Raw genomic sequence first — 55,375 nt, 5'->3', positions numbered from 1 at the left:
GCGCGTTGCCTATGGCCACCAACGCGCCCTCCAGATGCGGTCGCCACAGTTCCAGCGCTGCGGCAGAGCGGGTGTTTTGCATCTCAGCGGCCAACGGGCGTACCCGCTCGTCATGCAGCGTGCAGATCACCGGGTTGTCGGCGGGCAGGCGAAAGCGGGTCACGCCTTCGCTGACCATGCGCGCGTCACACAATATAGGCGCGCCGTTTTCCAAGGCTGTGCGGGCGGCCGGCACAAAAGCGGGCGAGAAATGCACGAACTCCTCCAGCCCGACCATTCCGGCGGCATGGATCATACGGACAGCAACCTGCTCTTCATCCGCGTCAAACCGCGCCAGATCGGCCTCGGACCGGATGGTGGCAAAGCTCTGTTTATAGATCGCCGCGCCGTCGGTTTCGTATTCATAGGGCATCAAGTGAAGTCCATGGTCATCAGAGTTTTTTCGGTCAGGCCGCGTTGCAGGGGCTCATCCCCTGCGCGGCCCTGTTTGACAAGATCAAAACGCCCGTTCTGTCCCACCAAAGTGATATCGGCGGGGGCTTTGCGGGCGCAGCCCTTGGCGCAGCCCGATACATGCAGGCTGCCGGAAACGCGCGTTGCCAGAGCGCGGGCGATCTTGCGTGTTGCCACTTGCGCTTGCGGGCAGAGCGGTGCACCGGGGCAGGCGTCGGTGCTCAGGATCGGATCAGTGCCATCTGTGACAAAGCCCGGAGCGGGTATCGCCGCCCCGCCTTCCAACAGAAACAACCGCCACGGGGTGACCCGCAGGGCAGAGGCATTGCTCGCCTCCATCAATTCCCTCAACGCACGGGCGGGCAATTGACCAAAGGCGGCTCCATGGAGCGGTCCCAGAGCGCTTTCGCCCGGTTGTAGTGGCCTCCCAATGGGCGCGGGGTGCACGCCTTGCCAGATATCTGGCAGGTCATGGCGTGCAACGACCTGCGCCATGCGGCGCACTTCATCGCTACTGTGTTCTGAGAACCACCGCGCCAGCGCGATAAGATCATCAATGGCATTGCTCTCATCAACCGGCTTCCCGGTTTCGGCACCGTCCGCGCGGAGGATCAAACCGTCAGTGCCGGTTTCTAGTCGGATATCTGCCGAATCCGATGCCAGCAAGCGCTGCGGGCCTGCGTCGATAGCAAAACCGAACTTGGCGGGCAGGGCAGGCAACTCGCCCAACCGGTCAATCAACTCTTGCGCCAGCCGCGCCGTGCGGTCATGCGCTTTACAAAGCGGTGTCACCAGCATGTTGCGGCGCATCTCGATGCCGGGTTCTGCGTCCAGCAAGCCAAGCTCAGCCAATTCAACCAATAGCGACCGGTGATCCTTCTCCTGAACTCCGCGCAGTTGAAGGTTTGCGCGGTTGGTCAGGTCAATGGTGCCATTGCCAAACCGCTCGGCCAACGCACACAGCCCCAAAACTTGCTGCGCCTCCAGCCGTGCCAACCGAGGTCGCACTCGGACGACCAAACCATCGCCAGACATCATCGGGCGATGCGCGCCGGGGCACCAGCCCTGGACAATCGGCGCGCTCACCCCAAACCCTCCAGATCGGCCCGGATCGCATTGCGGCGGGTGTTCCAAAGACCGGCGTCCAGAAGGGCGCGAAACCGATCCTGCATGGCCTGATGCGCCCGTGGGTTTGCGTCTTGCAGAAAGGCATCCACCTCGGTATTGCCCAACGTGGCATCGTGGTAGAGATCGAAGAGATGCGGCGCTACCGTTCCAGACAGATGCGCGAACGAGGCCATGTGATCCAAGGTCGCCGCAATCTCGGCCGCGCCACGGAACCCGTGCCGCTGCATTCCGGCGATCCATCCGGGATTTGCGGCGCGTGCGTGGACAACGCGGCAGATCTCTTCAGGCAAGGTCCGCGCGCGCGGGGTCTCGGGCCTGGTGTTGTCCAGATGGTAAAGCTGCGCCGTTCCACCGGTCAGCGTTTTGGCAGCTGCAAATCCGGCCTCGTGCGTTGCATAGTCGTTGGCCAGCAAGAGATCGGTCTCGGTCAGGTCTTGCAGGTGCACAAAGCTGTCGGCCTGCGCCACGCGCTGTGCGATCCCGTCTTTGTCTTGCGCGATATGATCGCCTTCCAGCGCGAATGAACTGGCCTCCAGCCATGCTTCCCCGGCCTGAACGCGGGCCTCGTCCGTGTAGGTTTCAGACAGTTGGGTCATGTTGACACCATAGCTGCCAGGGGCCGGGCCATAGACCCGGGCCGAGGGCGCATGACCGGCATAGGGGTTCCAATCCGGTGCTTCATCGCGTGCAGCCAGCGCTTTGATGGCTTGCCCGAACAGGGCCGACAGCGTCGGGAACACGTCGCGAAACAGGCCCGAGACGCGCAAGGTCACGTCCAGACGCGGGCGGTTAAGGTCGGTAATTGGCAGAACTTCAATTCCCGAAACCCGTTCCGAGCCCGCATCCCAGACAGGTTTGACCCCAAGCAGGTGCAGCGCCATGGCGAATTCTTCGCCCGCCGTGCGCATCGTAGCCGAGCCCCACAGATCGACGATCAGCCCTTTGGGATAATCCCCTTCCTCTTGCAGATGCCGCCGGACCAGTTCTTCAGCCAGTTTGACGCCCTGAGCATAGGCCGCGCGTGTGGGCACCGAGCGCGGATCGGTGGTGTAAAGGTTGCGCCCGGTGGGCAAAACATCGGTACGTCCGCGATAGGGCGAGCCCGAGGGACCAGCCTCGATCCGTCGCCCGGCCAGCGCGTCGATCAACGCGTTGCGTTCAGCATGGGCAGATGGGGCAGGGTCGAAATCTCCGGTGATCTCTGGGATACGACCATAGATATGCAGCCCGTCCCCGAACTGGCTTTCCTTGATGTCGCAGACAAAGCGGTCGATGCGGGTGATCGCCTCGGCGGTGCTGGTGGCCTGATCCAGGCCCAGATCCTGTTCCACCCCGATGGCTTGCGCCTCATCCCGGATGTCCTCTTGCAGCCGGTCACGGCGCTTGGGATCGAGCCCGTCCGCATTCGAGAACTCATCCAGCAGCGATTCCAGCCGCACCATGCGATCCGGCGTGCCGCTGTCTTTCAGCGCGGGTGGGATATGGCCCAGGGTCACGGCCCCGATCCGGCGTTTGGCTTGCGCGGCCTCGCCCGGGTCGTTGACGATGAACGGGTAGATCACCGGCAGGTCGCCGACAAGCGCTTCGGGCCAGCATTCAGTGCACAGGGCAACAGACTTGCCGGGCAGCCATTCCAGCGTGCCGTGGGCCCCGATATGGATCAGCGCATCCGCGCCCAAGCCTTTGCGCAGCCACAGATAAAAGGCGACATAGCCATGTCGCGGTGTGCGCGAGAGGTCGTGATATTCGTCATCGCGCAGCGCGGGCGTGCCCCGTTCGGGTTGCAGCGCGACAAGCGCCTTGCCCCGGCGCAGCGCAGTGAACTGGAACGCGCCATTGGCAAAGGCCGGATCGTCCTCGGGCGCGCCCCAAACGGTTTGCAGTTCTGCGCGCAGTTGTTCCGGCAAAGCGGCGAGAGCGGTCGCATAATCTGCAAGAGGCCAGGATATGCGTGCGTCGAGCAAGCATTCTGCAATGGGGGCAGCCGGGGCTGTATCGTATCCTGCCGTTTGCAGGTCGCTCAGCATCGCTTCGGCCGAGGCGAGCGCGTCCAGACCGACAGCATGGGCCATCTGCCAGTCTTTACCCGGATACGTCGAAAGCACCAATGCCGGGACCTGATCGGAAATTGGCTTGTCTTGCAGGTTCAGCCAACCGCACAGACGGTCAATTACAGCCTCGATCCGCTCAAGATCAGGTCGGTGCGCAAAGCGTGAGTATTCCAACTGCGGGTCACGCTTGCCGGGTTCTTTGAACGACACGAGCCCTGCATTGATCCGGCCATCGACCTCGGGCAACACAACATGCATCGCCAGATCTGCCGGTGACAACCCGCGTTCCGCCTCGGCCCAGGCTTTGCGGCGCGACGTGGCGAGGGCCACTTGAAACACCGGCACATTGGCCGCGTCCAGAGGCGACGTGCCCGATGTACCTTTGCCCGAGAATGAGGTGGCGTTGATGATCGCCGACGGGCCTAGGGCCACAACTGTCTCGCGCAGCCAATCCGCCGCGTTTGGTGCCTTGAGCGACGGGGCGAAAAGCCCGACTGCCTCAATCCCGCGTGCGCGCAGGGCGCGGATCAACGCCGCAATTGGGGCAGTGTCGGCAGAGGTCAGGTAAGCACGATAAAACGTAACCAGCACGCGCCGCGCATCACCGGTAAATGCCGTGTCCGCCGAGATCACGCCCCGATCCGGGCACCAGACACCGCAGTCGGGGATGGTTTTGGCCCCCATCACCGGACCCGCATAAAGCCCAGCGGCAAGTGCCATCTGCGCCAGCGCTGCCTGCGCCGCAACTTCGCCACCTGTGTCACACAGATGCGCCAAGCGCCGCAGGGTCGAGACGGGCAGGGTGGAATAGTCATCCAGCCGCGTATCCTCGCGCCCATCCGCCGGTAAGACCGCCAGTGCAATGCCTTTCGCCTGTGCCAGCGCCAGTACTTGCTGTAGCCCGTAAGACCAATAGGGAACCCCGCCGATCAGGCGGATCAGGATGCCCTTGGCACCTTCCAGCGTCTGTTCCACATAGGTGTCGACCGATAGCGGATGTTTCAGAGCCGTCAGATTGGCCAGCCTCAGGGTTGGCATATCCCCGTCGGGCCCGCCGCCGCGATGCCAGCCAGCCGCGAAAGCGCCCAGGTCACTGTCCGAAAAGGACAGCACCACCAGATCCGCCGGGCTCTGGCCCAGATCGGTCGGGGTCTCTGTCTCTTCGAGCCCGTGGCTTTCGCGAAAGACGACATGCATGGCTTATTCGGCAGCCTCGCTTACGGGCGCAAGGATAGCGCGTATCTCTGCTTCTTTGATGTCGTCATGCTCGGCGATCACCACAAGGCGCGACCGTCGGTCTTCGCCCGGTTGCCACGGACGGTCATATTGATGACGCACGCGCGCACCCACGGCTTGCACCAGAAGACGCATCGGCTTGCCCTGCACAGCGGCATAGCCTTTGACGCGCAGAATGTTCAGCTCGGTGGCTAGACGTTCGATTTTCGCCACCAGATCAAGCGGGTCGCTTTGTTCTGGCAACTCGATGATGATGCTGTCGAAATCGTCATGCTCATGATCGTGGTGGCCGTCATGATGCGATGGGCGCGCGTCCATGTCATCTTCGGCCGCGGCCTCAAGCCCCAGAACAACGCGCACATTCACAACGCCTTCGGCAACTTCGACCACCGGCAGCGGGCGCGGAGCCTCGGCGGCGATCACCGCTTTGGCCTTGGCCACGCCTTCGGGACCGGCCAGATCGGGCTTGGTCAGCAGGATGATATCGGCACAGGAAATCTGATCTTCAAAGACCTCGGACAGGGGTGTTTCATGATCAATCGAGTCATCCGCCAGCCGCTGCGCATCGACGGCCGCCACATCTGTTGCAAAGCGACCCGCAGCGACCGCCTCGGCGTCGGCCAGGGCAATGACACCGTCCACAGTGATTTTCGAGCGGATATCGGGCCAGTCAAACGCCTTGAGCAGCGGTTTCGGCAGCGCCAGACCCGAGGTTTCGATCAGGATGTGATCGGGGCGCGGCTCTAGCGCCATCAACGCTTCGATCGTGGGGATGAAATCATCGGCCACGGTGCAACAGATGCAGCCATTGGCCAGTTCCATGATGTTCTCGGCAGGGCAATCAGGGATCGCGCAGGATTTCAGGATATCGCCATCAACACCGACATCGCCGAACTCATTGACGACGACGGCCAGGCGCTTGCCCTGAGGATTCAGCATCAGATGCTTGACCAATGTGGTTTTGCCAGACCCCAGAAAGCCGGTGATCACAGTGACGGGAAGCTTTTCAAGCGTGCTCATTTCAGGGCTCCAATCGGGGGAATACGTGCCGCACAGTTCTTGCGGAAATGCTCAGGACGCTCACGCCATTTGACCAAACCGTCTTCGGTCTCCAGGTATTTCGTGGCGCCGTCGACGATGGTCTCGACATGGTCGGTCTCGTTCAGGTGTTCATAGACGAATGTCCAGCGATTGGGCCCGCCGCGCAAAACGATGGAACAGCCTTCGTCGCAGTTCGACAGGCATTCAACGGCTTTCAGCGTGATCCCTTCGGGCAGATCAGCTTGCGCCAGCGCCTTGTGCAGCAATGCGCCGGGCCGTTCCGCGTCGTCCTCTATGGGCAGGCCGCGCCGACAGGTGGTGCAGACCAACAACTCGACCGGTACTGCCTCGGTCATATCTCTCATCCCCCCAGATCCTTTTCGTGGGGGACGGGGTTTCATGCGGGTCACGTCAGACCCCACTCCGGAACACCCCGTCCGGTTTCAGTCTTTTGTGCTGGCAGGTCTCCCGGCTTGCGGATGTCAGAGGCTTGCCTCTGTCGGATGTCCCACCTTCCCGGCCTAGGCCAGTGGCTTTGGGCACCCTCTCCGGTCACGGTCGCGGGGGCGGCTGCGTTTGACGGACGATCCGCTGACGCATTCCCTTTTCATCTGCTGTCGCAGACACCAACATATGGCTCATGAGGCACAGTTGACCCCGTTGTCAAGCGCGTTGCGCTAACAACAAGGCCAAGGGCTGAAAAGCGACTTGTGCGGGTCGCTGAGCGGCATGACGGGCTTTGCGCGCTGTGTTCGCCTGACCAAAACTGCAAACAGGGGAGCAGAGCTGAATGAAAGTAGGTTTTATCGGGCTGGGAAATGTGGGCGGCAAGCTGTCAGGATCGCTGCTGCGCAATGGCATTGATCTGACCGTGCATGATCTGAACGAAGTTCTGGTGGCCGAGTTTGTTGCCAAAGGTGCAAAAGCCGCGGAAAGCCCGGCGCAACTCATGCGCGATTGCGACGCGGTGATCACCTGCCTGCCATCGCCTGCGGCCTCGGACGCTGTGATGCAAGAGATGCTGCCCGAAGTGGGGCCCGGCAAAATCTGGATGGAAATGTCGACCACCGACGAAGCCGAAGCCAAACGCCTGGGCGCACTGGTGATCGAACGGGGCGGCGCGGCTGTCGATTGCCCGGTTTCGGGCGGCTGTCACCGCGCGGCAACCGGCAATATCTCGATTTTTGCTGGCTGTGACCGTGAGACATTCGAGCGGATCCTGCCGTTTCTGACCACAATGGGACGCCGGGTGCTGCACACGGGCGATCTGGGCTCGGCCTCGGTGCTGAAAGTGCTGACCAATTATCTGGCAACCGCCAACCTCATCACATGTGCCGAGGCATTGGTAACAGCCAAGGCTGCTGGAATGGATCTGGGCACGACCTATGAGGCCATCAAAATCTCATCGGGCACGTCCTTTGTGCACGAAACCGAAAGCCAGGTGATCCTAAATGGTTCGCGCGATATCTCCTTCACCATGGACCTGGTGAAAAAGGACATCGGCCTGTTTCAGGACGTGGCGGATCGCGCAGGCGTGCCGCTTGAGATCAACCCTGTCATGATCAAAATCTTCGACGATGGCATCGCGCGATTTGGCGAACGCGAACTCTCACCCAATATCATCAAACGCCTCGAGGAAGCCACCGGACTGGATATCCGCGCGGCAGGTTTTCCAGCAGAGATGGAAGACGATGAGCCAGAAGAGCCCGGTTACGAAGTGATTCCGCAAAACCGAACGTTTAGCCAGTAAGCACTTGGGCACCAAACCCAACCGATCTGCGTGAAGCTGCGTTGGCGTATTTGAAAGGCTAGAACCGACCACGCTTGTAAGGATCAGCAAGGTCGCCAAGGTCACAAAGGAATGCTGCCTGAAACAAAGGCTGCATAAACGTGGAGTGCACCCGTTCGAAACCTGATCACGCCAACAGAACAGGGGCTAAAATACCATATTAGCCAAATTGTTATCCTGAGCCGTTTCTTAAAGGCTGATTAGCTTGCATACAGGCAATGAAAGCACTTTTGAGGTTCGCGTGATTTCCAAGCGTAACGACTATTTCAGTTTGGCGCTCTGCGCATTCGGGCTTGTTGGGCTGTGCGTTGGTGTTCTTTTGCCATTCACACAGGCGTCGATTCCACCGTTGATCGACTACCCCAACCATTTGGCCCGAATACATGTACTAAAGTCGCTTGCCGATTCTTCAGAGTTCGAAGGCATATACGAGGCCGCTTGGGGACCCATCCCGAACTTGGCCATGGATGCGATCACTGTCTTTGGACTTCCATTTCTGAACAGCGAAACTGCTGGGTTTGTGTTTCTGCTTCTTGCGGTAGCGGTCTTTATCGGAGGGTCTTTGACGTTAAACGCGACCCTTTTCGGACGCCTGCACATTGGGCTTGCTCTTCCGTTTTTGACGGCCCTGAACATCGTCTTTGCGTGGGGGTTTCTGAACTTCTACTTTTCCGTAGGGCTCATGCTGTTTTCCGTCAGCGTGCTGATCCAGGCACAAAGACGCGAAGCTCCGTTGTTGTATCTTGCACTCTCGGTTTTGCTGGTCGCGCTCTATTTTTCACATATTTTCGGATACCTGTTTTGCCTCGCAATTTCATTTGCGTATCTGGTTAACCTAAACGCGTCACGCTTGCGTTCGCCTCTGGCGATCAAGAGTTTTGTGCGTTTTGCGTTCTGCGTGATTCCGTCGCTCGCGATCTTTGCCTTCAATCACTTTCTCTCGGACGCGGGTCTTGAGCCGATGCCTATGGGATCATGGTGGGGTGATCTGCACAACAAGGCGATGGCGTTCCTTGGGATCGGTCTGTTTCAAGGGGACGCGCCCGATTGGGCAGTCTGCATATTCGTGCTTGTGCTGTATCTGTGGCTCGGGCTGACAGGGCGCGTCAGGATCGCGCCAAGTATGCGTTTGGCCCTGGGTGGGCTTTTTGTGGGGACAATCGGATTGCCTGCAGTTCTTTTTGGTGTGTTCCTTGATGCGCGGGTCGGTTTGATATTCATGGCACTGCTTGTTGCCTCAAGCTGCTTTGAGGTGAAAAATACACGGATCAACACCGCCTTGGTCGCCCTGGCCGTGTGCCTTTCACTTTTCAAAGGAAGCTCAATCGCAGCCAACTGGAACGCGTTTTCGGAAAACGTAGACGAGCTGAAATCGGCAGTCGCGCAAATCACACCAAGGTCGAAGGTTATTGGTGCCTTTGACTTGCCAGGAAGCCGCCCCGAGCTGACCTATTCGACCCAATGGCGTATGGCCACCGGAGCGCGCAACATGCACCAGCCATCCGGTTTCCTTTCGTTTCGCAACATTGACAGTCTCGCGGTGATATTTGGCAATGCATTTGTACCGACGCTGTTCACCTATCCTTCGACGCAACCAATAAGAACCGAACAGGATTTACTGCACCTGGACCCGATACGCCCCTCACGGGCTTTGACAACAGCGCTCCTGTTCGGTGTCCTGGATGAAGAGCACAGGCAAAATATTTTGGGGGTCGCTGAGGGCCGGAACGAGAGGATCTACTATGCAGAATGGCCGCAAGACTTTGACTATCTCATTGTCTTCGGAGCGCCTAAAACCGAACAGGCAGAGAACCTGCAGGTTATTGAAAACGGATCGTTCTTCAAAATTTACCGCATCAAAGCGCCTTCATAAGCGAATTGACCTCTCACAGAACGTGCCAACACCGCACGCAAGCCATCAGCCCACAGCCCGGGTCATGACGCACCGCAGCGTTTTGGCCTTTGGGCGAAGGGCAGAATGAGAACGAACCGGTCAAATCAACAGCTTTGGAAATCAAAGCAAGGCGGAAGCTGTGGATGAAACGGCAGTATGTGGAGGCGAGTACCGGAATCGAACCGGTGTACACGGATTTGCAATCCGCTGCGTCACCACTCCGCCAACTCGCCTTTGTAAATGAAATCAATCACTTGCTGTGGTGTGGTGGGCGTTCTAGCAGCTTTCCGTGGGAACGTCCAGAGCTTTGAGGGCAAAACCATTCGGTTGCAGTGAAATCGGGGTTCATGGCTCTGGATTTTGCTTGACCAACGCTTTGGTGGTCGTGGCCCGTTGCCGCAGCGCTGTGGATATGGCAAAAGCGCGAAAACAAGGGAAACAGAAAGACCGATCCCATGACAGATTTCGCAGCCCGACGCCTGACAATGGTCGACACCCAGATTCGTCCGTCCGATGTCACGAAATTCCCCATCATCGATGCCATGCTGAGCGTCGAGCGTGAGAAATTCGTGCCCGATGCGCTGCGTGAGGCAGCTTATGTCGGAGACCTGACCGATCTGGGGCAGGGGCGATGCCTGCTGGAACCGCGAACACTGGCAAAGATGCTGGATGCATTGAATATTTCCAATGACGAAGCGGTGTTGGATGTTGGCTCGTGCTATGGGTATTCTACGGCGGTGGCCGCACGCATGGCGCAGCTTGTTGTTGGCGTCGAAGCAGATGAAGCCATGGCTTCTGAGGCGCAGACCGTGTTGATGGAAACGGGTGAAGATAACGCGATTGTCCATATCGGACCTTTGGAACAAGGTGCGGCAGAGCATGGACCGTATGACGTGATCCTTGTTCAAGGCGGGGTCGAGCGAGTGCCCGAGGCGCTGTTGGATCAGCTAAAGGACCAAGGCCGGATTGCTTGCGTTTTCATGGAAGGCGACCTTGGTACTGTGCGCGTTGGTCACAAGATCGACGGGCAAGTCGATTGGCGATTTGCGTTTAACGCCAGCGCGCCGGTTTTGCCCGGGTTCACACAAGAGTGTGCATTTTCGCTATAGTCCAGATTCAAAGTTATTGACTGCCTTGATTAGTTCAATTCAAAGGCGCAAATTGCGGTCGAGGCAGTGTTTTTTTGAATTCGAGAGGAATCGGAGATGGGTGGGACCCTAACAAGGAAGCTGGCGCACGCGCTGGCTTTGACCGCGGGTATCGCAGTTTCTAGCCTTCCGGTGCGTATGGCTTGGGCGGATAACCTGACCGATGCATTTATCGGTGCTTACAACACCAGTGGTCTATTAGAACAAAACAGAGCGCTTTTGCGGGTTGAAGATGAAGACGTCGCAATTGCTCTATCTGCATTGCGTCCGATTGTGAACTGGACGGTCGAAATCTCGCAGGATTTCAATCGCGCAAGGACCAACAATTTCGTAACCTCCAGTCAACCAACGGATTTTTTCACCGGGCTGACTTTTAGCCAATTGCTTTACGACGGTGGCGCAACCTTGTTTGGCAAGCAATCGGCCCAGGAAACTGTGTTGGCGACGCGGCAAACATTGTTGGATGTCGAGCAGCAAATTCTATTCCGGGCGGCGACTGCGTATCTGAGCGTGTTGCTGCAGGAAGAGACAGTCGGCATCCGTCAGAACAACGTCGATCTGTCCAGCGAAGAGCTTCGTGCGTCTCAGGACCGGTTTGAGGTTGGCGAAGTGACACGAACGGACGTTGCGCTGTCTGAGGCGCAATTGGCCAGTTCGCGAGCCGATCTTGCCGATGCGCGCGGTGATCTGGAAACAGCACAGGCAGAGTATGTTAATGCCGTCGGCAAACAACCGGGCAAGACAAGCGGGCAGCCAAGGCTTCCAAACCTGCCCAGCAGTCTGTCTGAGGCTCAGGGCTTGGCACGTCGCAACCACCCTGCGATCCAGTCGGCGCAGCACCAGGTGCGTGCGTTTGATCTGTTGGTTGAACAACAGCGTGCAAACCTCGGACCTAATGTCAGCCTGAATGCCAGCGCGGGTGTGACCGAAAGCTTCGACGACGACGATTATAGCAACGCAGGTTCGGTCTCGCTGAACCTGACCCAACCGATCTATCAGGGTGGCGGGCTGGCTGCGGCTGTTCGTCGGGCCATGGCCACGCGCGATGCGTCTCGGGCGAACTTGCTGAACGTGGAAAAAGATATCACTCAGGGCGTCACAGACGCATATGTGCGCTTCGAGACCGCCACAGCCAGCCTGCGCGCGTCGACCGAACGGGTGCGTGCGTCTCAGGTGGCATTCGATGGGATTCGCGAAGAAGCGACGCTGGGTGCGCGTACAACGCTTGACGTTTTGGCCGCTCAGCAAGACCTCCTTGACGCTCAATTGGCGGAAATCGCCTCTCGTACCGAGCGGTCTTTGGCGGCCTATCAATTGCTGCAGGCGCAGGGGCTTTTGACCGCAGAACGTCTTGGTTTGGCAGTGCAGATTTACGATCCGACCCTGTACTACAATCTGGTTAAAAAAGCGCCATCAGCGGTGAGCAAACAGAGCCGAGACCTCGATCGTGTGCTGAAAGCCTTGCGGCGCGACTAGTGCCGCAATACTACCTGTTGTGGGGCGAGGGCGGATTGGCTACACTCGCTCGCACAGGTAGAGCGGTAGAGAAGAATGTCGGATAGTGTCGTCAAAGCAGGCGGTGAGGATGTGCTTTCTTCGATCAAACGATTGGTGAGCGAAGAAGTGCGGGACGAGCCAGAGTTTCTTTTTATCCCAACGGCGCAGCCAGCCAAGCCAGGGCGGCTGGTTCTGACCGAAGCGCTGCGCGTCGGAGAAGATGCCGGTGCGGACGTCGAGCGCGACTCGCCTCTTCAGTTGGTGCGACAGTTGGACGAAAGCCGGGAAATCGCCGCTCGCAAACCCGGTTCTGAAGATACTGGTCCGATTCGATTGCGCGCGCGAGATGCGGTTGGCCCTGCACCGCTTGAGCGCAGGAATTGTGCGGTTGACGGGTCTGCCGACCCGGTTCAGAGCGAAACCGCAAATGGTTCTGGTCGCGACTTGGCTGGCAGCCTGAGTGCCAAGATTGAAGCGCTGGAAGCTGCAATTGCGCGTACCGAAGATCAATGGGAACCTGACGGGGAAAGCAACGACGCCTATTCCGGGACACGCACGCGCGCGGTGGACTGGCCTGCCGAAGCGGATGAGACAGTCGACGACGATGGTGCTGCGATTTTCATCCGCGCCCGAAAAAACACCACTGATGTAGCCGCGCCGAGCGACAGGAAAGCACTTCTGCCCGAAGGTCTGGACGAAACGGCATTGCAAGAGCTGATCGCTCAGATCGTGCGTGAAGAATTGCAGGGCGAGTTGGGTGAACGCGTGTCGCGCAATCTGCGCAAAATGGTCCGGCGCGAGATTGCGCGTGCCTTGATCGCCGAAAAGGTTGATTGACGATCACCCTTTGCTGGGGTGTTGCGCCAGCGCCAGAAGTTGATCCAGATCCATGTGCTGTTCCAGATGGTCGGCCAAGGCATCGAGCGTATCCTCGACGCCGTCTTCGTAAGCGATATCCGAGGTGACACCCAGCCGCGCCAGATAGCTGGCGCGAAATGGATCCGATGAAAAGATCCCGTGCAGATAACTGCCGCGCACGCGGCCATTGGCGCTGCTGGCGCCTTCGGGGCGGCCATCAATGTCCAGCCAGGCGCGCGCGCAATCCGGGCCAACTGTGCGCCCCATATGGATCTCGTACCCGCTGACGGGCTCATGGCCGGGCAGGGCTGTCGCCTGTGTCAGCTTTACCTGCTTGCTGCCCGTCATGACTGTTTCCACGTCGAGAAGACCAAGCCCCTCAACTTTGCCAGGGCGGCCATCCACGCCGTCTGGATCATCGATCGAGCGGCCCAACATCTGATAGCCACCGCAAAGGCCCAAAACGTGGCCACCGCGCCGTACATGGGCCAACAGATCGATATCCCAGCCTTGCGCACGGAAATAGGTCAGATCGCCGATCGTCGACTTGCTGCCGGGCAACAGCACCAGATCGGCATCTCCGGGCAGGGCGCGACCGGCGGGTACAATCTCGACCGTGACACCGGGTTCAGCCGAGAGCGGATCGAGGTCATCGAAATTCGCCATCCGCTCTAGCTGAGGCACAACGACCTTGCAGGCGCCACCCTTGGTGGATCGGATATCCATCATGTCTTCGGCGGGCAGCTTCCATGCATCGTGGAACCAGGGTACGACGCCAATGCATGGCCAGCCGGTGCGCGCGGCGATATCGTCGCGGCCATCGTCGAACAAAGACACATCACCCTTGAAGCGATTGACAGCAAAGCCCCGGATCATCGCCAGATCAGCTGGGTCGAGCACCGCCTGAGTGCCAACGATCTGCGCAATTACTCCACCGCGATGAATGTCACCCACCAGAACAACCGGAACGTTGGCCGCGCAGGCAAAGCCCATATTGGCGATGTCTCCTTGACGCAGATTGGTCTCTGCCGGGCTGCCAGCGCCTTCGACCAGAACCAGATCGGTATCCGCGCAAAGCCGGTGAAAGCTTTCGAGCGCCGCGCCCAGTAGCTTGGATTTGTCTTTGCGGTAGTCCCCAGCCTTCATCGTGCCAGCCCGTTGTCCCTGCACGATGATCTGCGCACCTGTATCGGTCTCGGGCTTTAGCAAAATAGGGTTCATGTCCGTGTGGCTCGCCCGTCGCGCGGCACGGGCCTGTAGCGCCTGTGCGCGCCCAATCTCGCCACCGCTGTCGGCCACGGCAGCGTTGTTCGACATGTTCTGTGGCTTGAACGGTGCGACCCGCAGGCCACGCCGGGTAAAGGCGCGGGCCAGACCGGCCACAAGAACCGATTTACCGACATTGCTGCCGGTGCCCTGAATCATGATGGACCGCGCCATGGCTTGTCTCCTATGCTGGCGGTCAGATGACCTGATTTGCAGGCAAAGGAAAAGCACAAGTTGAACACGCCTGCGCATCTTTTGATTGGGGCCGCTGTCTTTGCCCGCCCAGCGAAAGGGCGCGTGCTGGCCGCTGTACTGATCGGATCGTTGCTGCCTGATCTTTCGCTTTATCTAATGGCGGGGATTTCGCTGCATGTTCTGGCGATCCCGCCGCAGGTTGTGTTCCGAGAGCTCTATTTCTCAACCGCCTGGCAAACTGTGTTTGCCATCGACAATTCGTTTCTGCTGTGGGGGCTGGCCCTGCTGATCGGAATCTGGCGCGGTTGGCGTCTGGTGGTGCTGGGGGCAGGCGCTGGGCTATTGCACTTGCTCACTGACTTTGTGCTGCATGCCGGCGACGGTCGCCCGCAGTTCTGGCCATTCAGCGGTTGGGTGTTTCACAGCCCTGTCAGTTATTGGGACAACAGTCATCACGCGTTCTGGGTGGCGCCGGTTTTGGCGCTCGCCTGCATGGCGGCTTATGGGGCGTTGTGGCTGCGCGGCCTGACACCTGGCGCCAAACTGTTTTTTGGCGCGCTTCTATTGGCCGAGTTGTGGGTTGCACGGCAATGGCTTTTGTTTTTCTGAGCCCAAAGAAAAACGCACCCCGATGACAGGGGCGCGTTTTTTCGTCCGTTTGAGACGGTGATCAGGCGGCTTCGGCCTGCTGCGCGGCGTTCCGACGCTCGCTTTCTTCACGCGACAGCGCAACGGATGTGCGCACACCACGGCCAACGAACTCCATCAGTCCGCTGACAACCCGCTCATTGGGGTCGATACCTGCGCAAGACAGCACTTCGCGCCCATCGCGCGAGCGTGCCCAGCGGGCGATTTGTTCCGGGCCATTGCCATATTTTTTGTCATCCGCAATGGCGTCGTCCAGTGCGGCCAACACAACAGCCGCGAAAAGTTTGCGTGCACGATTGCCTTGCTCGTTGTTAAAGGCAGTGCCGTCAACGAAATCTCTCATCTCGTCTTCCTTGTTTTTCTTGCTCTTGCAATTTTCGGCGTGACGGTTCTTATGACCGATTAGTTGCGATTCGGATACACCTAATTTGCATAACTACGTTGCGTCATTTGCATGGCTTGCTGCACCTGCAGCACTAGGTTTCGTTGTCTTGCCAGGTGTAGCCACGCCAGATATAGGGACGACAACTGACGCATCAACCGTTTGTGAAGGATTTATGTCATGCCCAAGATAAATGGGAACGAAATTCGCCCCGGCAATGTGCTTGAGCATAATGACGGGCTGTGGGCTGCTGTAAAAGTTGATCACGTAAAGCCCGGAAAAGGTGGCGCTTTTGCACAGGTCGAACTGCGCAACCTGCGCAATGGATCGAAGCTGAACGAACGGTTCCGGTCTGCGGACAAGGTTGAGCGTGTGCGTCTGGAGCAGAAAGATCAGCAGTTCCTCTACGAATCCGACGGCATGTTGGTGTTCATGGACTCCGAAACCTATGAGCAGATCGAACTGCCCGCCGATCTGTTGGGGGAACGCCGCCCGTTTTTGCAGGATGGCATGACCATTGTGGTGGAGTTCTATGAAAGCGAAGCATTGAACGCGACGCTGCCTCAGAAAGTAACCTGCAAGATTGTCGAGACCGAGCCGGTGGTGAAAGGGCAGACCGCTGCGAACTCGTTCAAACCAGCTGTGCTGGACAATGGCGTTAAGGTTATGGTGCCACCCTTTATCGGTCAGGATGAGATGATCGTGGTGAATACCGAGACCATGGAATACTCGGAACGCGCCTGATCCGGATATCTTACCGACAAGACCGCATGGCTTTGGCCGGGGCGGTCTTTTCTACGAATGGTGCCCGATCCGGCGATAGCGTTCCGGGTTCGGGCCAAACAGTTCCAGCATCAGCTCGTATTTGATGCGGTTTGCGCTGACTTGCCTGTAAAACGCGATCAGAAACGCCGTCGGTCCCTGAATACGCGTAAGCCCGCTGGTGGCGGCAACCACCGTTCCGACATCGGTCTTTCCGTCCATCACCAGATACCCGCCCAGCATCAGAATCCCTACGGTTCCCGCTCCGTTGATGACGCTTAGCAGGAATTTGGCGGAAAGCTTCCACAGAAACATCTTGCGTCGTGTTTCGAAGATTTCGTCGAATTGAGCGTCAATCTCTGTCGCAATCTGGTCAATTTGCTCTGTCGTCAGTTTGTCTGTCGCCCCACGCAAAATACGGACACGCTCTGCCACGAAGACATTCACTTTCCGTTGCGATATCAATACGATGACGATCTGCGGCACGATCATCGAAAACGCGATCAGGCCCAGGCCGGGTTGGGTCGACGAGATATATCCTATGACACTGATCAGGGTGCCGATCTGAACCACGGGATCAGAAAACGCACCACCGGCAAATTTACCCAGCTCCTCCGCCTCGGCTGAAATGGCGGTGGTCATGGTCCCCTTGCGAAAGGACTCACCAGATTCGGTGAGATCCGTCGCCCGCACAAGCAAACGCTGTCGGATCATGCGGATCAAATCCTCACCCAGCGTTCCGGCGCGGTAGCCCAACAGCCATTTCAGGGCAAGGCTGAGCAGGATTACGGCCATCATGCCGCTTCCCAGAAGCAACAGACGGTCACCGCTGACATCATCAGATGTCAGATGGTTCACAATATCGCGCTGGAATTCCAAGGGAACGGCGGCGAGGGCTGCGATTGCGATCGACAGCACGATCAGGATGATCTGCCGTCCTGCGCTGGCCCGCCAGATCGCGCGATAGAGTTTGAACATGTCTGCGCTCGCGTTACTGAACTTTGCCCAGTCTGACAGCACATAGGGTCATATTCAAATCTTATCCGGGGCTTAGTTGGCCGCGTTCACTCAACCAGGCGCAGCGTTGCGTCTGCGGCCTGCATCTCTCCACCGGCGCGGTCGAAACGCAGATAGGCAATCGCTTTGCCGCCAGATTGGGTAAACAGCGTGCCAACAGGTTTGCCGTCGGTCGTGATCTGAGTGCCCGCTGGGGCAGCCCCTGAGATTTCTACGACGCGCAGCCCTTTGCGCAGCTCGGTCTTGTGCTTCATGCGGGCCGTGACTTCCTGCCCGACATAGCAGCCCTTTTTGAAGTCGACGCCGTTGAAGTCTTCGAAGCCGGATTCAAGGATATAGCTGTCTGGCGTCAATTCGATGTTGGTTTCGGGGATGCCATGGCGTACCCGGATCGCATCCCAGTCGGTGCCGTCATGGGCTTCGGCGGCCTCGGTATAGGCCCGCCAGCCCATGTCTTTATGCCTTGGATCGGGCAGGGCACCTGCTGGTGCAGGACCGGTGCCGCGTTGCAGGTTCAAGCCCGAGGGTTCGATCGTTACATCCGCGCGCAGCTTGTACATGGCCAGCCGCTTTTGCAGCCCGTCTGCCAATGTCTCAGCCACGTCCAGCAGAACCGCGTCTCCGTCCCGTTTCAGAAAGAAATCGGCCAGATACTTGCCCTGAGGCGTCAACAGCGCGGCATAGACCAGCCCATCCGCCAGGCCCTCAATGTCATTGGTGATCAGACCTTGCAGGAAACTGTCAGTGTCCGCGCCGGACAGACGAAAGATGCGGCGATTGGGCATGGTTGATCCTCGTCATTTGCCTTGGCCCCGTGATATAGGAGTTCGCGCCGCCAAGACCAGAGGTAACAGACGTGCCCGCACCGATCAGTGTTGTCATTCCCACCCTGAACGCCGCAGACAGCCTGCCGCGGGTGTTCATGGCCCTTTACGAAGGGGTGCAGGAAGGTCTGATCCGGCAGGTGATCGTCAGTGACGGCGGGTCCAGCGATCTGACACTGGACATTGCCGACGATGCAGGGGCGCTGATCTTGCAAGGTGCTCCGTCGCGCGGGGGGCAGTTGCGCCGGGGATGCGCCGCAGCAACCTCGGAGTGGTTGTTGGTGCTGCATGCGGATACCGAGTTGCAGCAGGGCTGGACCGCGTTTGTGTCGCAACACTTGTCCACGGGCCAACCGGCCTGTTTTCGGTTGCGTTTTCGCGCGCAGGGCATGGCGCCGCGTATTGTTGCCGGATGGGCGAACCTGCGAAGCCGGGTATTGGGCCTGCCTTACGGCGATCAGGCGCTACTGGTTCGAAAGACGGATTACGACGGGGCAGGCGGGTATCCCGATCAGCCTTTGATGGAGGATGTGGCCCTGGTGCGGGCCTTGCCAGCTGTCACGTCGCTGCGCTGTGACGCGGTCACGAGTGCGGAACGCTATACCCGTCAGGGCTGGCTGCGTCGCGGCGCTCGGAATCTGTGGACTCTGGCGCTGTATTTTCTGGGGGCTGATCCTCAGAAACTGGCACGGGCATATCGTCGTTGAAGGCAGTGCGAAGCTCGACAATCGACTTGCCCAGACGGAAGGGCGCGGCGAAGCTGACCAGGCACAAAGCGACGATCTGCAGCACCAGAATATGTGCGTTGGCCTGAAGGTATTCCCATTCATCCTTGAGCTTGCCAACCTGTTCGATCAGGTCGTCATAACTTTGGGCGAGGATCAGGTAATCTCCTGCAATTGCGGGCACTTTGCGCCGCATATTGTCGATTGCCACCTGTGTTTCCTCGTCAAGCGAGGTGAAGACCAGAAACTGGTCGATGCTGAACGCGTCGACTTTGGCGGCCATGTCACGCGCCTCTTCCATGTCATCTTTTGAGCTTCCGCCGAACAAGAAGTGCAGCCCCTGCAACGGGGCGACTTCATTTGTGACCTCGATGAACAAGGGCAGTTCCGAGTTGCTGGCGGTCGATGCCGACAAAAACTCGACCTTTTCGCATAAAACTCCGGTGTCCGGGTCATAGGCAGGGTCGCAAAATCGCAAGCGGAACCGCGCTGCATCGCGGTCAAAGGCCAGCGTGGCCGCATAAGCGACGTCAATCTGGCGATCCAGCCTGGAACTGTCCGAGGTGTAAAGCCCCGCCAGAACGGCAACCAATGCACCGATTCCGCCCAGCACGACCCAGACCAGGTCAGCCAGCTTCCAGGCTCGATGCCCTGCTGGTTTGCGAAACAGAAAGCCAGTACCCACCAGTCCGATCAGGAAAAACAGGATCAGCAGGGGCAATTGGTTGTCAGTAATAAAGCTCATGGGCCGGAGTTTACGATCTATCCCGGCGCTGGCAACCGTGCTCACGCAGTGTTGTAAGTTGTGAAGGATTTAAGACCCTGAACTTTGGCCGAATTTTCGGAACAATCGCGTGCGATCAAAGGCCTGTTCCAGCGCGTCAGTCCGGTCTTTCACACTGTCCCAAAGCCTTTCCTGCATCTCGGCAATCACGCATTCCAACAGGACGATAAGCGCCGACATCGAATCCCACGCCGAAGGCACCGCGATGCGGGCCGCAAAGGTATGTTTCGCCAACCGATGAATGGGCGAGCGCCATTGGTCCGTCAGCAGAACAACCTCGGCGCCGCGTTCGTGGCACAGTTGGCCGATCAGCAAGGTCGTATTCTCGTAACGCCTCACATCCAAGGCCACCAAAACATCCCCATCACGCACTTCCAGCAGATCATGCGTCCAGGACACCGCGTCCGACAGCATCTTCACGTCCGGGCGGATCATTTGTAAGTGCAGGTAGAGGTAGCGCGCCAGCGCCCCGGTGATACGTCCACCGGTGATGAAGATGCGGCGATCAGGATCGCACAGCATGCGACAGAGGTTGTCGAACTCGTCAGGATCGATCTCGTCAATGGTCCGTTTCTGGTTTTCCAGGGCCTGCTGCGAATACCGGTTCAGAATATGCTCTTCCGGCAGATCGTTTTGCCAGACGTCACGCTTGTCCTCCGGGCCTGAGATCATCTCTTTCACCTCGGCGCGCACAGCGGCCTGAAACTGCGGATAGCCGCCAAAACCGGTCTTTTGTAGCATGCGCGCCACTGTCGTTGTCGAGACAGAGGCGACACTGGCCAGCTCGGTGATGCTGCCCAGCCCTGCCATAGGATAGTCATCCAGCAAAACACTGACCAATTGACGTTCAGACGGCGTCATCTCTTCGCGGTGGGCCATCAGTGTTTCTGTTACCCGCACGAGTGTCTCTCCTTCAGCGAACGTCGTGTTCTGTACAATTTTTAACATCATGACTTGGGTTGCAAGTTTTTGTACAGGAAAATTATTGACAGGTGAACTGCGGATGTGGAGATTTTTCCCATGGCGCAGTTGGAATCACATCACACCAAACCCGGATTTGGCCCGGTCGTCTTTGCCGAGCAGAGCGGCGATGCGCCCTCGGTAATCGTTGTGTGTGAACACGCCTCGAACCGGGTGCCTGAGTTTTTGGGCGACATGGGCGTGGGGGCAGAAGCATTGCGCAGCCATATTGCCTGGGACCCGGGCGCTTTGCCGGTGGCCCGGAATATGGCGCGTCAGTTGTCGGCAAGCCTGATCTTTGGTGGCGTGTCTCGGCTGGTCTATGATTGCAATCGCCCGCCCGAGGCCGTTGACGCAATGCCCGCGCGCAGCGAAGATGTTGACGTGCCGGTGAACGCAGCGATGTCATCCGTCGACAGGGTCGAGCGCGTTGAACAGGTTTACCTGCCTTTTTCCAAGACGTTATCCGATGAAGTTAAGCGGAACCGAACGTCGTTGCAGTTGATGGTGACCGTCCACAGTTTCACACCTGTTTTCAAAGGCCAGAAGCGACAGGTTGAACTGGGCTTGTTGCATGGTGCCGATAGCCGGTTCGCGGCGGCGATGATCGCACACGCGCCTGCGAAGCTTCCCTATGTCACGCGGCTGAATGAGCCTTATTCAGCGGCAGATGGTGTCGCGCACACGCTGGATGTGCAGGGCCTGCGCAACGGGCTGTTGAATGTGATGATCGAGATCCGCAACGACCTGATCCAAACACCAACGCAACAACAAGCCGCAGCTGATTGCCTGGTTCCATGGATCAAGACCACGCTGACTGCCCTGAACGCGGAGGACGCTTCGTGATCAAGGCGATGGCGGCATATGTGCGCGTCGTTGATGCGGTGAACTACCGGATCGGACGTGTGATGATGTGGGGCCTCTTTGTGATGATGGGCATCCTGCTGTGGTCGTCGATCTCGAAAACCTTCTTTCTGCCCTCGCTCTGGACGCTGGAAATGGCTCAGTTCGCGATGGTGACCTATTACATCATGGGCGGGCCCTATTCGATCCAGCTGGGGTCGAACGTGCGGATGGATCTGTTTTATCACAACTGGAGCCCGCGCCGGAAAGCCTGGTTCGACGCCTTCACCGTGCTGCTGCTGATCCTTTATCTGGGCGTGCTGTTTTACGGCGGGCTGGGCTCGACCGCCTATAGCCTTGGCTATTGGGGCACCGAACCGGTTGCCTATTTCACCGGCTTGCTGACCGGCAGTGAAGAGATCGGGCGGCTGGAACGGTCTTCGACCGCGTGGCGCCCCTATATCTGGCCGATCAAGGCGATCATGGTGCTGGGCTTTTTCCTGATGCTGCTGCAAGCGGTGTCGGAATTCTTCAAAGACATAGCCCGGATCAACGGGCAGGAGATCGGGGTGCGGCGGGCATGAGCCAGGACTATATCGCCATTTTCATGTTCGCCTCGATGATGCTGATGCTGTTCACCGGACAGCGCGTATTCGGGGCCATCGGCGCGGTGGCAACCATTGCTGCGCTGGCCCTGTGGGGCACGGGCGGGCAGGACATTACCTTTTCTGCGGCGATGAAGCTGATGAAATGGTACCCGCTGCTGACTCTGCCGATGTTCATCTTCATGGGCTATGTGCTGTCCGAAAGCCGATTGGCGGACGATCTCTATCGCATGTTCCATGTGTGGATGGGGCCAGTGAATGGCGGGCTGGCGATTGGGACGATCGGGTTGATGGTGCTGGTCTCGGCCATGAATGGCCTCAGCGTTGCGGGTATGGCCATCGGGGCCACCATCGCGCTGCCCGAACTGCTGCGGCGCGGCTATGACAAGACGATGGTGACAGGCGTGATTCAGGCCGGATCGAGCCTGGGTATTCTGGTGCCACCTTCGGTGGTGCTGGTACTGTACGCGATGATCGCGCGACAGCCGGTGGGGCAGCTTTGGTTGGCTGGAATTGTACCGGGTCTGATGATGGCAGGGATGTTCATCCTCTATATCTGGATCCGTTGCCGCCTTCAGCCGCATCTGGGCCCCGCAATGGAAGATGCGCATGAGGTGCCGCGGGCCGAAAAGATCCGGCTGCTCGGGGCAGGGGCGCTGCCGCTGATCATCTTCGCCGCGATGATGGTGCCCTTTGTAAACGGTTGGACTTCGCTGGTGGAAAGCTCGGCCATCGGGGCGCTGACGGCGCTCATTGTCTCGGTCGTCAAGCGTCGGATGACGTGGAAGATATTCGAGACTTGCACCAAACAGACGCTGGCGATTTCCTGTATGTTCATGTGGATCATCCTGGCGGCGCTGGGTTTTGGCGCGGTGTTCGACGGGCTGGGTGCAGTCAGGGCCATCGACAACCTCTTCACCGAGCGTTTGGGCCTGTCGCCCTGGTTGATCCTGATCCTGATGCAGCTCAGCTTTATCGTCATGGGCACGTTTCTGGACGACACCGCGATGCTGGTGATTGTGGCCCCGCTTTATGTGCCGCTTGTGGGCATTCTGGGCTTTGATCTGATCTGGTACGGGGTGCTCTATACGATCACCACCCAGATCGCCTATATGACACCGCCCTTCGGCTATAACCTGTTCCTGATGCGCGCGATGGCCCCGCCCGAGATCGGGTTGAAGGACATCTATCGCTCGATCATCCCCTTCGTCGGTGTGATGATCCTGGCTCTGATCATCATCATGGTGTTCCCGGACCTGGCCCTGTGGCTGCCCGGATATGTCTATGGAAATTAAAGAAGAAGGCCCCGCGAACGGGCACGTGAAACTTCAACAGAGAGGAAATTGACATGACAACAAGACGTAAGTTTCTGAAAACCGCCGGGGTGGGCGTTGCCGCAGCACCACTGGCCGCGCCGGCTCTGGCGCAAAGCACGATCACCTGGCGCATGCAGACCTATGCGGGCCCCGCACTGGCCGCGCATGTGATCGACCCGGCGATTGAGATGTTCAACAAGATCGCTGGTGACCGGATGCAGATCGAGCTGTTCTATGCCGATCAGCTGGTCCCAACGGGCGAGCTGTTCCGCGCCATGCAGCGCGGCACAATCGATGCGGTGCAATCGGATGATGACTCGATGGCGTCACCCACCGAGGTCACCGTGTTCGGCGGCTATTTCCCCTTTGCCTCGCGCTATTCGCTGGACGTGCCGGTGCTGTTCAACCAGTGGGGCCTGAACGAGATCTGGGATGAGGAATACTCGAAGGTCGGCGTCAAACATATCAGCGCCGGGGCCTGGGATCCGTGCCATTTTGCCACTAAAGACCCGATCAACTCGCTGGAGGATATGAAAGGCAAGCGTGTCTTTACCTTCCCGACGGCGGGCCGGTTCCTGTCGCAGTTCGGCGTTGTACCGGTCACCCTGCCTTGGGAAGACATCGAGGTCGCGGTGCAGACCGGTGAGCTGGACGGCATCGCCTGGTCAGGTATTACCGAGGATTACACTGTCGGTTGGGCCGATGTGACCAACTATTTCCTGACCAACAACATCTCGGGCGCCTGGGCAGGGCACTTCTTTGCCAATATGGACCGTTGGAATGAGTTGCCTGAAGATTTGCAGACCCTGTTCAAGGTGTGCTGTGATCAGTCGCACTATTACCGCCAGTGGTGGTATTGGGGCGGTGAGGCCAACCTGCGGGTCAACGGCACCAAGATGCAGCTGACCACCATTCCGGATGAAGAATGGGCAACCGTCGAAGAGGCGGCTGTGAAGTTCTGGGACGAAATTGCCGCTGAATCCGAGACCAAGGCCAAGGTCGTTGACATCTTCAAGCGTTATAATGCCGAAATGCTCAAGGCCGGGCGGCCTTACCGTTACGGCTAGGACAAGCGGGGCAGGCGGCTGCGCCTGCCCTGACCACAAGGGAATGAGGGTGATATGACACTGGACGATCTCAAGGCGCTGGTTTCTGCCGGGGACATCGACACTGTGCTGGTCTGCATGGTCGACATGCAGGGCCGGTTGATGGGCAAACGCTTTCATGCAGGTCATTTCGTGGCCGGTGCGTGGCAGGAAACCCATTGCTGCAACTACCTGCTTGCCACCGATCTTGAGATGGGCACGCCCGATGGCTATGCCGCAACCAGTTGGGAACGGGGCTATGGCGATTATGTCATGAAGCCCGACCTCAGCACCCTGCGCCCGGTGCCGTGGCTGGAAGGGACCGCGATGGTGATGTGCGATGTGCTGGATCACCATACACATCAGGATGTGCCCCACGCCCCACGCTCGATCCTGAAGAAACAGGTCAAGCGGTTGAAGGCGATGGGCTATGACGCAATGTGCGCCACCGAGCTGGAGTTTTTCCTGTTCGAGAAGAGCTTTGACGAGAACCGCAAGGACGGCTTCCGCGATCTGGCACCGATCTCGGGCTATAACGAGGATTATCACATCCTGCAGACCACCAAGGAAGAACATGTGATGCGCCCGATCCGCAATCATCTGTGGGATGCGGGCATACCGGTTGAGAACTCCAAGGGTGAGGCCGAGACCGGGCAGGAAGAGCTCAACATCAAATACGCGCCTGCGATGGAGACGGCCGAATATCACTCGATTGCCAAGAACGCAGTGAAAGAGATCGCCTGGCAGCACGGCCATGCGGCGACTTTCCTGCCGAAATGGCATCACGACAAAGTGGGCAGTTCCTCCCATGTGCATCAGTCGCTCTGGGCTGACGGGCAGCCCTCATTTTACGATAAATCCGACGCGCTGGGCATGTCGGCAGTGATGAAAAGCTATATGGCAGGGCTGCTGAAATATGCGCCGGATTATACGTATTTCATGGCGCCCTACATCAACAGCTACAAACGCTTCATGAAGGGAACCTTTGCGCCGACGCGGATCATCTGGTCGGTGGACAATCGCACCGCAGGGTTCCGTCTGTGCGGCGATGGCACCAAGGCGGTGCGGGTGGAGTGCCGGATCCCGGGCTCGGACATGAACCCCTATCTGGCTATGGCGGGCATGCTGGCTGCCGGAATTGCCGGGATTGAGGAGGGTCTGGAGCTGCAACCTGCCGCGACTGGCGATGTTTATCAGGGCGACACCGGCATGATCCCGGGCAATCTGGGTGCTGCACGGGATGCGTTGCACGGGTCTGCGATGCTGCGGGCAGCGATGGGAGATGATGTGGTCGACCACTATGCGCGTGCGGCTGAGGTCGAGATCGAAGAGTTTGCGCGCGTTGTGACCGATTGGGAAATTGCTCGCGGGTTTGAGCGTGCGTAACCTCGCTGGTCCGGTCGCTGCGCGCCCGGTGCCTTCGGCGAGAGTATCTTAGGGAAGATTAGGCGGGGTAGTCCCCGCACGTATTCAAGAGGTTGAGATGGCTCAAATACTGAGGTGTATCTCACCGATCGATGGATCGGTTTTTGCCGAGCGCGAAGTTCTGACGCGTGATGCGGCGTTTGCAGCGGCGGGGCGCGCACGAGCGGCGCAGGCGGATTGGGCAGCGCGGCCTTTGCAGGAACGTGTCGATCTTGTCATGGCAGGCGTCGCCGCAGTGGGCGCGATGAATGATGAAATCGTACCGGAACTGGCCCAGATGATGGGGCGGCCCGTGCGCTATGGTGGTGAGTTTGGCGGGTTCAATGAGCGGGCCAGCTATATGGCCGAAATCGCCGAGCGGGCGTTGGCGGATATTGCGGTGGGTGAGGATGAGACGTTCCGGCGCTACATCAAACGCATACCGCATGGCGTGGTGTTTGTAGTGGCGCCCTGGAACTATCCTTACATGACCGCGATCAACACGGTGGCCCCGGCCCTGATTGCGGGCAATGCTGTGGTGCTGAAACACGCGACGCAGACCCTGTTGGTGGGCGAACGGATGGCGCAGGCACTCCATGCCGCCGGGGTGCCCGAGGATGTGTTCCAGCACGTATTTCTGAGCCATGACGTGACCAGCGATCTGATCGCTGGACGGGCGTTTGATTTCGTAAACTTCACCGGCTCTGTCGGTGGCGGGCAGGCGATGGAGCGCGCCGCTGCCGGGACCTTTACCGGTGTTGGGACCGAGCTGGGCGGCAAGGATCCGGGCTATGTCATGGAGGACGCTGATCTGGAAGCAGCCGTTGAGACGCTGATAGACGGCGCAATGTTCAATTCAGGTCAGTGCTGTTGCGGCATCGAACGGATCTACGTGCACGAAAGCCTATTCGACGCGTTCCTCGCTCGCGCTGTCGAGATCGTGCAGGGATACAAGCTGGGCAACCCTTTGGACCCCGAGACGACGATAGGGCCGGTGGTCAATGTGCGTTTTGCCGATGAGGTGCGCGCACAGATTGCCGAAGCTGTCGCCGATGGGGCCGTGGCGCATATCGAGACCTTCCCGGAGGATGATGGCGGGGCTTATCTGACGCCCCAAATCCTGACCAACGTGACCCATGACATGCGGGTGATGCGGGATGAGAGTTTTGGCCCGGTCGTCGGGATCATGAAAGTCTCATCCGACGCTGAAGCCATTGAATTGATGAATGACAGCGAGTTTGGCCTGACGGCCAGCCTCTGGACACGAGATGTGGACCGCGCGGCGCGGGTGGGTGATCAGATCGAGACCGGAACCGTGTTCATGAACCGCGCCGACTATCTGGATCCGGGCCTGTGCTGGACCGGCTGCAAGAATACCGGGCGGGGCGGTGGCCTGTCAGTGATCGGCTATCACAACCTGACCCGCCCCAAATCCTACCATCTGAAGAAAGTCACATCATGAGCCTTGTTGGAAACTGGTCCTATCCGACCGCGATCAAATTCGGTGCGGGACGTATCAAGGAATTGCCCGAGGCCTGCGCCGCAGCCGGGATCAAGCGCCCGCTGCTGGTCACGGACAAAGGGCTGGCCGATCTGCCGATCACTGCGGCGACGCTGGACATTCTGGAGGCCGCCGGTCTGGGGCGCGGCCTGTTCAGCGATGTGGACCCGAACCCCAATGAGCAGAACCTGGATGCCGGGGTGACTGCATATAAGGCCGGAGGCCACGATGGGGTGATCGCCTTTGGTGGTGGCTCGGGCCTGGATCTGGGCAAGATGGTGGCCTTCATGTCCGGTCAGACACGCCCGGTCTGGGATTTCGAGGACATTGGCGATTGGTGGACCCGTGCCGATGCCGACGCCATTGCGCCGATCATTGCGGTGCCGACCACCGCCGGGACCGGCTCGGAAGTCGGTCGCGCAAGCGTCATCACCAATTCCCAGACCCATGCCAAAAAGATCATCTTTCACCCCAAGGTGCTGCCCTCGGTCGTGATCTGCGACCCGGAGCTGACTGTGGGGATGCCCAAATTCATCACCGCAGGCACCGGGCTCGATGCCTTCGCCCATTGTGTCGAGGCGTTCAGCAGCCCGCATTACCACCCCATGTCTCAGGGCATCGCGCTGGAAGGAATGCGGTTGGTCAAGGACTACCTGCCGCGCGCCTATGCCGATGGCACCGATATCGAGGCCCGCGCCCAGATGATGAGCGCGGCGGCCATGGGGGCAACCGCCTTCCAGAAGGGTCTGGGCGCGATCCATGCGATGAGCCACCCCATCGGCGCAGTGTTCAACACCCATCACGGCACGACCAATGCGGTCTGCATGCCTGCGGTGCTGGACTTCAACGCGCCGGCCATTGCCGACCGGTTCCAGCAGGCGGCCGCCTATCTGGGGATCGAGGGCGGCTTTGACGGGTTCCGCGCCTTTGTGCAGGAGTTCAATGACGCGTTGGGCATTCCCCGCACGCTGTCCGATCTGGGCGTGACTGAGGGTGCGATCCCCGAGCTGGTCAAAGGCGCGATCACCGATCCCTCTTGCGGCGGCAACCCGATTGAGCTGACCGAGGATAATCTGACCGCGCTCTTCAAGACTGCGCTCTGACCCTCTTGCGCGCACCCTCCCTCATCCTGCACTCTGCACGCAGGTGAGGGAGATTTGCATGACCAAAGAGATTGTTCTGATCCACGGCGCCTTTGCGGGCCCGTGGTGCATGGAGGATTACGCAGGCTTTTTCCGGGCGCGCGGTTGGACGGTCCATACGCCCGCGCTGCGCTTTCATGGCGGTGATCCCAAGGCCGAGCCTGATCCGGGCCTGACCGACACCAGCGTGATGGACTATGCCAATGACATCGCTGAATTCGTACAGGGGATGGACAGCAAGCCGGTGCTGCTGGGCCATGCCATTGCGGGCGTTGTGGCGCAGCAGGTGGCGTCTCGGGGGTTGGCCAGCGCGATTGTGTTGATCAACCCGAATGCCGCTTGGGGGACCTTGCCGGAAACCGACGACGAACGCGCCGTGCCACGCGCGTTGATGGAGGGCGGGGCGTTCTGGAAACAGCCCATGCGCGTCGAGTTCGACCTGATGGCCCCCTTTGCGCTGAACAAACTGCCCGAGGCGCAGCAGCACGCGGTGTTCGACCAGCTTGGCCCGGAAAGCGGGCGGGTGATGTTCGAGATGTTCTTTTGGATGTTTGACGACCACCACGCGATGAAGGTGGAGATCGACAAGGTCGACTGCCCGGTTCTGATCGTGTCGGGCACCGAGGACCGGGCGGTGAACCCCAACACCTGCCGCGCGCTGGCGAAGCTCTACGGAGACCGCGCGACGTTCCTGCCCGCCTCAGGCCACGCGCATTTTCTGTTCATGGAGCCGGGATGGGAAGGGCCTGCCGGGCAGATTGCGGAGTGGTTGGGGGAGAAAATCCCCTGAACAGGGTTTCAACCGCGCTTGTGGAGATGTCCCGCATTATCCACACAATGCTTGATGCAAAGCATCAAGCACGCGCCCGACCCGCCCCCAGGGCGGGCGCGTTCCGCACCCTCCCTCGGGCCGGGCGCGAGGGTTGTGTATCGCGTCGCAAGATTACGTGCCGAAACTCCACCTGAATGGGCGCGGCGTCTCGTCTCTTTCAGATGATCTAACCGCGAGCCACCCCTCGGCTCCGCCAAAGGACTCCAGTTCCGTCACACGAGCGCCCAGACGAGACGTCTCAGAACTTATCTGCGGGAAGGCGAACCCTACCTCCACATCAGGTTGCCGGGTTTGAGCCGGTCCATCAGGGCGGTTATCGCCTAATTTGCAGACCTCGGTTTCGCCGCACCAAGGCGTCAATTTATTCCTTACCCGTTGTCCCGTTTGGGCACTCCGGCAAGTCGGCGAACCTACCGCTTCAAGTCAGGGAGAAACAAAAAAGCGTCCAAACAAAGGGCGCTCCTTTCTCCCACACTTGTGTGGGTGCGTGTTATCTAGGTACTAAATATGGTGGTTCAAGGGGCAAACCCTTCAAACATCCAACTCCTCCACAAACCGCGCGTTCTCCTGAATATACTGGAACCGCAGTTCGGGTTTCTTGCCCATCAGGCGCTCGACCAGATCGCCGGTTTCGCCGGGTTCATCCTCATCAATCGTGACGCGGATCAGTTTGCGGGATGCCGGATCCATCGTGGTTTCTTTCAGGTCTTTGGCGTCCATTTCGCCCAGACCCTTGAAGCGGGACACGTCGATCTTGCCTTTGCCGCCCAGACCTTTCTCAAGCCATTCGTCCCGCTCAGCCTCGTCCAGACAATAGACGCGTTTGGCGCCTTGGGTGAGGCGATAGAGGGGCGGGCAGGCCAGATAGAGGTGGCCTGCGTCAATCATCGGACGCATCTGGGTGAAGAAGAATGTCATCAGCAGCGAGGCGATATGCGCCCCGTCCACATCCGCGTCGGTCATGATGATGATCTTGTCATAGCGCAGGTCGTCGACGTTGAACTTGGTGCCAAGCCCCACGCCTAAGGCCTGCGTCAGGTCGTTGATCTCGGCATTGGTGCCCAGTTTTGAACTGGCCGCGCCCAGCACGTTCAGGATTTTACCGCGCAGGGGCAGCAGGGCCTGCGTTTTGCGGTCGCGCCCCATCTTGGCCGACCCGCCCGCCGAGTCGCCCTCGACAATGAATAATTCGGTGCCGTCGCGTGTTGAACTGGAACAGTCCACCAACTTGCCGGGAAGACGAAGTTTCTTAGTGGCGGACTTGCGTTGTGTTTCCTTCTCGGCCCGCCTGCGCAGGCGTTCTTCGGCCCTCAGGATGAGGAAGTCGAGGATGGCGCCTGCGGATTTCGTGTCAGCGGCCAGCCAGTTGTCGAAATGGTCGCGCACGGCGTTTTCGACCAGCCGCTGCGCCTCGACCGTGGCCAGCCGGTCTTTGGTCTGGCCGACAAATTCGGGCTCGCGGATGAAACAGCTGACCAGAGCGCAGCCGCCGGTGATCAGGTCATCGCGGGTGATCTGGCCCGCTTTCTTGTTGTTGATCAGCTCACCATAGGCCTTGATCCCCTTGAGGATCGCGGCCCAGAATCCCGCCACATGGGTGCCGCCTTCGGGGGTGGGGACGGTGTTACAATAGGATTGGATGAACCCGTCGCGCGAGGGCGTCCAGTTGATCGCCCATTCGACCTTGCCGGGGGTGTTGAATTTCTCCTGAAAGTCTACGGTACCGGCAAAGGGCTGCTCGGCATAGGTGGACGAGCCGTTCATCGTTTCTTTGAGATAATCCGACAACCCGCCGGGGAAGTGGAATGTGGCTTCGGTCGGGGTTTCTCCGTCGTCGATGGCGGATTTCCAACGGATTTCAACGCCCGAGAACAGATAGGCCTTGGAGCGGATGGACTTGAACAGCCGCGCCGGTTTGAACCGGTGATGGCCGAAGATATCCGGGTCGGCGTGGAAGGTCACAGTGGTGCCGCGCCGGTTGGGGGCGGCGCCAACTTTTTCAACGGGACCCAGCGGGATGCCGCGCGAAAACCGTTGTTCGAACAGCTGCTTGTCCCGCGCCACCTGCACGACCATCGAATCCGACAGAGCGTTAACGACCGAGGCCCCAACACCATGCAGACCGCCCGAGGTCTGATAGGCCTTGCCAGAGAACTTGCCGCCTGCGTGCAGGGTGCAGAGGATCACCTCCAACGCGGATTTATCTGGGAATTTCGGATGCGGATCAATCGGGATGCCGCGCCCGTTGTCACGCACGGTGAGGGCGTAGTCGTCGTGCAGTTCGACCTCAATCCGGTTGGCATGGCCCGCGACCGCTTCGTCCATCGAGTTGTCGAGGATTTCGGCCACCATGTGATGCAGCGCGCGCTCATCCGTGCCACCGATATACATGCCGGGGCGTTTGCGGACCGGTTCCAGCCCTTCCAGCACCTCGATGGACGAGGCGTCATAGGTGGCGGTGGTACTGGGCGTCAACAGATCGTCTGGCATCGGGGCTGCTCTTGCTTTTTGCGTTTTGCCCATTATGGCAGGTGATGTGGTTCGGGGGAAGAGGGCCGCGAGGTGTTGTGGCGGATTACCCGGACGAAAACCTGCGCGATCCTTTCTGCCTTGTGGCGGATTACCGTTTTCCCACTGCTGCCGTTCTGTCTAACGACAGCCAAAGTTTGCCGTTTTTGTATCCGCCGCGCACCGGGTCTTTGGCGTTCATGACATCGGCATAGTCCTCGGCCCAATCGCGGAAGCGGTCGTTTGTCACGATTGTCGCGTCATAGTCCTTGGCGACTTGAAGCACATAAGGATCCGCAGGCACGCCTTTGGGCGCGACCATCACGCGGTTTTTGGGCAAACCCAAGTGCGGGGCCAGCGCAGTGTCACGCATGTATCTATCTGACACTTTGTATCCGACATTTGCGTCAAACACGACGCCCGGCGTCAGACCGGCCTGTTTTAAGGCGTCCACCACATCGCGAACTGTGTCGAGGCTCGGCTCTCCGTCCTTCCAATGCATCACGTTCGAGCCGTCGATGACCGCCCAATTCTTGGGGCGTCGCAGCCATTTGCGTGCAAGCAATAACGCGCTGGATATGGCGCATGGTACTGACAGCAAGAGCCAAACAGAAAACGAAGGGATCACGATGGCGATGGCAGTCGCGCTGATGGACAGCAGGAAAATCAGAAGGAAAAAGGGCATGGTCGAAATCTAAAGGTCACTTGGAAATAGGAGTTACGCCTTTATCGACCAAAGCGATCTCATAGCCCAGCGGTTTTCAGATCATGGTTGCGAAGCGGTTCATTTTTGCACGCCAAGCCTGTCACCGGCCTCGCTTTCCTCAGATTTCGCTTTTAGGTTGGCACCAACGACGAGCATGAAGAGGAATACCGCGTATGAGCTGGATCAAAACGGTGCCGTTTGAGAGCGCCACTGGCAAACTGAAAAAGCTCTATGACCGGGTGACCGGGCCCGGCGGTAATGTGGACAACATCATGATGGCACATTCGTTGCGGCCGCATTCGATGGAAGGCCATATGGCCATGTATAAGGCGGTGCTGCATCACTCGGGCAATACGATTCCAAAGTGGTTTCTGGAAACACTGGGGGTCTGGGTCAGTTCGTTGAACAGCTGCGGCTATTGTGTCGAGCATCATTTTGCAGGGTTGCAGCGTTTGCTTGGGGATGCGGCGCGCGGCGATGCGATCCGGGTGGCGATTGAGGCGCGGGATCTGGCGAGCGCACCTTTGGATGCGGCGCAAGTTGCGGCGATGATCTATGCGCGCAAGCTGACCGAGGCACCCGGGGAGATGGTCGAAGCCGATGTCGAGGCTCTGCGCGCGGCAGGGTGGGATGACGGTGAAATCCTCGAGATCAATCAGGTCTGCGCGTATTTCTGCTATGCCAACCGGACGGTACTTGGGCTGGGATGCTCGACCAAAGGGGATGTGCTGGGTCTGTCGCCCAACAACTCGGACAATCCTGACGATTGGGGACATCGCTAAATGCCGGTCAAGGTTCAGGCGTCTTGTACCCAGTTCAGAATGGCTTGCGCCACGGTCTCGGGCTGTTGATGGTGCAGCCAGTGATCGGCATCCGGGATGGAAATGCGGGTCAATCGCGGCGCGAAATCTTCAAGGTTTTCGGTTGCTTCTGGCAAAAGGGCAACGTCGTCTGCGCCCCAGATCAACAGATGAGGGCAGGTGACGCGCAAACGGTCCAAGGGCAGTTCCGGCACATCTGAGCGCGGCTGTCCGGGCTCTGCAATCACAAGGGGCGAGGCACGATACCAGTTCAGCATGGCCTGCAATCGCCCCGGACGGGCCCATTCGGTACGGTAGACTGTCATCGCTTGGTCCGACAACCAATCTCGCCCCATACCGTGACGAAAAAATTTTTCGAGCTTGGCAAAATTGTTGGCTGACAGATGGCTGACGGCTGCGTCAGACCGCAATAGATGGATATATTGAGAGGCTTCAGATTGTGCACCTCCGGCCGCCAAAGCGCGTTGAAACGGAACAGGATGGACGCCGTTGGCGATGATCAGACGGTCGACCAACTGGGGCTGGAACATGGCCAGCCCATAGGCAACGGCTGCGCCCCAGTCGTGGCCCAGCACCGTAACCGGTCCGCCGATTTGTTCGATTAAAGAAACCATATCAGAAACAAGCGCTTGCAGGGCGTAGTTCTGAGATCCCTCTGGCGCCCAGCTTTGGCCAAAGCCACGCTGATCGGGGGCAATGCAGTGAAACTGATCGGACAGAAACGGAGCGAGATCGCCCCAGGCTGCGCCGAATTCAGGAAACCCGTGCAACATCAACAAGGGTGGCAGGCTAGGGTCGCCCCAGCTTCTGATACAGAAGGGTTGGCCGTTCAGGTCACGAAACTCGGTCTTCATGAAGCGCCTTTGATGCGGCTTGGATGTAGGGGGCAGAATTTTCCACCGACTTGGCCAAGTCAACTTGATTCCAATCAACGCGGGGTATTGGAAAATCTGCTAGCTGGCCAGCAGAACAATGAAAACAGGAGAGTGTGAATGGCCGCGACAGTACAGTTTACCCCAGACCTTGAACGCGTGAATTCCGCGCCAAACCCCGCAAACGCCACCGCGCCGAGCGTCGAGAACATCCGGCATGCCTTCGAAAGCGGTGAATACCCCTATGGCCGCAAAATGGCCCGATCGGCCTATGAAAAGCAAAAAGCGAAACTGCAGGCGGAATTGTTGAAGGTGCAATTGTGGGCGCAGGATACAGGTCAGCGGTTTGTGTTGCTGTTCGAAGGCCGGGACGCCGCGGGCAAGGGCGGTACGATCAAACGTTTCATGGAACATCTGAACCCGCGTCAGGCCCGCGTTGTGGCCCTGAACAAACCCACTTGGGAAGAGAAGGGCCAATGGTATTACCAACGCTACGTGCAAGAGCTGCCAACGGTTGGTGAAATGGTCTTTTATGACCGGTCCTGGTACAACCGCGCGGGTGTTGAACGGGTAATGGGCTTCTGTTCGGCCAACGAATACCTTGAGTTCATGCGCCAAACGCCGGATCTGGAGCGGATGCTGGTGCGCTCGGGCATTCAGCTTTACAAATACTGGTTTTCGGTCACGCAGGACGAACAGCAGCGCCGGTTCAAAAGCCGTGAGACGGACCCGCTGAAACAGTGGAAGCTGTCGCCCATCGACAAGGCAAGCCTGGATAAGTGGGAAGACTATACCGAGGCGAAAGAGGCGATGTTTTTCTATACGGATACCGCCGATGCGCCTTGGACCATCGTGAAATCCAATGACAAAAAGCGCGCCCGGCTTAACTGTATGCGCCATTTCCTGTCGACGCTGGAATACCCGGATAAAGATCATGATCTGGTGGGTGAGCCAGACCCTTTGATCGTGGGGCAGGCGCATCATGTGATCCGGCAGTCAGACCATATTCTTGGGGCGTCGCTGCACCCCGAGTCGGATAGCTCTGCCGCTTCCGAACCCAAATAGGGCGCTGTTTCACCTGGTCTCGTTTTGAAATTTCACGCGCCGGCTCTTGCCCGATCCATCGGTCAGGACTAAGGCTGGCGGAATGCAAAACGGGATGACATATCGCGGCCATGTACGGGCCATTACTGTGCTGGGGCTGCCGCTGATCGGCGGCCATCTGGCGCAGTTTGCCATTGGTCTGACCGATACCGTCATGCTGGGATGGTACGGGGTCGAAGCGCTGGCGGCGGTGACATTGGCCAGCAGCTATTTCTTTGTTCTGTTCCTGTTTGGTGCCGGGTTTGGCTGGGCGGTCATGCCGATGGTTGCCACCGCTGCCGCCGAAGAAGATCAGACGCGCATTCGTCGGTCTACCCGCATGGGGTTGTGGCTGTCGCTGATCTATTCCGTGATCATGATGCCTTTGCTGTGGTGGTCCTACCCGGTTCTGATCGCCATCAAGCAAGAGCCGCAAGTGGCTGAAACTGCGTCAGAATACCTGCGCATTGCTGGCTGGGGCTTGTTTCCTGCGCTGTTGGTCATGGTCATGAAATCCTATCTGGCGGCGTTGGAGCGGACCCAGATCGTGTTGTGGATCACCGTTGTGGCGGCGGTGGTCAACGGGTTGACCAACTATGCGCTTATCTTCGGCAACTGGGGCGCGCCCGAGCTTGGGGTGCAGGGGGCCGCGATTGCGTCGGTTGTCACTCAGATCGTGTCTTTGCTTTGCGTGGTGATCTATGCGGTGCGGGTACTGCCGGAGCACAGCCTGTTCCAAAGGTTTTGGCGACCGGATTGGGACATGTTCATGAGCGTGCTGCGTTTGGGCGTGCCCATCGGTCTGACCACTTTGGCCGAGGTTTCGCTTTTTGCAGCTTCAGCCGTGATGATGGGCTGGCTTGGGCCGGTGCCGCTGGCGGCCCATGGCATCGCGCTCAATCTCGCGTCGGCCACCTTCATGGTGCATCTGGGCTTGTCGAACGTGGCCACGATCCGCGCAGGCAACGCTTTGGGGCGTCAGGACCGGGCACATCTTGAGAAAGGCGCGGTCACCGTCACGGTCATGTCTCTGATCATGTCGCTGGCAACGATCATCTTGTTCCTGACCTGTGCCGAGCCGCTGATTTCACTGTTCATGAAATCCGGTGATCCGCAGCGGCCCGAGATTCTGATGATCGGGACGGGCCTTTTGGCGATGGCTGCGTTGTTTCAACTGGTGGATGGCGCTCAGGTCATCGCGCTTGGATTGCTACGTGGCTTGCAGGATGCCAAAGCACCGATGGTGATGGCGGCGCTCAGCTATTGGGTCATTGGGCTGCCCGCGTCCTACTATTTTGGCTTTGTTCAAGGCATGAATGGTATCGGCGTCTGGCTGGGGCTGGTGCTGGGATTGGCCTGTGCTGCCGTCTTGTTGATGGCGCGGTTCTGGTTGCATGCCGTGCGTGCAATCGCACTTCCGGCGACCTAGCCACTATTTTCCGGACAGCCGATCCGCCTTTTTGCGCACCAAAACCGTGCGCAGATCGTGCATCGCCATGAGCAACCGGTCGGTGACGTCTTCCAACTGAGCCTCCGTGGCCTTGGATTGTGCCCATTGAGTGGTCAGGTTCAGATGGTCGACGGCCCGGTGGATATCATCCATATCGCGCTGCGCCAGCACGGCTTTGCGCGCGTCCATCCAGCGATCAATCTCTGCTTTGTCGACCTCGGTCAAAACCTGCTGACCATGTGGTTTGACTTCGCCGTTGCGAATGTTCAGCACAGCGATCTGCGTCATCTCGATCCGCTGATGCCGGTTTGCCGTGTCCACCTTGAACACGGCGGCACCGTTCTCGCGGACACGGAAGTAATACTCGGGCAATTCAGTGGACATGCCGTCCTCCGATCAGGTGAGGCCCGCGCAGAACCGCTCAATACGGTCGCAAGCCTCGGTCAATGCAGCATCCGAAGTCGCATAGCTGACGCGAAAGTTGGGAGACAAGCCAAAGGCCGCGCCAAAGACGACAGCCACATCAGACTCTTCGAGCAACGCGGTGGCAAAGGCCTCGTCCGAGTCGATCAACGTTCCCGCAGCCGAGGTTTTTCCGATCAGCCCGACGATGGACGGATAGACATAAAACGCGCCCTCGGGCGTGGGACACGTTATGCCGTCGATCTGATTGAGACGCTCAACAACAAGATCCCGGCGGCGTTTGAACAACGCACTATTGGGTGCCAGGAAGTCCTGCGTTCCGTTCAATGCCTCAACGGCGGCCCATTGGCTGATCGAAGACGGGTTCGATGTGGATTGTGACTGGATCTTGCGCATGGCCGCAATCAACTCGACCGGACCGGCCGCATAGCCAATCCGCCAACCGGTCATGGCATAGGCTTTGGACACCCCGTTGCAGGTCAGCGTTCGATCATAAAGCTGCGGTTCAACTTCGGCAGGGGTGCAGAAGTCGAAATCGCCATAGGCAAGGTGTTCATACATATCATCGGTCATCACCCAAACATGAGGATGACGCAGCAGAACATCTGTCAGGGCCTTCAATTCGGCGCGATTGTACCCGGCACCGGTGGGGTTCGACGGCGAGTTGAAGATGAACCACTTGGTTTTTGGTGTGATCGCGGCCTCTAGCTGGTCTGGCGTTAATTTGAAGCGGTTTTCCAGAGAGGTTTCGACAACAACCGGCGTGCCCCCGGCCAGAAGAACCATGTCGGGATAGCTGACCCAATAGGGGGCCGGGATGATAACTTCATCCCCGTCGTTCAGCGTTGCCATGAACGCGTTATAGAGCGTCTGCTTGCCACCCGTGCCCACCGAAATCTGCGCCGGAGCATAGTCCAGCCCGTGATCGCGCTTCATTTTGGCGCAAACCGCCTGTTTCAGCTCGGGGATACCATCGGGGGCTGTGTATTTGGTCTTGCCCGCCGCAATCGCCGCCACTGCCGCGTCCTTGATGTTCTGCGGCGTGTCGAAATCGGGTTCGCCCGCGCTCAGCCCGATGATGTCACGGCCAGCGGCTTTCAATTCGGCGGCCTTCGCCGTCATTGCGATGGTCGGCGAAGGTTTGACGCGTGACAGTGTCGCAGACAGAAAACTCATGTCGGGCCTCGGTTTGTATGTTGATCGGGACTGTCATAGGGTGCCGCCCAAAGACGATCAAGCCGATAGAGCACAGGAGCCCTGAGCGCGTATGAATGAAGAAACGGATTGGTTCGGACCCGAGGCCGCAACCTTTGGGGATCGGGTCGCAGGTGCGCGCGAAGCTGCCGGAATGACGCAGGTTCAGTTGGCGCGTCGTCTGGGGGTGAAAAAGGCCACAATCGTCAACTGGGAAGACGATTTGTCTGAACCGCGTGCCAACAAATTGTCGATGATGGCGGGCATGTTGAATGTCTCGATCCGCTGGCTGCTGACTGGCGAGGGCGAGGGGACTGAGTCTCCGCTGGACGAGGAGCCGCTGGATACCGAACTGGCTCCGCTTTTGGCCGAAATCCGCGCGATCCGCGGCGAGATGCGGGCCAGTTCGGAAAAACTGGCTCGGGTCGAAAAGGCGCTGCGTCGAACGCTGGAACGCAGCGCATGAGTGAGACCCGAGAGAACCGGATCAAGCGTATGCAAATGCGCTCGATGCGGCGCGGTATCAAAGAGATGGATTTGATCCTGGCCGCGTATGCGGATCGCAATTTGGCGGCCATGGATGACGCTGCGTTGGATTTATATGATCAGTTGCTGCTTGAGAATGATCAGGATCTGTACCAATGGGTGACAGGGCAGGCCGCACCGCCGCAGGCTTTGGCCGATCTGATTTCTGACATCGCGCAAACGTTTCAAAAATAACACAAAATACGGCTTAACCGATTTTTCGGGAATTCGCGTCATCCTGTCTTAAACGGCGCGAGTGAATCGGAGGATCGTATGAGTATGGAAATGCAGGTTTCCACACCGGGCAGTAAGGGCTTTATGAACAGCTATCTGGAAGCGCTGGCCCTGGTTGAGCGTTTGCACCGGCTGCTGCTGGACGTCATTAAGGATGAGTTCGAGCGGGTCGGCGTGCTTGAGATCAACGCGGTTCAGGCCTTGTTGCTGTTCAACATTGGCGACCATGAAGTCACCGCCGGTGAATTGAAGAGCCGTGGTTACTATCAGGGCAGCAACGTGAGCTACAATCTCAAGAAACTGGTCGAAATGGGCTATATGCACCACCAGCGCTGCGAAATTGACCGCAGATCCGTCCGAGTCCGGCTTACCCCGCGCGGGCGAGAGATCCGTGATATCGTTTCAGAGTTGTTCGCCCGTCACGCCGAAGGCCTGCAGGGACGGGGTGTGCTGGGCGCTGAAGGGATCGAGGATATCACCAGTTCGTTGCGCCGGGTGGAGAGATATTGGACGGACCAGATTCGCTATATCTACTGACCTCGCAAGCGCGCCAATGAAAAAGCTGGCCAACGCGGCCAGCCCTTCTGATCAAATGGGATTACCAGTGGCCGGTGCTTTCCATGCTGGCCCAGGGTTCCGCCGGTTCCAGCGCATCACCGTTTTGCAGCAGCTCGACCGAGATATTGTCAGGTGAGCGGACAAAAGCCATACGGCCATCGCGCGGTGGGCGGTTGATGGTGACACCATTATCCTGCAGGTGCTGGCACATCTCGTAGATGTTGTCGACGCCATAGGCGAGGTGGCCGAAATGGCGGCTGTCGCTGGGCAATTCATCATCGCCATCCCAATTATGGGTCAATTCAATCGGTGCGTCTTCCTGACCCGGAGGTGCCATGAAGATCAGCGAAAAGCGTCCCGCTTCGCTGTCATGCCGACGAATTTCCTTGAGACCCAGCAATTCATAGAAGGCCATTGATTTCTCCAGATCCTTCACGCGGACCATGGTGTGCAGATATGTCAGCGCCATCGTGGCTTCCTTTCGATACATTAGATGACCTGCACCTTAGCGCGCAGCCCATGACTGTCGAGGGGGCAGGGTGCGAAGAAGTGCGAAAACCTGACGCCGACCCACATCTCGCGGTTCCTGTGGTCACGATGTCGAGATATAGTGGCCAGCGACTCATTGTTGAAAAGGAGAGTTTCATGCCTTTGTCCGCCGACCAGCAGGCCGAAATTGAGGCACAACGGGCGCAGTCACAACCGACGCGCCGTGTCGTGGCCGAGGGCATGGAGGATCATCTCTACACGGCGCATCAAGTGCTGGACCATGGCTTTGTTCGCGTGATCGACTATATGGGGGATGACGCTGCCATTTGTCAGGCCGCTCGGGTGTCCTATGGCAAGGGCACCAAATCGGTACAGAATGATGAAGGGCTAATTCGCTATCTGATGCGCCATTGGCACTCGACCCCGTTCGAGATGTGCGAGATCAAATTGCACGTCAAACTGCCCGTCTTTGTTGCCCGCCAGTGGATCCGCCATCGGACCGCGAATGTGAACGAATACTCGGCCCGCTATTCGATCCTGGACCGCGAATTCTATATCCCGGCCCCCGAACATGTGGCGGCACAATCCGAGATCAACAACCAGGGCCGGGGCGAAGCGCTGCAAGGGGAAGAGGCCGCGCGCGTGCTGGAAATCCTCAAGGCCGACAGCGCGCGCTGCTACGACAATTACGAGGCGATGATTGATCAGGACGGCCAGCAGGGTCTGGCCCGTGAACTCGCGCGGATGAACCTGCCCGCCAATATCTATACCCAATGGTATTGGAAGGTTGATTTGCACAACCTGTTCCACTTCCTGCGCCTGCGCGCCGATCCACATGCGCAATACGAGATCCGGGTCTATGCGGATGCCATGTGCAAAATCGTGTCGGACTGGGTGCCCTTTGCCTATCGCGCGTTCGAAGATTACCGATTGGGTGCGGTGAGTCTGTCGGCCCAGATGGTCACTTGTCTGCGCCGTATGCTGGTCGGCGAGGATGTGACGCAAGAGACATCAGGCCTGACGGCGCGGGAATGGCGTGAGTTTCAGGATGTGATACGCGAAGGCTGAATTCGCATATCAGTTGTCTATACAAGACGTCATGAAACCGTTACATTGGTTTCATGATGCTGAGACAATCGATGAACGGAATTGGCCTTGCTTTGCTACTGGCAGGTACGGCGCAGGCGAAATCACCGATCGCTGAGGTGATCTGCGAACCGACCGAGCGCATGCATGACAAGCTGGAACGTCAATTCCGGGCACAGCAGACCGCCTCTGGTATGCGTGGCCCGGAGCAAATGATGGAGGTCTGGACCAGCGAAACTGGCGATTGGACCATGGTTGTGACCTACGCCACCGGCACGTCCTGCATCGTGGCCATGGGCGAACACTGGTTTGCCCACGAACAGGACAATCCTGCGCGGGGATAGGTCTTGTTGTGTGGTTAACGGCCGCTAATTGGCCGTCAACCTGAATAAATCTCACCCGGTTTACGGGCGGAACCGATTACAATGGCTTCAAATCAGCCGCCATCTGACGACCGTCGCGTCCGTCCTGCAACTCGTACGAGACCTTTTGATTATCAGCGAGCCCGGTCAGACCGGAACGTTCAACGGCTGAGATATGCACAAACACGTCTTTGCCGCCTTCATCGGGGGCGATAAACCCGTAGCCTTTAGTGGTATTAAACCATTTCACGGTGCCGGTTGGCATTTCCCGTGTCTCCTTCTACTTTCACGTCATCCCCTAAATTGGCGGGGCAGTGGTTGGCGCGATCGCAATACAACACTGTTTCGCCCAAACGATACGGCCCGGATTGCGTGTTTCACCTTTTTCAACATTGCACGGTAAAGCAAAAAATCAAGAATAACCGGGATCAGTCGGCGTTTTTGCCCATTTTTGCATCAAAAACAGGAACTCTCGAAATATGCGCCTTTATGGACTAAAGACTTGCGATACTTGTCGTAAGGCACTGAAATCTCTTCCAAATGCCGAGTTTGTTGACGTCAGGGCAGAGGGTGTACCGAAATCGGTCCTTTCGCAAGCGTTTGAAACTTTCGGCAAGGCTTTGCTCAATACCCGATCGACCACATGGCGCGATTTGGACGAAACACAACGCGCAAGACCACCGCTGGAGCTTTTGGTTGATCATCCCACTTTGATGAAACGGCCTTTGATCGAGAACGAGGGCGCACTTTTCTTGGGGTGGACTGAAGAAACCCGTAAAGGTCTTGGCATCGCTTGATCGGCTTCTTATCTGAACCCGACCAGTTTGGAGAATGATAAATGCGCAACGCCGCCATGATCTTGGGTATCGTCGCTGGCCTGATCGGAATGATAGTCGGTTTCTTTGGATATGGTTTTGTCGCGCTGATCAATCAGTTCGGAGAAATCGAAGGCCTTGCAGAGCAGGTCGACAACCCGGGATTGGTGCAGACCGTGTCAATCTTGGCGCCGCTTTTGGCCATCGCGGGTGGTGCAATGGCGCATGCGAGGGCTTTGGTTGCGGGTGTGTTTTTGCTGATTTCAGCTGCGGGCATGTACTACGCCTTTGGTTTTGGCGCTTTCACCATGTTCCCGATTGTGTTTGCCGGAGTGGCAGGCGTCCTTGGGCTGGCCGCGGGAAAACCGGATCAGCCCAAGGCACATTTCTAGATCACTTCAGACGCAACAGACGGTCCAGCGACAGCGGACCTGCGCCATTGATAAAGATCACAAGGAACAGGAACGTCCACATCACACGCTGATCCATCAGGTCAGGCGCGGAATTGAACAAGCTGCCCAGTGTAACGCCGTGGCCGGTGACATCGACCAGGGTTTGAACCCAGACAAAGCCGATCATCGCCAAGGCGGCAAAGCGGGTGAGCAAGCCGACCAACAGCAAAGCAGGCAGAACGAACTCTGCAACCGTGCCAAAGAAAATCACGACGCGCTGGAAAAAGGTCATTTGCGTGACGTCATACAAAACCGCTTCGGCTGCCTTCGGGAAGATCTGGCCAAAGGCACCGGCGGAGGCCGAGAAGATCGAGCCGTCAATCTTCAGCGAAGCCGAGTTCCAGTAATACACAAGAAGGACGGCGATAAAGACCAGCCGTGCCAGGGTTGGGGTCAGCCAACCGGATTTGGCATCCACCGTTTCGACAGCGTTGTTGTAGGATGAGATCAGGGCAATCATGTCTCCAGCCTTTCGAGAGTCACAGAAGTTATAGCTTCGCCCTGAAGCAGTAGGGCGAGTGTGGTTCCAAGGTCGAACTCGGAGGTTTCGGCGGCGGTCGCCTCATAGGCTTGGCCGATGGTTTGCCCGTCTTGCAGGCGGTTGATCCAGTCTGCTCCACCAGGGGGCAAGACGTGGGGTTGAGGGTCGTAATCGGGCCGGGTGATCAGGATATCTTGACCTCCGGCCTGGGGTTTCGGGGCGTCGGGCTGTGTGTTGAACGCCCAGATCGCATGAATAGGCCAATCCGATTTCAGCACCTCTAGTGACGGTGCGAGGCCCAATTTGGCACGCATCAGATCTTCGGGATCTAAGGCAAGCGCCTCAGCCGGGATCGGCTGCGCATCTGCTGCGTGATAGGACCGCCTGAGGGCCAGTTCCAGACGCGCGACGTCCGGCAGGTATCCCAGATGCGATAGCTGCTGCATGCCAGCTAGAAAACTTGGAAACTCTTCGCCATAGAACATCATCAAAGGCGAGGTCGGTGGGTGTTGGCGCAAGAAAATCCCGGCCAGCCCATCCATGTTCTGCGCGCCAAGCAACTTGGTGATCACAGGAAACGCCTGATGCATGGCCTCGGTCAGAGAGACCGCGACATTGTTGCGATAGACGCTAAAGCGTCGTCCTGCCGGCTGCGCTTGAGCGTCCAGCAATCCCTGCGGCACCGGTTGAGTGGCATCCAACAGGGCAGAGCGAAAACTGGATTGGCTCACACTCATGCCGGGATCCGATCCAATGCGGTCTGCGCACGTTCGGCCTCGGCCCGCAGCACAGGCCAATCCGGAACATCGGTGTCCCATTCGACCAGCAGGGGTTTGGGGCCGGAACGTTCCAACACGTAGTCCAGCAAGGCCCAAACGGGGTCGACCACTTCGCGGCCGTGACTGTCGATCAACAGAGGGCGACCGTGATCATCCTCGTCCTCGTCATGGCCCCCTAAGTGAATTTCACCCACTTTTTCAAGCGGATATGCGTCGATATACCCTTGTGGTGAATAGTCGAGATTGGTGGCGGACACGAAGACGTTGTTGACGTCCAAAAGCAGACCGCAACCGGTTCGGTTCGAAACTTCGCGCAGAAAATCGGTCTCGGACCAGGTGCTTTCCTCGAAGGCAAGATAGCTGGAGGGGTTTTCCAGCAGCATCTGCCGCCCAACTACGTCCTGCACTTGATCGACATGCTCGCAGACGCGGGCCAAAGTGCTGTCGGTATAAGGAAGGGGCAGCAGGTCATTCAGGAAATGGCTGTCATGTGTCGACCAGGCCAGATGCTCGGAAAAGCTGGCTGGATTCAACCATCCAACCAAGTGTTTCAACCGCGCTAGGTGGTCTGGATCAAGTGGACCTTCGCCACCGATCGACAGGCCAACGCCGTGCACGGAAATGGGAAACTGTTCGGAGAGGTGACGCAACTGCGCCAGAGGACGCCCGCCGTCGCCCATGTAATTCTCGGCATGTATTTCCAGCCATGCCACTGGGTCTGCATGTTCGAGTATCTGGGAAAAATGCTGAGGTTTATATCCCACACCCGGTGCCGCCGGTAGGCGATTTGACCGATAAGTATTGTCCAACATTTTTCACTTCCTCAATCACGACGAAAGGGCGGGCGATGGTGCCCGCCCTTTTGCTGTTCTTAGGCTGCGCTTATGCGGGCAGGTCGCGCTCGAGCGGCTCCAGCGAACCTTCGCGCGGTGTGCCGTTGGCTTCGGCGGGCAGTTCGATCGAGGCGCAGGTACCTGCGTCAACCAAAGTCCATGCGTTGCCCTGATAATCAACGGTCGAGGTGCCCGCGCAGGTTGTGCCTGGGCCTGCGGCACAGTCATTCTGACCGGCCAGCGAAATGCCATAGCACTTTTCTTTCGCTTGTGCGGAGGCGGTTGTTGCAACACCAGATACTGCGGCTGCTACTGCGGTTGCGATAACCAGGGACTTTGCTGTGTTCGACATCTCGGAAATCCTTCTAGTGACTGCGTATGTCTGCTTGTGACAATGACAAAGTAGTGGTTTGGACGCCCGAGGTGAATTCACGAGCCCGTGTCTCACAACCCCGTCAAAGACTGTCATGGCCTATTGAAGGTTAACACATTGTTTTCGAATTGAAAATTGTAAATTGTTTCAATCCGGCCCGGTGTTCAGGGCCGGATTCAGGGCAAATTCACGCCGAATGTTACAGCAAGTCCGGTGGCGTTGCGGCTGTAGAAAGCTCATTTGTTACAACGTCAAGCGGCTGAACCTGCGTCTGTTTTTCGCCCAGGCGACGCACGCTGACGGTACGTTCTTCAACCTCGCGGTGTCCGATGGCCAGAATCACAGGGACTTTACCCACCGAGTGCTCGCGAACCTTGTAGTTGATCTTTTCGTTGCGAATGTCCGCTTCGGCGCGTATGCCAGCGGCACGCAGGGTTTCCACAACTTCGGCAACATAGGCGTCAGCATCCGAGGTGATCGATGCGACGACAACCTGACGCGGGGCCAGCCAGAAGGGCAGTTTGCCCGCGTGTTCTTCGATCAGGATGCCAATGAAGCGCTCGAACGAGCCCAGGCAAGCGCGGTGCAGCATGACGGGTCGGTGTTTGGCCCCATCCGCGCCGACATAGCTGGCGTCCAGCCGTTCCGGCAGCACGAAATCCACCTGGAACGTGCCGCATTGCCAATCGCGCCCGATGGCGTCGGTCAAAACGAATTCCAACTTGGGGCCGTAGAATGCACCTTCGCCGGGGTTCAGCTCGGGTTCCACTCCTGCGGCGCGGGTGGCGGTCAACAGCGCCTCTTCGGCCTTGTCCCAGGTTTCGTCCGAGCCGGCCCGCTGCTCGGGACGGTCCGAGAATTTGACCTTGAAGCTTTCAAAGCCGAGGTCTTTGTAGACATCCGTTAGGAAGGCGATGAACCGCGCGCATTCATCGCCGATTTGATCCTCGGTCGAAAAGATATGCGCGTCATCCTGTGCAAAGCCGCGCACCCGCATGATCCCGTGCAGCGCGCCCGAGGGTTCATAGCGCGCGCAAGAGCCGAACTCGGCCATGCGCAGCGGCAGGTCGCGATAGGATTTCAGGCCCTGTTTGAAGATCTCGACATGGCAAGGGCAGTTCATCGGCTTCAGAGCGTTCACAGCCTTTTCGCGGGCATGCTCCTCGTCAACTTCGACGATGAACATATGCTCTTGATACTTGTCCCAATGGCCCGAGCGTTCCCACAGTTTGCGATCGACGACCTGCGGGGTGTTGACCTCGACATAACCGCCCGCATGTTGCTTGCGGCGCATATAGTCCTGCAACTGGGTGTAGATGGTCCAGCCGTTGGGGTGCCAGAAGATCTGACCGGGGGCCTCTTCTTGCATGTGGAACAGGTCCATTTCGCGGCCCAGCTTGCGGTGGTCGCGCTTGGCGGCCTCTTCCAGCATATGCAGGTGAGCTTTGAGCTTCTCCTTACCGGTGAATGCCACGCCATAAATGCGTTGCAACATCTGACGGTTGCTGTCGCCGCGCCAATAGGCTCCGGCGATGGACATCAGTTTGAACGCATCACCGGGCACCTGTCCGGTGTGCTGAAGATGCGGGCCGCGGCACAGGTCCTGCCAGTCGCCGTGCCAATACATGCGCAGCGGTTCGTCGCCGGGGATGGCGTCGATCAACTCGACCTTATAGGGCTCGTTGTTCTCGGTGTAGAAATCAATCGCGCGCTGGCGGTCCCAGACCTCGGTGGTCACCGCGTCGCGTTTGTTGATGATCTCCTTCATCTTTTTCTCGATGGCGCCGAGATCTTCGGGGGTGAAAGGCTCTGACCGGTCAAAGTCGTAATACCAGCCATTGTCGATGACAGGACCGATGGTGACCTTGGTGTCGGGCCAGATCTCCTGCACCGCTCGGGCCATGATATGCGCCAGATCGTGACGGATCAGCTCGTTGGCCTGCGCCTCATCCTTCATGGTGTGAATGGCGATTTGCGCATCAGCGTCAATGGGCCATTGCAGATCCCAGTGCTGGCCGTTCACCGTGGCCGAGATGGCCTTTTTTGCCAGCGAAGTCGAGATATCGGCGGCGACCTGCGCGGGGGTTACGCCTGCGTCATATGATCGTGCATTGCCATCAGGAAAGGTGAGTGAGACGGATTTTGAATCCAGGGCCATTTCGGCTCTCCTCGTCGGTTTGGCGCCCACTGAACGCCCGGTTGCGGGTTATATGTGTCGCGCTGCTTTGGCAGGTGCAGGGACAGGTGTCAAGGGTTGGGGTGAGGGGCGCTGCCCCTCGCGCTCCCCGCCGTATTTGGAACAAGAAGAAGCAGGGGCGATTGCGCTTGCGACGGGCGCGTGCATGATGCTTGGAAAAGTGAAGAGGGTTTCATGGCAGCGACGGAATTTCTGCAGACGGCGCAAGGGCGGCGGTTGGCTTATCACAAGAGTGCCGGCGTCGGCCCGACGATAGTGTTCTTGGGAGGGCTGAAATCGGATATGGAGGGCACCAAAGCGGTGCACTTGGAGGCTTGGGCACAGGCGCGCGGGCAGGCATTTTTGCGCTTTGACTATTCGGGCCACGGCGAAAGCTCGGGTGCGTTTACGGACGGGTGTATCGGGGATTGGCACGAAGATACTCTGGCGGCAATGGACGCATTGACGGAAGGGCCCTTGGTGGTTGTTGGATCGTCCATGGGCGGGTGGCAGGCGTTGCTTTTGGCGCGGGCCAGGCCCGAGCGGATTGCCGGGCTGGTCACGGTCGCGGCGGCGCCTGATTTCACCGAAGATGGCTATTGGGCGTCCTTCTCAGACGCTCAGAAGGCGGCGCTAGAAGCGGTGGGCCATGTGGAATTGCCGTCGGATTACATGGAGCCTTACATCATCACAAAGCGGATGATCGAAGATGGGCGCAGGCGGCTGGTGCTGCGGACGCCCTTGGACCTGCCGTTTCCGGTGCGGTTTCTGCAGGGCACAGCGGATACGGCAGTGTCGACAGAGACAGCTGTGCGGTTGATCGAGCATGTCACGGGCCCGGATATGCGGTTGTTGCTGGTCAAGGATGCGGATCACAGGTTCTCGGACGGGCCGTGCCTGCAGATGATCGAGCAGGCGGTTCTGGATGTGATGGGTGATCATTGATGCGCAGGGCTGGCTGGGTGATTGGCCGGATCCTGCTGATCCTTTTGCTGGTTGGTGTCGGAGTTTACCTGTTTGCCCCGCGCGAGCCTGTAGATTTGAACCCGCGCTTTGATGCCCGCAAGTTTGGCGAGGGGGTGCAGGTCTATTTTGAAAGCGTTGAAAGCGGGTTTGACGATATCGTGCCGGGCGTGGAAAAGCGGGTGATCTGGCAGGAGGGGTTCCGGGAACAACGCACCCGGTACGCCGTGCTCTATATCCATGGGTTTTCTGCCAGCTCTGAGGAAATCCGCCCGGTGCCGGATCTTCTGGCCGACGCACTTGGCGCCAATCTGGTTTATACCCGCCTGCAGGGGCATGGCCGTGAGGGTGCGGCGATGGGGGAAGCCACCGCAGTTGGGTGGATGGAGGACACGGCAGAGGCTTTGGCCGCCGCGCGGGCTGTCGGGGATGAGGTCATTGTTTTGTCGACATCAACCGGCGGTACGCTGGCTGCGGCTGCTGCCTTGGATCGTGAGCTGAGTCAGAACGTGGCGGCGATGATCTTTGTCTCGCCCAATTTTGGCGTCAACACGCCGGGTGCCTGGGTGCCCACCTTGCCACTGGCCCGCACTTGGTTGCCTCTTGTGATGGGGGATGTCCGCAATCCGCCGGGGCCAGACCCCGAGAGGAACTTGTATTGGTCGACGAATTATCCGTGGACGGCTGTTGTGCCGATGTCTGTTCTGGTGGACGCGGTTTATGCGTTGGATTTTGCGGGTGCACAAATCCCGGCTTTGTTCTGGTTCTCAGAAGATGATCAGGTCGTACGCCCGGACCGGACGCATGATGTGGCGCGCGCTTGGGGAGGGTTTGCTACGGTCAACCTCGTGACGATGGGCCCGGATGATGATCCGCAGTCACATGTCATTGCGGGCCGATTGATGTCTCCCGGACAGACCCAAGGTGCGGTGGCCGGTATGCTCGCCTGGCTGGCCGAGCAAGGGATCGAATGATGCGCAAACCGAAAAGCATGTGGAGCCTTGAAACTTTGGGCCGCGTGCGGTTGTCGCGTCACTTTTTCATGCGCGAGTTTCTGTATTCCGAAATCGGAAACATTCACCAGATCCAGAATATCCCCGACGACCCCGACCTTGCCATCGAAACGGGGCGGGCTCTGTGTGAAACCTTGCTGGATCCTCTGCAGGAAACCTTTGGTCGGATCGCCATCCGGTCGGCCTATCGTGCGCCGGATTTGAACCGGTTCGGCAATGAAAACAAACTAAACTGCGCGCGCAATGACAATCCGATGGAATGTCATATCTGGGATCGCGGCAGCGGAGAGGATCGCATCGCCGGGGCCTCAGTCGTGATCCCCTGGTTTGCGGATCGCTATGCAAAGGGGCGCGATTGGCGTGATCTGGCCTGGTGGATGCATGACCATATCGACTATTCCGAGATTTGGTTTTTCCCCAAGCTTTGCGCATTCAATCTGGTGTGGCGGCCAACGCCTGTGAAGCGGATCGACAGCTATATTGCGCCCCGAGGCTGCCTGCTGCGCCCAGGTGGGACGCCAGATGAAAGGCTTGAGGAGCGCCAAACACGTTATGGTGATTTCCCAAGTTTTCGCGGGATCCGGTATCCGGTGTGACGAGATGAACAAGAGGTGTCTTTTGAAAAGACGGGTCATATTGGCCGGAATGATGTCGGCTTCGTTGGTGCCCGATCAGATTTGGGCCGCGCCCGAAGGGAAACGACGCGCAGAGGGACGGTTTACCACTGGAATTACCGCGGGCGGTGTGTCGCTTTTTCAGGATGCGGATCAACGGGCTGTCTATCTTGAGGCGGATTTTGTCCATGACGGCTCGCCGGATCCGTGGGTTGCGCTGGGTCAGGATGGGTTTCGCCGCGACACCATCATCGGAGAGCTGAAGCAGTTTCGGGGCGCACAGAGATTTCCGATTGGGCCCAAGCTTACGCCGATCGAATTTAACGAGGTCTATATCTGGTGCGTCCAACACAACACGTCGCTTGGTCGGGCCAGGCTGACTTGGCTTTAGGGATACAGTGCCGCGCGTTCAGATTTTGACAGCGTTGTCGGAGTGACGCAGGGCGTTCCTGTTGCGACATCAAAAAAGGGTGTGTTTTTCCAGCGCCCCATTAGACGGGACGGCACAACCCGTTTGACTAGCCCCCACGCTGCGTATTGCAGCATTTCATGTGATTGTTTGCCATTCCCGCGCGGGACGAAGCCGCGTGTGGTCACAGGGCCAATAGACTCTGGGGCGCGTAACCGGTTCACGTCAAAACCCGCAAACGGGATTTTTGGGGTGGGGCTTGTGGTTGCCAGCGGCGCGTTACAGCACTTGGCGTACCAGCGCAGCATGCCTTTGGGGCTAAGGCGCATGCAGGAGAGGTTATCTTTGCCGGACAGAAATGTGATCTCTTCCGGTGACATTTGAAAGACATTCACCGGCCCCGGAGCAGGGTCGGGTTGTCCAAAATAAAGCTGGGCCGCGCGGCAGTCGTGACAAAAGCACACAACATGAGTCCCGGTTCGCGCACCACGCTCGGAAATGCGTCCTGTCAGCGCCCCGCATGAGCAGGAAAAGATCAACCCCTGGTCAGGGCCGGGGGTCATGCCACCTTGTTGCTGTTCGCGGCGCGGCGGCGGGGTTTCTTGCGGCTATTTTCATTCATGAAATCAATTACAAGCGGGCGGATGTTATCGCGCCAGCTGCGCCCTGCGAAGATGCCATAGTGACCCGCGCCGGGCTCTACATGGCTGGCCTTTTTGCTGTCCGGCAGACCGGTGCACAGGTCAAGCGCAGCGATACACTGGCCCGGGGCCGAGATGTCGTCATTGGCGCCTTCGACAGATTTGACCGCGACATCCGTGATCTTGCCGATATCAACCTTGTGCCCGGCCACGACGAATTCATTGCGGGCGATCTCGCGGTTCTTGAAGACACGTTCGACTGTGGACAGATAGAATTCTGCGGTCATGTCCATCACGGCCAGATACTCATCGTAGAACCGGTTATGGGCATCGTGGTCTGACGCTTCATCCCGCATCACACGCTGAATCTGATCGGTGAAAGCCTTGCTGTGGCGTTCGGCGTTCATCGACATGAACGACGCCAGTTGCAGCAGGCCAGGATAGACCATGCGACCAACGCCCTTGTACTTGAAACCGACACGCTGGATCATGGTTTCTTCCAGTTGCCCCATCGTGACGCGCCGTCCGAAATCGGTCACTTCTGTGGGGGTGGCGTCCGGGTCAACCGGACCACCAATCAGCGTCAGGGTGCTGGGCTGTGCTTTGGGCTCGACCTCGGCCAGATAAGCGGTGGCGGCCAGAGTGAGCGGCGCTGGCTGGCATACCGCGACCACGTGGGATTCGGGGCCCAATTCCTTCATGAAATCGACCAGGTAAAGCGTGTAGTCTTCGACGTCGAACTTGCCTTCGGACACCGGGATATCGCGGGCATTGTGCCAATCGGTGATATAGACTTCGCAATTCACCAGCAGACTTTTGACGGTTGACCGCAGCAAGGTGGCGTAGTGGCCCGACATAGGCGCAACCAGCAAGACTTTGCGAGGCTGTTCCTCGCGGCCGTTGACGCGGAAGTGGATAAGGTCGCCGAAGGGGCGTTCCAAAACAGTCACGACATCGACCAGATGATCTTTGCCGTCCTCGCAGGTGAAGGCGTGAATACCCCAGTCGGGCTTGACGACCATGCGTTGAAATGTACGCTCGGTTACCTCGCCCCAGGCGGCCATCCAGTTGAAGGCGGGATTGGGGATCATCGAGAATTGCGGGTAGGAGGCCATGGCACTTGCGGTAGCACCAAGCCACTGGTTGGTGTTACGCATGGTTTCCATCAGGTCATAAGTCATCATATAACGCATGGTACGGGCCTCCTGTTTGATTGCCCGAGTGTTCGGACCACACGTCGCTTTGCCCGAAGGTTAAAGCCACGTTATTCTGCACAGCAGCAAGGGTAAGTGGGAATAGTTAAAATGACAACCAGTGATGGCCAAACTCCTGAATTGACCGAAGAACATATTGAACGTCTTAAGGAAAATATGGAGAAAGTCGAAGCATTGTCCAAGCGGCTGGTCGAAGTCATGGCCGGAAAACAAACCCATTCCCCCGCGCTGGACGGCCCGAATCAAGAGCTTTTTGCAAAAGCAGCAACGGCTTACTGGACCGAGACTCTGCAGAATCCGGCCAAGATCCTGGAACAGCAAATCGAGTATTGGGGTAAGTCGGTGCTGAACTTTGCCGAAGCGCAGCAGGCGATGGCAAAAGGCGAGGTGGGTGAACCCGGACCGGTTTCCAAAGATCGTCGTTTTTCCAATCCCATGTGGGACACAAACCCCTATTTCCGCTTCATCCGCCAGCAATATCAGACAAATGCTGAAGCCATTGAACAGGCGGTTGCGTCAGTTGAAGACATGGATTCGAAAGACAAGCAGCGCCTGCGCTATTTTTCGCAGCAGATTATCGACATGATGGCGCCGACGAATTTTCTGGCCACCAATCCGGACGCATTGGAAAAAGCCGTCGAAACCGAAGGTCAGTCGCTGATCAAGGGGCTCGAGAATCTGGTCTCTGATCTAGAAGCGAACAACGGAGAACTGGTGGTCAAACTGGCCGATGACAGCGCGTTCGAAGTTGGTGGCAACATCGCGACGACGCCGGGCGACGTGATTTATCGCAACCGCATGATCGAGCTGATCCAGTATAAAGCTGTGACAGACACTGTGCATGAGACACCCATTGTCTTGTTTCCCCCCTGGATCAACAAATTCTATATCCTCGACCTGAAAGCCCAAAACAGCCTGATCAAATGGGTTACCGAACAAGGGTACACCCTGTTTGTGGTGAGCTGGGTCAATCCAGATGAGTCCTTTGCCGATGTTGGGATGGAAGACTATATTCAAGACGGCTTTTTGACCGCGATCGAAGAGGTCAAGAAAATCTGCAAGGTGAAACAGGTGAATGCCGTTGGCTATTGCATTGCCGGGACGACCTTAAGCCTGACGCTGTCTTTGCTGAAACAGCGTGGTGACAAATCGGTCAAGTCTGCCACGTTCTTTACCACGTTGACAGATTTCGGAGAGCAGGGTGAGTTCACCCCGTTTTTGCAAAACGACTTTGTCGACGGGATTGAGGACCAGATCACCAAGGATGGTATTTTGCGCGCCTGGATACTGGGCCGAACCATGTCGTTCCTGCGCTCGCGTGATCTGATCTATACGCCCGCAATCCGCAGCTACATGATGGGGGAAACACCACCCGCGTTTGATCTTTTGTTCTGGAACGGTGACGGCGCGAACCTACCCGGAAAGATGGCCATTCAATACCTGCGCGGACTTTGCCAGAGAAACGATTTCGTCGGCAGTGGGTTTGACCTGATGGGGCACAAGCTGCAGATCAGTGATGTGGATGTTCCCGTGATGGCGATCACCTGTGAAACGGATCATATTGCCGCCTGGAAAGACTGTTACCGCGGCGTGCAGCAGATGGGGTCGCGCTCGAAAACCTTTGTGGTGTCTGAATCCGGCCACATCGCAGGTATTGTGAACCCGCCGAGCAAAAAGAAATACGGTCACTACACCAACTCTGATCTCAAAGCCGATGCTGACGACTGGATGAAGGGTGCCACGTTCAACGACGGGTCGTGGTGGCCTCTGTGGGAGGCATGGCTGAAGAAACGTTCTGGCAAGCAAGTTCCTGCACGTCAGACCGGTGATTCGGATCATCCGAGCCTTGCACCGGCCCCTGGTGAGTATGTGAAGGTCAAGGCAAGCGCCTGATTTCATTTTGAGATTAAAAATTTTCTGCACTGCAGCAAGAAAAAACTTGAAATGCTGCGACGCAGCAATCATATTGCCTTCAAGCTGATGAAAACCGGGGTGGTCCCGGAGCGGCTAGAAGGATTTAGGACAATGGCAAAGACCCAAGACTTTACCGCAGTCATGAAAGACATGATGGGCGCGTTCCCGATCGACACATCGGCACTGGAAGACGCATTCAAGTCGACTGCATCGCTGAACGAAAAACTGTCTGGCGTAGCGCTGGACGCGGCTGAGAAATCGGCAGAGATCTCGAACAAATGGACCAAAGAAACTCTGGCCAAACTGACCGAGATGTCGAAAGCCAAAGCAGAGCCTGCTGACTACGCAAAAGCTGCAACCGACTTCGCAAGCGCGTCGGCTGAAGTTGCTGCCGAAAACATGGCTGCTTTCGCTGAGATCGCCAAAAAAGTTCAGTCGGAAACTGTTGAGCTGCTGATGGCTGCCGGCAAAGAAGCTGCAGAAGATGCAACTGCTGCCGTCAAGAAAGCAACCAACGAAGTAACCGCTGCTGCCAAGAAAGCAACAGCGGCCAAATAAGCCGAACCTGCGGTCGGCACCTTTCCCTCCCAACTGGTGCTATCGCGTCGGGCAGGTCATTTGACCTGCCCTTTCTTTTTGTTCTGCACTCGCATAACCTATGCTGCAATGCATCATCATTGGGGAGGGTCAACGGTGGCAGAACAAGAAAAGCCTTTGCTGATCAAACGCTACGCAAGTCGGCGGTTGTACAACACCGAAACCAGCGACTACGTGACGCTTGAAGACATTGCGGGGTTCATCCGTGATGGTCGTGAGGTGCAGATCATCGATCTGAAAACCGGCGATGACCTGACGCGCCAATACCTTCTCCAAATCATCGCAGAACATGAAAGCCGGGGCGAGAACGTGCTGCCGGTGAACGTGCTCAACGACCTTGTGCGCAGTTATATGGTGCCGGGCGGGGGGATGATGCCGCAATTCCTGCAAAGCTCGTTCGAGAT

At 58.2% G+C, this 55,375-nt stretch carries 57 protein-coding genes, 1 tRNA gene and 1 riboswitch (2 of these 59 only partly in view); of the genes, 33 read left to right on the top strand and 25 right to left on the bottom strand.

The annotated features are described in order from the left end of the window. The 5 genes in view from GOV38_RS04720 to GOV38_RS04700 are tightly spaced (at most 3 nt apart) and all read right to left on the bottom strand, a layout consistent with a single transcriptional unit that may run on beyond the window. On the bottom strand, positions 1 to 412 hold the 5' portion of the coding sequence (locus GOV38_RS04720; protein ID WP_171207790.1) for a precorrin-8X methylmutase. 218 nt of this gene lie to the left of the window's left edge; 412 of the gene's 630 nt are visible here — the first part of the coding sequence; it begins with the start codon at positions 410 to 412; its stop codon lies beyond the left edge, outside the window. Next, complete coding sequence (gene cobG, locus GOV38_RS04715) at positions 412 to 1,539, bottom strand: precorrin-3B synthase (protein ID WP_171207789.1); 1,128 nt, start codon at positions 1,537 to 1,539, stop codon at positions 412 to 414. The genes GOV38_RS04720 and cobG overlap by 1 nt, the downstream gene beginning before the upstream one ends. After that, complete coding sequence (gene cobN, locus GOV38_RS04710) at positions 1,536 to 4,829, bottom strand: cobaltochelatase subunit CobN (protein WP_171207788.1); 3,294 nt, start codon at positions 4,827 to 4,829, stop codon at positions 1,536 to 1,538. Before cobN ends, cobG begins: the two co-directional genes overlap by 4 nt. A gap of 3 nt (positions 4,830 to 4,832) precedes the next feature. Continuing rightward, positions 4,833 to 5,888, bottom strand: a complete 1,056-nt coding sequence (cobW, locus tag GOV38_RS04705; protein WP_171207787.1) for a cobalamin biosynthesis protein CobW — start codon at positions 5,886 to 5,888, stop codon at positions 4,833 to 4,835. Beyond that, a complete protein-coding gene (locus GOV38_RS04700; protein ID WP_171207786.1) occupies positions 5,885 to 6,265 on the bottom strand; it encodes a DUF1636 domain-containing protein in 381 nt (126 codons plus the stop codon). Before GOV38_RS04700 ends, cobW begins: the two co-directional genes overlap by 4 nt. A gap of 84 nt (positions 6,266 to 6,349) precedes the next feature. Then, positions 6,350 to 6,555: riboswitch (cobalamin riboswitch) on the bottom strand. Positions 6,556 to 6,699: 144 nt separating this feature from the next. Here GOV38_RS04700 and GOV38_RS04695 point away from each other — a divergent pair. Continuing rightward, complete coding sequence (locus GOV38_RS04695; RefSeq protein ID WP_171207785.1) at positions 6,700 to 7,659, top strand: NAD(P)-dependent oxidoreductase; 960 nt, start codon at positions 6,700 to 6,702, stop codon at positions 7,657 to 7,659. 244 nt (positions 7,660 to 7,903) lie between these two features. Then, positions 7,904 to 9,571, top strand: a complete 1,668-nt coding sequence (locus tag GOV38_RS04690) for a hypothetical protein (protein WP_171207784.1) — start codon at positions 7,904 to 7,906, stop codon at positions 9,569 to 9,571. Between the two features lie 180 nt (positions 9,572 to 9,751). On the opposite strand, the gene GOV38_RS04685 is transcribed toward GOV38_RS04690, so the two are convergent. Continuing rightward, a tRNA-Cys gene (locus GOV38_RS04685) sits at positions 9,752 to 9,825 on the bottom strand. A gap of 222 nt (positions 9,826 to 10,047) precedes the next feature. Between GOV38_RS04685 and GOV38_RS04680 the strand changes: the two genes are divergently transcribed. From GOV38_RS04680 to GOV38_RS04670, 3 genes are all read left to right on the top strand, one after another. Beyond that, a complete protein-coding gene (locus GOV38_RS04680) occupies positions 10,048 to 10,701 on the top strand; it encodes a protein-L-isoaspartate O-methyltransferase (RefSeq protein ID WP_171207783.1) in 654 nt (217 codons plus the stop codon). A gap of 96 nt (positions 10,702 to 10,797) precedes the next feature. After that, positions 10,798 to 12,216 (top strand): TolC family outer membrane protein, encoded by a 1,419-nt coding sequence (locus tag GOV38_RS04675; RefSeq protein ID WP_171098193.1) that lies wholly within the window; start codon positions 10,798 to 10,800, stop codon positions 12,214 to 12,216. A 75-nt stretch (positions 12,217 to 12,291) separates the two neighbouring features. Next, positions 12,292 to 13,074 (top strand): hypothetical protein, encoded by a 783-nt coding sequence (locus tag GOV38_RS04670; RefSeq protein WP_171098195.1) that lies wholly within the window; start codon positions 12,292 to 12,294, stop codon positions 13,072 to 13,074. A 3-nt stretch (positions 13,075 to 13,077) separates the two neighbouring features. On the opposite strand, the gene GOV38_RS04665 is transcribed toward GOV38_RS04670, so the two are convergent. Next, positions 13,078 to 14,535 carry a cobyric acid synthase gene (locus tag GOV38_RS04665; protein ID WP_171207782.1) on the bottom strand — a complete coding sequence of 486 codons (1,458 nt, stop codon included), beginning with the start codon at positions 14,533 to 14,535 and terminating at the stop codon, positions 13,078 to 13,080. 60 nt (positions 14,536 to 14,595) lie between these two features. Between GOV38_RS04665 and GOV38_RS04660 the strand changes: the two genes are divergently transcribed. Beyond that, positions 14,596 to 15,165 carry a cobalamin biosynthesis protein CobQ gene (locus GOV38_RS04660; protein WP_171207781.1) on the top strand — a complete coding sequence of 190 codons (570 nt, stop codon included), beginning with the start codon at positions 14,596 to 14,598 and terminating at the stop codon, positions 15,163 to 15,165. Positions 15,166 to 15,226: 61 nt separating this feature from the next. Here GOV38_RS04660 and GOV38_RS04655 read toward each other — a convergent pair whose 3' ends face one another. Next, positions 15,227 to 15,547 carry a DUF6280 family protein gene (locus GOV38_RS04655; protein ID WP_037310273.1) on the bottom strand — a complete coding sequence of 107 codons (321 nt, stop codon included), beginning with the start codon at positions 15,545 to 15,547 and terminating at the stop codon, positions 15,227 to 15,229. Positions 15,548 to 15,766: 219 nt separating this feature from the next. On the opposite strand from GOV38_RS04655, the gene efp reads away from it, so the two are divergent. Next, the gene (gene efp / locus GOV38_RS04650) at positions 15,767 to 16,330 is read left to right on the top strand and encodes an elongation factor P (RefSeq protein ID WP_171128793.1); all 564 of its coding nucleotides are present in this window, start codon (positions 15,767 to 15,769) and stop codon (positions 16,328 to 16,330) included. Positions 16,331 to 16,381: 51 nt separating this feature from the next. Here efp and GOV38_RS04645 read toward each other — a convergent pair whose 3' ends face one another. Together GOV38_RS04645 and GOV38_RS04640 are read right to left on the bottom strand one after the other, a co-directional pair. Continuing rightward, the gene (locus GOV38_RS04645) at positions 16,382 to 17,326 is read right to left on the bottom strand and encodes an ABC transporter transmembrane domain-containing protein (RefSeq protein ID WP_171207780.1); all 945 of its coding nucleotides are present in this window, start codon (positions 17,324 to 17,326) and stop codon (positions 16,382 to 16,384) included. 86 nt (positions 17,327 to 17,412) lie between these two features. Next, the gene (locus GOV38_RS04640) at positions 17,413 to 18,150 is read right to left on the bottom strand and encodes a folate-binding protein YgfZ (protein ID WP_171207779.1); all 738 of its coding nucleotides are present in this window, start codon (positions 18,148 to 18,150) and stop codon (positions 17,413 to 17,415) included. A gap of 71 nt (positions 18,151 to 18,221) precedes the next feature. Here GOV38_RS04640 and GOV38_RS04635 point away from each other — a divergent pair, with 71 nt between their 5' ends. Further along, the gene (locus tag GOV38_RS04635; RefSeq protein ID WP_171207778.1) at positions 18,222 to 18,896 is read left to right on the top strand and encodes a TIGR04283 family arsenosugar biosynthesis glycosyltransferase; all 675 of its coding nucleotides are present in this window, start codon (positions 18,222 to 18,224) and stop codon (positions 18,894 to 18,896) included. Positions 18,897 to 19,728: 832 nt separating this feature from the next. On the opposite strand, the gene GOV38_RS04625 is transcribed toward GOV38_RS04635, so the two are convergent. Continuing rightward, positions 19,729 to 20,598 carry a MurR/RpiR family transcriptional regulator gene (locus GOV38_RS04625; RefSeq protein ID WP_371808493.1) on the bottom strand — a complete coding sequence of 290 codons (870 nt, stop codon included), beginning with the start codon at positions 20,596 to 20,598 and terminating at the stop codon, positions 19,729 to 19,731. Positions 20,599 to 20,718: 120 nt separating this feature from the next. On the opposite strand from GOV38_RS04625, the gene GOV38_RS04620 reads away from it, so the two are divergent. From GOV38_RS04620 to GOV38_RS04585, 8 genes are all read left to right on the top strand, one after another. Beyond that, positions 20,719 to 21,504: an N-formylglutamate amidohydrolase gene (locus GOV38_RS04620; RefSeq protein WP_171207777.1), complete on the top strand. Its 786-nt coding sequence runs from the start codon at positions 20,719 to 20,721 to the stop codon at positions 21,502 to 21,504. An 8-nt stretch (positions 21,505 to 21,512) separates the two neighbouring features. Beyond that, positions 21,513 to 22,085 (top strand): TRAP transporter small permease subunit, encoded by a 573-nt coding sequence (locus GOV38_RS04615; protein ID WP_171099227.1) that lies wholly within the window; start codon positions 21,513 to 21,515, stop codon positions 22,083 to 22,085. Next, positions 22,082 to 23,401 (top strand): TRAP transporter large permease subunit, encoded by a 1,320-nt coding sequence (locus GOV38_RS04610; RefSeq protein ID WP_171207776.1) that lies wholly within the window; start codon positions 22,082 to 22,084, stop codon positions 23,399 to 23,401. Before GOV38_RS04615 ends, GOV38_RS04610 begins: the two co-directional genes overlap by 4 nt. A gap of 53 nt (positions 23,402 to 23,454) precedes the next feature. Further along, positions 23,455 to 24,489 (top strand): TRAP transporter substrate-binding protein, encoded by a 1,035-nt coding sequence (locus tag GOV38_RS04605; RefSeq protein ID WP_171128800.1) that lies wholly within the window; start codon positions 23,455 to 23,457, stop codon positions 24,487 to 24,489. A gap of 54 nt (positions 24,490 to 24,543) precedes the next feature. After that, a complete protein-coding gene (locus GOV38_RS04600) occupies positions 24,544 to 25,893 on the top strand; it encodes a glutamine synthetase family protein (RefSeq protein WP_171207775.1) in 1,350 nt (449 codons plus the stop codon). 97 nt (positions 25,894 to 25,990) lie between these two features. Further along, entirely contained in the window at positions 25,991 to 27,373 is a 1,383-nt protein-coding gene (locus GOV38_RS04595; protein WP_171207774.1) for an aldehyde dehydrogenase family protein, read from the top strand. After that, complete coding sequence (locus GOV38_RS04590) at positions 27,370 to 28,515, top strand: iron-containing alcohol dehydrogenase (RefSeq protein WP_171207773.1); 1,146 nt, start codon at positions 27,370 to 27,372, stop codon at positions 28,513 to 28,515. The genes GOV38_RS04595 and GOV38_RS04590 overlap by 4 nt, the downstream gene beginning before the upstream one ends. Before the next feature lie 58 nt (positions 28,516 to 28,573). After that, positions 28,574 to 29,344, top strand: coding sequence for an alpha/beta hydrolase (locus GOV38_RS04585; protein ID WP_171207772.1), 771 nt, complete (start codon positions 28,574 to 28,576; stop codon positions 29,342 to 29,344). 573 nt (positions 29,345 to 29,917) lie between these two features. Here GOV38_RS04585 and parE read toward each other — a convergent pair. Beyond that, positions 29,918 to 31,876 carry a DNA topoisomerase IV subunit B gene (gene parE, locus GOV38_RS04580; protein WP_171207771.1) on the bottom strand — a complete coding sequence of 653 codons (1,959 nt, stop codon included), beginning with the start codon at positions 31,874 to 31,876 and terminating at the stop codon, positions 29,918 to 29,920. Positions 31,877 to 32,006: 130 nt separating this feature from the next. Continuing rightward, positions 32,007 to 32,579 (bottom strand): hypothetical protein, encoded by a 573-nt coding sequence (locus GOV38_RS04575; protein WP_171207770.1) that lies wholly within the window; start codon positions 32,577 to 32,579, stop codon positions 32,007 to 32,009. 194 nt (positions 32,580 to 32,773) lie between these two features. Between GOV38_RS04575 and GOV38_RS04570 the strand changes: the two genes are divergently transcribed. After that, the gene (locus GOV38_RS04570) at positions 32,774 to 33,382 is read left to right on the top strand and encodes a carboxymuconolactone decarboxylase family protein (protein WP_171207769.1); all 609 of its coding nucleotides are present in this window, start codon (positions 32,774 to 32,776) and stop codon (positions 33,380 to 33,382) included. A gap of 14 nt (positions 33,383 to 33,396) precedes the next feature. On the opposite strand, the gene GOV38_RS04565 is transcribed toward GOV38_RS04570, so the two are convergent. Next, complete coding sequence (locus GOV38_RS04565; RefSeq protein WP_171207768.1) at positions 33,397 to 34,275, bottom strand: alpha/beta fold hydrolase; 879 nt, start codon at positions 34,273 to 34,275, stop codon at positions 33,397 to 33,399. Between the two features lie 138 nt (positions 34,276 to 34,413). Between GOV38_RS04565 and ppk2 the strand changes: the two genes are divergently transcribed. Both ppk2 and GOV38_RS04555 read left to right on the top strand, forming a co-directional pair. Beyond that, entirely contained in the window at positions 34,414 to 35,358 is a 945-nt protein-coding gene (ppk2, locus tag GOV38_RS04560) for a polyphosphate kinase 2 (protein WP_171098229.1), read from the top strand. A gap of 82 nt (positions 35,359 to 35,440) precedes the next feature. Continuing rightward, entirely contained in the window at positions 35,441 to 36,805 is a 1,365-nt protein-coding gene (locus GOV38_RS04555) for an MATE family efflux transporter (protein WP_171207767.1), read from the top strand. A gap of 3 nt (positions 36,806 to 36,808) precedes the next feature. Here the strand turns inward: GOV38_RS04555 and GOV38_RS04550 are convergent, their stop codons facing one another. Beyond that, positions 36,809 to 37,210: a hypothetical protein gene (locus tag GOV38_RS04550; protein WP_171207766.1), complete on the bottom strand. Its 402-nt coding sequence runs from the start codon at positions 37,208 to 37,210 to the stop codon at positions 36,809 to 36,811. Between the two features lie 12 nt (positions 37,211 to 37,222). Then, positions 37,223 to 38,425, bottom strand: a complete 1,203-nt coding sequence (locus GOV38_RS04545) for a pyridoxal phosphate-dependent aminotransferase (protein ID WP_171207765.1) — start codon at positions 38,423 to 38,425, stop codon at positions 37,223 to 37,225. Between the two features lie 91 nt (positions 38,426 to 38,516). On the opposite strand from GOV38_RS04545, the gene GOV38_RS04540 reads away from it, so the two are divergent. From GOV38_RS04540 to GOV38_RS04530, 3 genes are all read left to right on the top strand, one after another. Continuing rightward, a complete protein-coding gene (locus GOV38_RS04540; protein WP_171128825.1) occupies positions 38,517 to 38,909 on the top strand; it encodes a helix-turn-helix domain-containing protein in 393 nt (130 codons plus the stop codon). Next, on the top strand, positions 38,906 to 39,163 hold the full coding sequence (locus tag GOV38_RS04535; RefSeq protein ID WP_171098238.1) for a succinate dehydrogenase assembly factor 2: 258 nt from the start codon (positions 38,906 to 38,908) through the stop codon (positions 39,161 to 39,163). The genes GOV38_RS04540 and GOV38_RS04535 overlap by 4 nt, the downstream gene beginning before the upstream one ends. 78 nt (positions 39,164 to 39,241) lie before the next feature. Next, positions 39,242 to 39,739: a MarR family winged helix-turn-helix transcriptional regulator gene (locus GOV38_RS04530; RefSeq protein WP_171098240.1), complete on the top strand. Its 498-nt coding sequence runs from the start codon at positions 39,242 to 39,244 to the stop codon at positions 39,737 to 39,739. Positions 39,740 to 39,800: 61 nt separating this feature from the next. Here the strand turns inward: GOV38_RS04530 and GOV38_RS04525 are convergent, their stop codons facing one another. Beyond that, entirely contained in the window at positions 39,801 to 40,229 is a 429-nt protein-coding gene (locus GOV38_RS04525; RefSeq protein ID WP_171098242.1) for a VOC family protein, read from the bottom strand. 176 nt (positions 40,230 to 40,405) lie between these two features. Between GOV38_RS04525 and thyX the strand changes: the two genes are divergently transcribed. Both thyX and GOV38_RS04515 read left to right on the top strand, forming a co-directional pair. Continuing rightward, positions 40,406 to 41,317: an FAD-dependent thymidylate synthase gene (gene thyX / locus GOV38_RS04520; protein ID WP_171207764.1), complete on the top strand. Its 912-nt coding sequence runs from the start codon at positions 40,406 to 40,408 to the stop codon at positions 41,315 to 41,317. A 71-nt stretch (positions 41,318 to 41,388) separates the two neighbouring features. Further along, positions 41,389 to 41,679, top strand: a complete 291-nt coding sequence (locus tag GOV38_RS04515) for a hypothetical protein (RefSeq protein WP_171207763.1) — start codon at positions 41,389 to 41,391, stop codon at positions 41,677 to 41,679. A gap of 76 nt (positions 41,680 to 41,755) precedes the next feature. Here the strand turns inward: GOV38_RS04515 and GOV38_RS04510 are convergent, their stop codons facing one another. Beyond that, entirely contained in the window at positions 41,756 to 41,962 is a 207-nt protein-coding gene (locus GOV38_RS04510) for a cold-shock protein (RefSeq protein WP_008758035.1), read from the bottom strand. Positions 41,963 to 42,176: 214 nt separating this feature from the next. Here GOV38_RS04510 and GOV38_RS04505 point away from each other — a divergent pair, with 214 nt between their 5' ends. Together GOV38_RS04505 and GOV38_RS04500 are read left to right on the top strand one after the other, a co-directional pair. Then, on the top strand, positions 42,177 to 42,494 hold the full coding sequence (locus tag GOV38_RS04505; protein ID WP_171207762.1) for an ArsC/Spx/MgsR family protein: 318 nt from the start codon (positions 42,177 to 42,179) through the stop codon (positions 42,492 to 42,494). A gap of 41 nt (positions 42,495 to 42,535) precedes the next feature. Next, positions 42,536 to 42,904, top strand: a complete 369-nt coding sequence (locus tag GOV38_RS04500) for a hypothetical protein (protein WP_171128833.1) — start codon at positions 42,536 to 42,538, stop codon at positions 42,902 to 42,904. A 1-nt stretch (position 42,905) separates the two neighbouring features. Here the strand turns inward: GOV38_RS04500 and GOV38_RS04495 are convergent, their stop codons facing one another. The 5 genes from GOV38_RS04495 to thrS all read right to left on the bottom strand — a co-directional run bounded on the left by GOV38_RS04495 (position 42,906) and on the right by thrS (position 47,588). Further along, positions 42,906 to 43,424: a DoxX family membrane protein gene (locus GOV38_RS04495; RefSeq protein WP_171098252.1), complete on the bottom strand. Its 519-nt coding sequence runs from the start codon at positions 43,422 to 43,424 to the stop codon at positions 42,906 to 42,908. Continuing rightward, positions 43,421 to 44,182: a DNA-binding domain-containing protein gene (locus GOV38_RS04490; RefSeq protein WP_171207761.1), complete on the bottom strand. Its 762-nt coding sequence runs from the start codon at positions 44,180 to 44,182 to the stop codon at positions 43,421 to 43,423. The genes GOV38_RS04495 and GOV38_RS04490 overlap by 4 nt, the downstream gene beginning before the upstream one ends. Next, positions 44,179 to 45,036: a DUF692 family multinuclear iron-containing protein gene (locus GOV38_RS04485; protein WP_171207760.1), complete on the bottom strand. Its 858-nt coding sequence runs from the start codon at positions 45,034 to 45,036 to the stop codon at positions 44,179 to 44,181. Before GOV38_RS04485 ends, GOV38_RS04490 begins: the two co-directional genes overlap by 4 nt. Positions 45,037 to 45,106: 70 nt before the next feature. Continuing rightward, positions 45,107 to 45,409 (bottom strand): DUF2282 domain-containing protein, encoded by a 303-nt coding sequence (locus GOV38_RS04480; RefSeq protein WP_171098257.1) that lies wholly within the window; start codon positions 45,407 to 45,409, stop codon positions 45,107 to 45,109. A gap of 220 nt (positions 45,410 to 45,629) precedes the next feature. After that, on the bottom strand, positions 45,630 to 47,588 hold the full coding sequence (gene thrS, locus GOV38_RS04475) for a threonine--tRNA ligase (protein WP_171212972.1): 1,959 nt from the start codon (positions 47,586 to 47,588) through the stop codon (positions 45,630 to 45,632). Positions 47,589 to 47,801: 213 nt separating this feature from the next. Between thrS and GOV38_RS04470 the strand changes: the two genes are divergently transcribed. The 4 genes from GOV38_RS04470 to GOV38_RS04455 are packed head-to-tail and all read left to right on the top strand — an operon-like array spanning position 47,802 to position 50,587. Then, positions 47,802 to 48,551 (top strand): alpha/beta fold hydrolase, encoded by a 750-nt coding sequence (locus GOV38_RS04470; protein ID WP_171207758.1) that lies wholly within the window; start codon positions 47,802 to 47,804, stop codon positions 48,549 to 48,551. Next, the gene (locus tag GOV38_RS04465; protein WP_171207757.1) at positions 48,551 to 49,543 is read left to right on the top strand and encodes a carboxylesterase; all 993 of its coding nucleotides are present in this window, start codon (positions 48,551 to 48,553) and stop codon (positions 49,541 to 49,543) included. Before GOV38_RS04470 ends, GOV38_RS04465 begins: the two co-directional genes overlap by 1 nt. 17 nt (positions 49,544 to 49,560) lie before the next feature. Next, on the top strand, positions 49,561 to 50,178 hold the full coding sequence (locus GOV38_RS04460; protein WP_171130452.1) for a hypothetical protein: 618 nt from the start codon (positions 49,561 to 49,563) through the stop codon (positions 50,176 to 50,178). A 22-nt stretch (positions 50,179 to 50,200) separates the two neighbouring features. Then, positions 50,201 to 50,587, top strand: a complete 387-nt coding sequence (locus tag GOV38_RS04455; RefSeq protein ID WP_171207756.1) for a DM13 domain-containing protein — start codon at positions 50,201 to 50,203, stop codon at positions 50,585 to 50,587. Here the strand turns inward: GOV38_RS04455 and GOV38_RS04450 are convergent. Together GOV38_RS04450 and phaZ are read right to left on the bottom strand one after the other, a co-directional pair. Continuing rightward, positions 50,584 to 51,168, bottom strand: coding sequence for a DUF6151 family protein (locus GOV38_RS04450; RefSeq protein WP_171207755.1), 585 nt, complete (start codon positions 51,166 to 51,168; stop codon positions 50,584 to 50,586). The two genes, GOV38_RS04455 and GOV38_RS04450, sit on opposite strands and share 4 nt — an antisense overlap. Next, positions 51,165 to 52,439, bottom strand: a complete 1,275-nt coding sequence (gene phaZ / locus GOV38_RS04445; protein ID WP_171098270.1) for a polyhydroxyalkanoate depolymerase — start codon at positions 52,437 to 52,439, stop codon at positions 51,165 to 51,167. Before phaZ ends, GOV38_RS04450 begins: the two co-directional genes overlap by 4 nt. Before the next feature lie 111 nt (positions 52,440 to 52,550). On the opposite strand from phaZ, the gene GOV38_RS04440 reads away from it, so the two are divergent. From GOV38_RS04440 to phaR, 3 genes are all read left to right on the top strand, one after another. Next, on the top strand, positions 52,551 to 54,353 hold the full coding sequence (locus tag GOV38_RS04440; RefSeq protein ID WP_171207754.1) for an alpha/beta hydrolase: 1,803 nt from the start codon (positions 52,551 to 52,553) through the stop codon (positions 54,351 to 54,353). Positions 54,354 to 54,485: 132 nt separating this feature from the next. Beyond that, positions 54,486 to 54,932: a phasin family protein gene (locus tag GOV38_RS04435; protein WP_171098273.1), complete on the top strand. Its 447-nt coding sequence runs from the start codon at positions 54,486 to 54,488 to the stop codon at positions 54,930 to 54,932. Positions 54,933 to 55,067: 135 nt separating this feature from the next. Further along, positions 55,068 to 55,375, top strand: partial view of a polyhydroxyalkanoate synthesis repressor PhaR gene (gene phaR, locus GOV38_RS04430; RefSeq protein WP_171098275.1) — the 5' portion only. It continues 247 nt past the right edge of the window; 308 of the gene's 555 nt are visible here — the first part of the coding sequence; it begins with the start codon at positions 55,068 to 55,070; its stop codon lies off the right edge, out of view.

Source organism: Ruegeria sp. HKCCA5839 (genome assembly GCF_013035585.1).
Taxonomy (GTDB): Bacteria; Pseudomonadota; Alphaproteobacteria; order Rhodobacterales; family Rhodobacteraceae; genus Ruegeria.
Note: the sequence above shows the minus strand (reverse complement) of the source record. Positions and strands in the feature narration are given on the sequence as shown.

Excerpts from the sequence above, each read along its gene's own strand:
- cobN (WP_171207788.1), bottom strand. The coding sequence starts at position 4,829 with ATGCATGTCGTCTTTCGCGAAAGCCACGGGCTCGAAGAGACAGAGACC.
- cobW (WP_171207787.1), bottom strand. The coding sequence starts at position 5,888 with ATGAGCACGCTTGAAAAGCTTCCCGTCACTGTGATCACCGGCTTTCTG.
- GOV38_RS04700 (WP_171207786.1), bottom strand. The coding sequence starts at position 6,265 with ATGACCGAGGCAGTACCGGTCGAGTTGTTGGTCTGCACCACCTGTCGG.
- GOV38_RS04695 (WP_171207785.1), top strand. The coding sequence starts at position 6,700 with ATGAAAGTAGGTTTTATCGGGCTGGGAAATGTGGGCGGCAAGCTGTCA.
- GOV38_RS04680 (WP_171207783.1), top strand. The coding sequence starts at position 10,048 with ATGACAGATTTCGCAGCCCGACGCCTGACAATGGTCGACACCCAGATT.
- GOV38_RS04675 (WP_171098193.1), top strand. The coding sequence starts at position 10,798 with ATGGGTGGGACCCTAACAAGGAAGCTGGCGCACGCGCTGGCTTTGACC.
- GOV38_RS04670 (WP_171098195.1), top strand. The coding sequence starts at position 12,292 with ATGTCGGATAGTGTCGTCAAAGCAGGCGGTGAGGATGTGCTTTCTTCG.
- GOV38_RS04665 (WP_171207782.1), bottom strand. The coding sequence starts at position 14,535 with ATGGCGCGGTCCATCATGATTCAGGGCACCGGCAGCAATGTCGGTAAA.
- GOV38_RS04655 (WP_037310273.1), bottom strand. The coding sequence starts at position 15,547 with ATGAGAGATTTCGTTGACGGCACTGCCTTTAACAACGAGCAAGGCAAT.
- efp (WP_171128793.1), top strand. The coding sequence starts at position 15,767 with ATGCCCAAGATAAATGGGAACGAAATTCGCCCCGGCAATGTGCTTGAG.
- GOV38_RS04645 (WP_171207780.1), bottom strand. The coding sequence starts at position 17,326 with ATGTTCAAACTCTATCGCGCGATCTGGCGGGCCAGCGCAGGACGGCAG.
- GOV38_RS04640 (WP_171207779.1), bottom strand. The coding sequence starts at position 18,150 with ATGCCCAATCGCCGCATCTTTCGTCTGTCCGGCGCGGACACTGACAGT.
- GOV38_RS04620 (WP_171207777.1), top strand. The coding sequence starts at position 20,719 with ATGGCGCAGTTGGAATCACATCACACCAAACCCGGATTTGGCCCGGTC.
- GOV38_RS04615 (WP_171099227.1), top strand. The coding sequence starts at position 21,513 with ATGGCGGCATATGTGCGCGTCGTTGATGCGGTGAACTACCGGATCGGA.
- GOV38_RS04610 (WP_171207776.1), top strand. The coding sequence starts at position 22,082 with ATGAGCCAGGACTATATCGCCATTTTCATGTTCGCCTCGATGATGCTG.
- GOV38_RS04605 (WP_171128800.1), top strand. The coding sequence starts at position 23,455 with ATGACAACAAGACGTAAGTTTCTGAAAACCGCCGGGGTGGGCGTTGCC.
- GOV38_RS04600 (WP_171207775.1), top strand. The coding sequence starts at position 24,544 with ATGACACTGGACGATCTCAAGGCGCTGGTTTCTGCCGGGGACATCGAC.
- GOV38_RS04595 (WP_171207774.1), top strand. The coding sequence starts at position 25,991 with ATGGCTCAAATACTGAGGTGTATCTCACCGATCGATGGATCGGTTTTT.
- GOV38_RS04590 (WP_171207773.1), top strand. The coding sequence starts at position 27,370 with ATGAGCCTTGTTGGAAACTGGTCCTATCCGACCGCGATCAAATTCGGT.
- GOV38_RS04585 (WP_171207772.1), top strand. The coding sequence starts at position 28,574 with ATGACCAAAGAGATTGTTCTGATCCACGGCGCCTTTGCGGGCCCGTGG.
- parE (WP_171207771.1), bottom strand. The coding sequence starts at position 31,876 with ATGCCAGACGATCTGTTGACGCCCAGTACCACCGCCACCTATGACGCC.
- GOV38_RS04575 (WP_171207770.1), bottom strand. The coding sequence starts at position 32,579 with ATGCCCTTTTTCCTTCTGATTTTCCTGCTGTCCATCAGCGCGACTGCC.
- GOV38_RS04570 (WP_171207769.1), top strand. The coding sequence starts at position 32,774 with ATGAGCTGGATCAAAACGGTGCCGTTTGAGAGCGCCACTGGCAAACTG.
- GOV38_RS04565 (WP_171207768.1), bottom strand. The coding sequence starts at position 34,275 with ATGAAGACCGAGTTTCGTGACCTGAACGGCCAACCCTTCTGTATCAGA.
- ppk2 (WP_171098229.1), top strand. The coding sequence starts at position 34,414 with ATGGCCGCGACAGTACAGTTTACCCCAGACCTTGAACGCGTGAATTCC.
- GOV38_RS04555 (WP_171207767.1), top strand. The coding sequence starts at position 35,441 with ATGCAAAACGGGATGACATATCGCGGCCATGTACGGGCCATTACTGTG.
- GOV38_RS04550 (WP_171207766.1), bottom strand. The coding sequence starts at position 37,210 with ATGTCCACTGAATTGCCCGAGTATTACTTCCGTGTCCGCGAGAACGGT.
- GOV38_RS04545 (WP_171207765.1), bottom strand. The coding sequence starts at position 38,425 with ATGAGTTTTCTGTCTGCGACACTGTCACGCGTCAAACCTTCGCCGACC.
- GOV38_RS04540 (WP_171128825.1), top strand. The coding sequence starts at position 38,517 with ATGAATGAAGAAACGGATTGGTTCGGACCCGAGGCCGCAACCTTTGGG.
- GOV38_RS04535 (WP_171098238.1), top strand. The coding sequence starts at position 38,906 with ATGAGTGAGACCCGAGAGAACCGGATCAAGCGTATGCAAATGCGCTCG.
- GOV38_RS04530 (WP_171098240.1), top strand. The coding sequence starts at position 39,242 with ATGAGTATGGAAATGCAGGTTTCCACACCGGGCAGTAAGGGCTTTATG.
- GOV38_RS04525 (WP_171098242.1), bottom strand. The coding sequence starts at position 40,229 with ATGGCGCTGACATATCTGCACACCATGGTCCGCGTGAAGGATCTGGAG.
- thyX (WP_171207764.1), top strand. The coding sequence starts at position 40,406 with ATGCCTTTGTCCGCCGACCAGCAGGCCGAAATTGAGGCACAACGGGCG.
- GOV38_RS04515 (WP_171207763.1), top strand. The coding sequence starts at position 41,389 with ATGAACGGAATTGGCCTTGCTTTGCTACTGGCAGGTACGGCGCAGGCG.
- GOV38_RS04510 (WP_008758035.1), bottom strand. The coding sequence starts at position 41,962 with ATGCCAACCGGCACCGTGAAATGGTTTAATACCACTAAAGGCTACGGG.
- GOV38_RS04505 (WP_171207762.1), top strand. The coding sequence starts at position 42,177 with ATGCGCCTTTATGGACTAAAGACTTGCGATACTTGTCGTAAGGCACTG.
- GOV38_RS04500 (WP_171128833.1), top strand. The coding sequence starts at position 42,536 with ATGCGCAACGCCGCCATGATCTTGGGTATCGTCGCTGGCCTGATCGGA.
- GOV38_RS04495 (WP_171098252.1), bottom strand. The coding sequence starts at position 43,424 with ATGATTGCCCTGATCTCATCCTACAACAACGCTGTCGAAACGGTGGAT.
- GOV38_RS04490 (WP_171207761.1), bottom strand. The coding sequence starts at position 44,182 with ATGAGTGTGAGCCAATCCAGTTTTCGCTCTGCCCTGTTGGATGCCACT.
- GOV38_RS04485 (WP_171207760.1), bottom strand. The coding sequence starts at position 45,036 with ATGTTGGACAATACTTATCGGTCAAATCGCCTACCGGCGGCACCGGGT.
- GOV38_RS04480 (WP_171098257.1), bottom strand. The coding sequence starts at position 45,409 with ATGTCGAACACAGCAAAGTCCCTGGTTATCGCAACCGCAGTAGCAGCC.
- thrS (WP_171212972.1), bottom strand. The coding sequence starts at position 47,588 with ATGGCCCTGGATTCAAAATCCGTCTCACTCACCTTTCCTGATGGCAAT.
- GOV38_RS04470 (WP_171207758.1), top strand. The coding sequence starts at position 47,802 with ATGGCAGCGACGGAATTTCTGCAGACGGCGCAAGGGCGGCGGTTGGCT.
- GOV38_RS04465 (WP_171207757.1), top strand. The coding sequence starts at position 48,551 with ATGCGCAGGGCTGGCTGGGTGATTGGCCGGATCCTGCTGATCCTTTTG.
- GOV38_RS04460 (WP_171130452.1), top strand. The coding sequence starts at position 49,561 with ATGTGGAGCCTTGAAACTTTGGGCCGCGTGCGGTTGTCGCGTCACTTT.
- GOV38_RS04450 (WP_171207755.1), bottom strand. The coding sequence starts at position 51,168 with ATGACCCCCGGCCCTGACCAGGGGTTGATCTTTTCCTGCTCATGCGGG.
- phaZ (WP_171098270.1), bottom strand. The coding sequence starts at position 52,439 with ATGCGTTATATGATGACTTATGACCTGATGGAAACCATGCGTAACACC.
- GOV38_RS04440 (WP_171207754.1), top strand. The coding sequence starts at position 52,551 with ATGACAACCAGTGATGGCCAAACTCCTGAATTGACCGAAGAACATATT.
- GOV38_RS04435 (WP_171098273.1), top strand. The coding sequence starts at position 54,486 with ATGGCAAAGACCCAAGACTTTACCGCAGTCATGAAAGACATGATGGGC.